Annotated in this window: 51 protein-coding genes and 1 tRNA gene (2 of these 52 running past the window's edge); 25 read left to right on the forward strand and 27 right to left on the reverse strand. The window is 66.7% G+C overall.

From position 1 onward, the window contains the following. Positions 1–131 carry the 3' end of an ABC transporter substrate-binding protein gene (locus tag ACX9MO_RS10080; RefSeq protein ID WP_462211746.1) on the forward strand. The gene continues 931 nt to the left of window position 1, outside the view, so only the last 131 of its 1062 coding nucleotides appear in the window; its start codon lies off the left edge, out of view; the stop codon is at positions 129–131. A gap of 74 nt (positions 132–205) precedes the next feature. On the opposite strand, the gene ACX9MO_RS10085 is transcribed toward ACX9MO_RS10080, so the two are convergent. Further along, positions 206–1141: a LysR family transcriptional regulator gene (locus tag ACX9MO_RS10085; protein WP_462211747.1), complete on the reverse strand. Its 936-nt coding sequence runs from the start codon at positions 1139–1141 to the stop codon at positions 206–208. A gap of 319 nt (positions 1142–1460) precedes the next feature. Between ACX9MO_RS10085 and ACX9MO_RS10090 the strand changes: the two genes are divergently transcribed. Both ACX9MO_RS10090 and ACX9MO_RS10095 read left to right on the forward strand, forming a co-directional pair. After that, positions 1461–3014 carry a CYTH and CHAD domain-containing protein gene (locus ACX9MO_RS10090; protein WP_462211748.1) on the forward strand — a complete coding sequence of 518 codons (1554 nt, stop codon included), beginning with the start codon at positions 1461–1463 and terminating at the stop codon, positions 3012–3014. Continuing rightward, the gene (locus ACX9MO_RS10095; RefSeq protein ID WP_462211749.1) at positions 3011–3754 is read left to right on the forward strand and encodes a ParA family protein; all 744 of its coding nucleotides are present in this window, start codon (positions 3011–3013) and stop codon (positions 3752–3754) included. Before ACX9MO_RS10090 ends, ACX9MO_RS10095 begins: the two co-directional genes overlap by 4 nt. A 54-nt stretch (positions 3755–3808) precedes the next feature. On the opposite strand, the gene ACX9MO_RS10100 is transcribed toward ACX9MO_RS10095, so the two are convergent. Further along, entirely contained in the window at positions 3809–4636 is an 828-nt protein-coding gene (locus tag ACX9MO_RS10100; RefSeq protein WP_462211750.1) for an inositol monophosphatase family protein, read from the reverse strand. Between the two features lie 840 nt (positions 4637–5476). Between ACX9MO_RS10100 and ACX9MO_RS10105 the strand changes: the two genes are divergently transcribed. Next, the gene (locus ACX9MO_RS10105) at positions 5477–7633 is read left to right on the forward strand and encodes a DVUA0089 family protein (RefSeq protein WP_462211751.1); all 2157 of its coding nucleotides are present in this window, start codon (positions 5477–5479) and stop codon (positions 7631–7633) included. A gap of 370 nt (positions 7634–8003) precedes the next feature. Here ACX9MO_RS10105 and ACX9MO_RS10110 read toward each other — a convergent pair whose 3' ends face one another. From ACX9MO_RS10110 to ACX9MO_RS10150, 9 genes are all read right to left on the reverse strand, one after another. Continuing rightward, positions 8004–9326 carry a metal-dependent hydrolase family protein gene (locus tag ACX9MO_RS10110; RefSeq protein WP_462211752.1) on the reverse strand — a complete coding sequence of 441 codons (1323 nt, stop codon included), beginning with the start codon at positions 9324–9326 and terminating at the stop codon, positions 8004–8006. A 230-nt stretch (positions 9327–9556) separates the two neighbouring features. Further along, complete coding sequence (locus ACX9MO_RS10115; RefSeq protein ID WP_462211753.1) at positions 9557–10861, reverse strand: serine hydrolase domain-containing protein; 1305 nt, start codon at positions 10859–10861, stop codon at positions 9557–9559. 163 nt (positions 10862–11024) lie between these two features. After that, positions 11025–11780 (reverse strand): enoyl-CoA hydratase/isomerase family protein, encoded by a 756-nt coding sequence (locus tag ACX9MO_RS10120; RefSeq protein WP_462211754.1) that lies wholly within the window; start codon positions 11778–11780, stop codon positions 11025–11027. A 72-nt stretch (positions 11781–11852) separates the two neighbouring features. Beyond that, positions 11853–12629 carry an enoyl-CoA hydratase-related protein gene (locus tag ACX9MO_RS10125; protein WP_462211755.1) on the reverse strand — a complete coding sequence of 259 codons (777 nt, stop codon included), beginning with the start codon at positions 12627–12629 and terminating at the stop codon, positions 11853–11855. A gap of 22 nt (positions 12630–12651) precedes the next feature. Beyond that, positions 12652–13272 (reverse strand): MarC family protein, encoded by a 621-nt coding sequence (locus ACX9MO_RS10130; protein WP_462211756.1) that lies wholly within the window; start codon positions 13270–13272, stop codon positions 12652–12654. A gap of 86 nt (positions 13273–13358) precedes the next feature. Next, positions 13359–14951, reverse strand: a complete 1593-nt coding sequence (locus ACX9MO_RS10135) for an AMP-binding protein (RefSeq protein WP_462211757.1) — start codon at positions 14949–14951, stop codon at positions 13359–13361. 27 nt (positions 14952–14978) lie between these two features. Further along, positions 14979–15431, reverse strand: coding sequence for a MaoC/PaaZ C-terminal domain-containing protein (locus ACX9MO_RS10140; RefSeq protein WP_462211758.1), 453 nt, complete (start codon positions 15429–15431; stop codon positions 14979–14981). 56 nt (positions 15432–15487) lie between these two features. Then, on the reverse strand, positions 15488–16702 hold the full coding sequence (locus tag ACX9MO_RS10145) for a CaiB/BaiF CoA transferase family protein (RefSeq protein WP_462211759.1): 1215 nt from the start codon (positions 16700–16702) through the stop codon (positions 15488–15490). After that, complete coding sequence (locus ACX9MO_RS10150) at positions 16686–16970, reverse strand: hypothetical protein (protein ID WP_462211760.1); 285 nt, start codon at positions 16968–16970, stop codon at positions 16686–16688. The genes ACX9MO_RS10145 and ACX9MO_RS10150 overlap by 17 nt, the downstream gene beginning before the upstream one ends. Positions 16971–17128: 158 nt before the next feature. Between ACX9MO_RS10150 and ACX9MO_RS10155 the strand changes: the two genes are divergently transcribed. Beyond that, positions 17129–18913, forward strand: a complete 1785-nt coding sequence (locus ACX9MO_RS10155) for a hypothetical protein (RefSeq protein ID WP_462211761.1) — start codon at positions 17129–17131, stop codon at positions 18911–18913. A 215-nt stretch (positions 18914–19128) separates the two neighbouring features. Here the strand turns inward: ACX9MO_RS10155 and ACX9MO_RS10160 are convergent. Beyond that, a tRNA-Met gene (locus ACX9MO_RS10160) sits at positions 19129–19205 on the reverse strand. 137 nt (positions 19206–19342) lie between these two features. Here ACX9MO_RS10160 and ACX9MO_RS10165 point away from each other — a divergent pair. Then, positions 19343–20749, forward strand: a complete 1407-nt coding sequence (locus ACX9MO_RS10165) for an FAD-binding oxidoreductase (protein ID WP_462211762.1) — start codon at positions 19343–19345, stop codon at positions 20747–20749. Between the two features lie 531 nt (positions 20750–21280). On the opposite strand, the gene ACX9MO_RS10170 is transcribed toward ACX9MO_RS10165, so the two are convergent. Further along, a complete protein-coding gene (locus tag ACX9MO_RS10170; RefSeq protein WP_462211763.1) occupies positions 21281–21757 on the reverse strand; it encodes an ATP-binding protein in 477 nt (158 codons plus the stop codon). 1 nt (position 21758) lies between these two features. Beyond that, the gene (locus ACX9MO_RS10175; RefSeq protein ID WP_462211764.1) at positions 21759–22097 is read right to left on the reverse strand and encodes an STAS domain-containing protein; all 339 of its coding nucleotides are present in this window, start codon (positions 22095–22097) and stop codon (positions 21759–21761) included. 248 nt (positions 22098–22345) lie between these two features. Here ACX9MO_RS10175 and ACX9MO_RS10180 point away from each other — a divergent pair, with 248 nt between their 5' ends. Then, positions 22346–23029, forward strand: coding sequence for an RluA family pseudouridine synthase (locus ACX9MO_RS10180; protein ID WP_462211765.1), 684 nt, complete (start codon positions 22346–22348; stop codon positions 23027–23029). 62 nt (positions 23030–23091) lie between these two features. Here ACX9MO_RS10180 and ACX9MO_RS10185 read toward each other — a convergent pair whose 3' ends face one another. Together ACX9MO_RS10185 and ACX9MO_RS10190 are read right to left on the reverse strand one after the other, a co-directional pair. Then, positions 23092–23712 carry a hypothetical protein gene (locus tag ACX9MO_RS10185; RefSeq protein ID WP_462211766.1) on the reverse strand — a complete coding sequence of 207 codons (621 nt, stop codon included), beginning with the start codon at positions 23710–23712 and terminating at the stop codon, positions 23092–23094. A 185-nt stretch (positions 23713–23897) separates the two neighbouring features. Next, positions 23898–25337, reverse strand: coding sequence for an aldehyde dehydrogenase family protein (locus ACX9MO_RS10190; protein ID WP_222495016.1), 1440 nt, complete (start codon positions 25335–25337; stop codon positions 23898–23900). Positions 25338–25620: 283 nt separating this feature from the next. On the opposite strand from ACX9MO_RS10190, the gene ACX9MO_RS10195 reads away from it, so the two are divergent. The 3 genes from ACX9MO_RS10195 to ACX9MO_RS10205 are packed head-to-tail and all read left to right on the forward strand — an operon-like array spanning position 25621 to position 28328. After that, positions 25621–26274: a peroxiredoxin gene (locus ACX9MO_RS10195; RefSeq protein WP_222495014.1), complete on the forward strand. Its 654-nt coding sequence runs from the start codon at positions 25621–25623 to the stop codon at positions 26272–26274. 6 nt (positions 26275–26280) lie between these two features. Then, the gene (locus tag ACX9MO_RS10200; protein WP_462211767.1) at positions 26281–27159 is read left to right on the forward strand and encodes a glycosyl transferase; all 879 of its coding nucleotides are present in this window, start codon (positions 26281–26283) and stop codon (positions 27157–27159) included. After that, complete coding sequence (locus ACX9MO_RS10205; protein ID WP_462211768.1) at positions 27156–28328, forward strand: capsular polysaccharide export protein, LipB/KpsS family; 1173 nt, start codon at positions 27156–27158, stop codon at positions 28326–28328. Before ACX9MO_RS10200 ends, ACX9MO_RS10205 begins: the two co-directional genes overlap by 4 nt. 168 nt (positions 28329–28496) lie before the next feature. On the opposite strand, the gene ACX9MO_RS10210 is transcribed toward ACX9MO_RS10205, so the two are convergent. The 4 genes from ACX9MO_RS10210 to ACX9MO_RS10225 all read right to left on the reverse strand — a co-directional run bounded on the left by ACX9MO_RS10210 (position 28497) and on the right by ACX9MO_RS10225 (position 33226). Continuing rightward, a complete protein-coding gene (locus tag ACX9MO_RS10210) occupies positions 28497–29699 on the reverse strand; it encodes an MFS transporter (RefSeq protein WP_462211769.1) in 1203 nt (400 codons plus the stop codon). A gap of 337 nt (positions 29700–30036) precedes the next feature. Next, positions 30037–30636 (reverse strand): hypothetical protein, encoded by a 600-nt coding sequence (locus ACX9MO_RS10215; RefSeq protein WP_462211770.1) that lies wholly within the window; start codon positions 30634–30636, stop codon positions 30037–30039. 97 nt (positions 30637–30733) lie between these two features. Beyond that, entirely contained in the window at positions 30734–31324 is a 591-nt protein-coding gene (locus ACX9MO_RS10220) for a DsbA family protein (protein ID WP_462211771.1), read from the reverse strand. A gap of 258 nt (positions 31325–31582) precedes the next feature. Continuing rightward, positions 31583–33226: a long-chain fatty acid--CoA ligase gene (locus ACX9MO_RS10225; RefSeq protein ID WP_462211772.1), complete on the reverse strand. Its 1644-nt coding sequence runs from the start codon at positions 33224–33226 to the stop codon at positions 31583–31585. A gap of 199 nt (positions 33227–33425) precedes the next feature. Between ACX9MO_RS10225 and ACX9MO_RS10230 the strand changes: the two genes are divergently transcribed. After that, the gene (locus tag ACX9MO_RS10230) at positions 33426–34394 is read left to right on the forward strand and encodes an NADPH:quinone oxidoreductase family protein (protein ID WP_462211773.1); all 969 of its coding nucleotides are present in this window, start codon (positions 33426–33428) and stop codon (positions 34392–34394) included. A 53-nt stretch (positions 34395–34447) separates the two neighbouring features. Here the strand turns inward: ACX9MO_RS10230 and ACX9MO_RS10235 are convergent, their stop codons facing one another. From ACX9MO_RS10235 to ACX9MO_RS10245, 3 genes are all read right to left on the reverse strand, one after another. After that, positions 34448–35269 (reverse strand): IclR family transcriptional regulator, encoded by an 822-nt coding sequence (locus ACX9MO_RS10235; protein ID WP_462211774.1) that lies wholly within the window; start codon positions 35267–35269, stop codon positions 34448–34450. A gap of 130 nt (positions 35270–35399) precedes the next feature. Beyond that, a complete protein-coding gene (locus ACX9MO_RS10240) occupies positions 35400–36179 on the reverse strand; it encodes an SDR family NAD(P)-dependent oxidoreductase (RefSeq protein WP_462211775.1) in 780 nt (259 codons plus the stop codon). After that, on the reverse strand, positions 36176–37723 hold the full coding sequence (locus tag ACX9MO_RS10245) for a class I adenylate-forming enzyme family protein (protein WP_462211776.1): 1548 nt from the start codon (positions 37721–37723) through the stop codon (positions 36176–36178). The genes ACX9MO_RS10240 and ACX9MO_RS10245 overlap by 4 nt, the downstream gene beginning before the upstream one ends. A 160-nt stretch (positions 37724–37883) precedes the next feature. Here ACX9MO_RS10245 and ACX9MO_RS10250 point away from each other — a divergent pair, with 160 nt between their 5' ends. From ACX9MO_RS10250 to ACX9MO_RS10260, 3 genes are all read left to right on the forward strand, one after another. Then, complete coding sequence (locus ACX9MO_RS10250; protein WP_462211777.1) at positions 37884–39101, forward strand: acyl-CoA dehydrogenase family protein; 1218 nt, start codon at positions 37884–37886, stop codon at positions 39099–39101. A gap of 10 nt (positions 39102–39111) precedes the next feature. After that, positions 39112–39867, forward strand: coding sequence for an SDR family NAD(P)-dependent oxidoreductase (locus ACX9MO_RS10255; protein WP_222494988.1), 756 nt, complete (start codon positions 39112–39114; stop codon positions 39865–39867). A gap of 180 nt (positions 39868–40047) precedes the next feature. After that, positions 40048–40353, forward strand: a complete 306-nt coding sequence (locus ACX9MO_RS10260; RefSeq protein WP_315900551.1) for a DUF2794 domain-containing protein — start codon at positions 40048–40050, stop codon at positions 40351–40353. A 241-nt stretch (positions 40354–40594) separates the two neighbouring features. On the opposite strand, the gene ACX9MO_RS10265 is transcribed toward ACX9MO_RS10260, so the two are convergent. Both ACX9MO_RS10265 and ACX9MO_RS10270 read right to left on the reverse strand, forming a co-directional pair. Next, complete coding sequence (locus tag ACX9MO_RS10265; RefSeq protein ID WP_462211778.1) at positions 40595–41494, reverse strand: C40 family peptidase; 900 nt, start codon at positions 41492–41494, stop codon at positions 40595–40597. Positions 41495–41502: 8 nt separating this feature from the next. Beyond that, entirely contained in the window at positions 41503–42888 is a 1386-nt protein-coding gene (locus tag ACX9MO_RS10270) for a leucyl aminopeptidase family protein (protein ID WP_462211779.1), read from the reverse strand. A 379-nt stretch (positions 42889–43267) separates the two neighbouring features. Here ACX9MO_RS10270 and ACX9MO_RS10275 point away from each other — a divergent pair, with 379 nt between their 5' ends. The 3 genes from ACX9MO_RS10275 to ACX9MO_RS10285 all read left to right on the forward strand — a co-directional run bounded on the left by ACX9MO_RS10275 (position 43268) and on the right by ACX9MO_RS10285 (position 45478). Next, positions 43268–44485: a hydantoinase/carbamoylase family amidase gene (locus ACX9MO_RS10275; protein ID WP_462211780.1), complete on the forward strand. Its 1218-nt coding sequence runs from the start codon at positions 43268–43270 to the stop codon at positions 44483–44485. Positions 44486–44556: 71 nt separating this feature from the next. Continuing rightward, positions 44557–44883, forward strand: coding sequence for a hypothetical protein (locus ACX9MO_RS10280; protein ID WP_462211781.1), 327 nt, complete (start codon positions 44557–44559; stop codon positions 44881–44883). Further along, a complete protein-coding gene (locus tag ACX9MO_RS10285) occupies positions 44867–45478 on the forward strand; it encodes an HNH endonuclease (protein ID WP_462211782.1) in 612 nt (203 codons plus the stop codon). The genes ACX9MO_RS10280 and ACX9MO_RS10285 overlap by 17 nt, the downstream gene beginning before the upstream one ends. On the opposite strand, the gene ACX9MO_RS10290 is transcribed toward ACX9MO_RS10285, so the two are convergent. Continuing rightward, positions 45479–46180: a response regulator gene (locus tag ACX9MO_RS10290; protein ID WP_462211783.1), complete on the reverse strand. Its 702-nt coding sequence runs from the start codon at positions 46178–46180 to the stop codon at positions 45479–45481. Then, on the reverse strand, positions 46177–48072 hold the full coding sequence (locus tag ACX9MO_RS10295) for a PAS-domain containing protein (protein ID WP_462211784.1): 1896 nt from the start codon (positions 48070–48072) through the stop codon (positions 46177–46179). Before ACX9MO_RS10295 ends, ACX9MO_RS10290 begins: the two co-directional genes overlap by 4 nt. Positions 48073–48284: 212 nt before the next feature. Between ACX9MO_RS10295 and ACX9MO_RS10300 the strand changes: the two genes are divergently transcribed. The 8 genes from ACX9MO_RS10300 to ACX9MO_RS10335 form a co-directional block, all read left to right on the forward strand. Further along, a complete protein-coding gene (locus ACX9MO_RS10300) occupies positions 48285–50258 on the forward strand; it encodes an AMP-binding protein (protein ID WP_462211785.1) in 1974 nt (657 codons plus the stop codon). Between the two features lie 8 nt (positions 50259–50266). Then, positions 50267–51097 (forward strand): ABC transporter ATP-binding protein, encoded by an 831-nt coding sequence (locus ACX9MO_RS10305; protein ID WP_409996993.1) that lies wholly within the window; start codon positions 50267–50269, stop codon positions 51095–51097. A 204-nt stretch (positions 51098–51301) separates the two neighbouring features. Continuing rightward, entirely contained in the window at positions 51302–52288 is a 987-nt protein-coding gene (locus tag ACX9MO_RS10310) for a branched-chain amino acid ABC transporter permease (protein WP_222494967.1), read from the forward strand. Between the two features lie 3 nt (positions 52289–52291). Beyond that, entirely contained in the window at positions 52292–52543 is a 252-nt protein-coding gene (locus tag ACX9MO_RS10315) for a hypothetical protein (protein WP_462211786.1), read from the forward strand. Between the two features lie 117 nt (positions 52544–52660). Beyond that, a complete protein-coding gene (locus tag ACX9MO_RS10320) occupies positions 52661–53737 on the forward strand; it encodes a branched-chain amino acid ABC transporter permease (protein WP_222494963.1) in 1077 nt (358 codons plus the stop codon). Positions 53738–53819: 82 nt separating this feature from the next. Beyond that, a complete protein-coding gene (locus tag ACX9MO_RS10325; RefSeq protein ID WP_222494961.1) occupies positions 53820–55103 on the forward strand; it encodes an ABC transporter substrate-binding protein in 1284 nt (427 codons plus the stop codon). A gap of 62 nt (positions 55104–55165) precedes the next feature. Further along, positions 55166–55987: an ABC transporter ATP-binding protein gene (locus ACX9MO_RS10330; RefSeq protein WP_222494960.1), complete on the forward strand. Its 822-nt coding sequence runs from the start codon at positions 55166–55168 to the stop codon at positions 55985–55987. A gap of 40 nt (positions 55988–56027) precedes the next feature. Further along, positions 56028–56038 carry the 5' end (the start) of a phenylacetate--CoA ligase family protein gene (locus ACX9MO_RS10335; RefSeq protein ID WP_222495102.1) on the forward strand. 1222 nt of this gene lie beyond the right edge of the window, so only the first 11 of its 1233 coding nucleotides appear in the window; its start codon is at positions 56028–56030; its stop codon lies off the right edge, out of view.

The following is a 56038-nucleotide window of genomic DNA, read 5'->3' on the forward strand; positions in this document are numbered from 1 at the left end:
AAGGCACCCCGGCCCCCGCCGCCGACAAGCTGATGGTCAACGATTTCGTGGGCAAGCAGGCCTATACCCCGGCCGAGTGGGAGGCCCTGAACGCGCGGCTCGAGACCTACAAGTCGCTCTTCGCCGTCTGATCCGCCCGGACGGGCTTGCGCCACGGGGCCTCTCGGGCCGCGTGGCGCAACGCGCCCGCCCCCAGCGGGCGGGCTCAGCCGCCGATCTGGTCCTGCAGGCGATCCTGGATCAGCCGCAGGCATTGCGACATCGCCGCCGTCGGCACCCGGTCGCGGCGCACGCAGCAGGCCAGCATCCCTGCCGAGGGCGGCGCCTCCCGAATCGCCACATGGGTCAGCCTCGGGCGGACGAGGTCCGGCCCGGGATGCCGTCGCACCTGCACGCCGAAGCCGAGCCCCGCCTCGACCATGTCGGCCATGAGCTCGAACGAGTTGCTGACGATCCCCGGCGTCATCTCCAGCCCCTGCGCCGCCAGCATCGTATCCACCACCTGCCGCAGGATGATCCCCTGCGAGGGCAGGATCAGCGTCTCGCGCACCGCGTCGGACAGGCTCACGCTGTCCTGCTGCGCAAGGGGATGGTCCGCGCGCATCATCACGCAGAGATGTGTCTGGCTGGAACTGACGACCTCGATTTCCCGCCGTGCCGCGACCCCGAGCGCAAGGATGATATCCACTTGGTCGGTCAGCAGCAGCTCCAGCAGCTGTGGTGAATTGCCCGACATCACCTCGATCGAGACGGCAGGATGTTCGGCCCGGAACTCGGCGATGAAGCCCACGCCGAATTCGCGCCCGATGGTGTCGTTCATCCCGAGTGCGACGCGCCCGCGCTGCAGGCCCTGAAAGGCGTTCAGCTCGTCCCGCGCGATGGTCAGCTCGCGCATCGCGCGGTTCACCCGGTAGAGCAGCGCCTCGCCGACGGCCGTCAGCTTGCAGGCGTTGCGCCCGCGCGCCCGGTCGAACAGCGTCGTGCCAAGCTCTTCCTCCAGCAGCTTGATCTGGCGGTTGACCGCGCTTGGCGCGATGTGGAGCACCTCTCCGGCGGCCCTGAACGAGCCGTGCTGCGCAACCTCGTAGAAATAGCGCAGGGCGGCGGTCTGCTGGATTTGCGGGACCAGTCCTACCGGCATGGCATGGGCCGCGCGATCCGGGAGCGGTCTGCTTGCGGATGGGGAACGATCTGGGCGTGACCCATGGTCTGAACATGCTCCTTCAGGCGTGGCGGCTGGTCCGTTTGTAGGCGATCCCCCCGGAGAGGTCTATTCGTGGCCATGTGACGGTCCGGTCAGTGGCCCAGTTGGCGACCCAGTCACCGACCGTTTCCGAGGGCCTGCGACCGCCCGCGTGCCACGCGCCGCCGCGTTCATCATTGCACAGTGGCATCGGCGCGTGAGAGGCTTTCATCCGGCGTGGGCGGCCCATCCGCCCCGCAGAATTGCCACCGCAGATGTGGCGAAGTGGATCGTGATGCAGCCTGAGACACAGCTTCTGTTCCTGCGCGGCGCGGGGGGCGACGCCTTCGAGGCCCTCGACCTCGGCAAGCGCGGGTTGCGGCGCGCCGAGGAGGACGAGGTGAGCCGCTTTGCCCTGCTCGACACCTTCGATGGCGAGGTGGCGGCGCGGGGGGCGCTTCTGGTGTGCAGCGGGGCCGGCGCCGACCTCATGGGGGCAGCGGCAGTCACCGGGGCGCGGCTTTCCCAGCCCCGATGCCGGCCCGGGTTCGTCAGCGAGATGCCTGCGGGGCCGGTGACATCCTGGCTGGCGGGCGTGGTCTCACCGCTGCGGGCGCTGATCGCCGTGGCAGAGGGAGAGGTGGTATATCGGCGCCTCGACCTCGTCGATGGCCGCGAGAAGACGCAGGTGCGCTGCGGGCTCTGGACCTTGCATGGTCAGACGGGCGCGCAGGTCACGATCCTGCGGCTGGAGGCCCTGCGGGGCTATGACAAGGCCTTCCGGAAGCTGGTCGAGGCGATCACGCAGGGCGACATGGCGGTGGACCTCGGTCCCCTCGCGGCGAGCGCCGCGCTGCGCGGTGTCGATCCGGCAGAGATCACGGGCGCGGTCTTCGATCTGGCGCCGGAGGAGCGGATCATCGACACGGCGACCCGTTTCCTGCGGGCACAGCTTGCCGTGGCCCGGCGCAATGAACCCGGCATCATCGCGGACCATGACACGGAGTTCCTGCATGACTACCGGGTCGCCCTGCGGCGGGCGCGCTCGGTGGTGGCGCTCTTCCACGATGTTTTCGACGCGGCGACACGGGAGGAGCTGAAGCGGCGGCTGGGGGCCTTGATGGCGCCGACCGGCGCACTGCGGGATCTGGATGTCTACCTGATCGAGCGGGACACCTATGCCAGCCTCGTCTCCGCGGACTGGCGGCGCGGGATCGAGAAGCTCTTCGACCGCCTTGCGGACAGGCGGGAGGCGGCGCAGGCAGAACTCGCCGGCTGGCTGAAGAGCCCGGACTATCGTCAGGCGATGCAGGAGTGCGTGATGCTTCTGGAGGGGCCGGGCGGCCTCCCGCCGGGGCCGAAGGCAGGGCGCAGCGCGCTGGAGTACGCGCGGCCGCTGATCTGGAAGCGCTACCGCAAGGTGCAGAGGGTGGCGGCGCGGATCGACGCAACCTCGCCGGATGCCGCGGTGCACGACCTGCGCATCCACTGCAAGAAACTGCGCTACGCGGTGGAATTCTTCGCGCCGCTCTTCGACGGGCGGGACATCGCGCGGATCCTGAAACGGCTGAAGACGTTGCAGGACACCCTCGGCAGGTTCAACGATTACGCGGTGCAGCGGCAGGCCCTCGGCGCGTTTTCCGCAGAGCTGCGTGGGAACACGCGCGACGCGATCGAGATCGCCACCAGCCTCGGCGCCCTGATGGCGGTGCTGGAGATCCGGCAGGCCGAGGAACGCGCCCGGGTCGCGGCGCGCTTTGCCCGTTTCGATGCGCCGGAAACGCACCGGGCCTTCGAAGCCGTCTGCAAGCCCGGGGGAGGGGCCGGATGAAGATCGTCGCATGCTATTCCAACAAGGGCGGCACCGGGAAGACGGCGAGCGCGGTGAACATCGCCTACGGCTTTGCCCGGCAGGGCAGGCGCGTGCTGCTCTGCGATCTGGACCCGCAGGGGGCATCCAGCTTCTATTTCCGGGTCAAACCCTCCAGGAAGCTGGGCGGCGACCTCTTCTTCTCCGACGTGAAGCGCTTCACCGATGCGATCCGGGGCAGCGATTACGAGGGTCTCGACATCCTGCCGGCGAACATGGCCTTCCGGGAGTTCGACATCTTCCTCGCCCGGATGAAGCAGGGCCGGTCCCGGCTCAAGAAGGCGCTGCGCAGCGTCAGGCGCGACTATGACGTGGTGGTGCTGGACTGCCCGCCGAATATCTCCGCGCTCTCCGAAAACGTGTTCAAGGCGGCGGACGTGATCGTCGTTCCGGTGATCCCGACCACGCTGTCGGAACGCTCGTTCGAGCAGCTGCTGGCCTTCTTCAAGGACCATGGCATCCGCCGGAAGAAGATCCTCGGCGTCTTCTCCATGGCGCAGGCAACGAAGACGCTGCACGCCGAGACGATGGCGCGGATGCGCGAGGCACACGCCCGCTATGGTCTCGACATCGTGGTGCCCTTCTCGACCGACGTGGAGAAGATGGGGCTGCATCGGGCGCCCGTGGCGACCTTCGCGAAGTTCGATGGCGCGGTGGCGGCCTATGACAGCCTCGTCGCGGAGATCGAGAGGCGCATCTGAACCGGAAGCCTGCGTCCCTGCCGTCCTCAGCAAGGAGGGCGCGTTACAGGTGCCTCAGCAGAAGGGCTGCACATCCCGCAGCACGGCGAGCACCTCGGGCGAGGCGGCCGAGATCAGACGTCCGCTGTGGCGCGTCGGCGCGTAGGCCGATCCGTCGTCGAGCACGGACGCGCCGCCCGCCTCCGCGAGGATCAGTTGGCCCGCCGCGTGGTCCCAGGGCTTGATCGTGACCGCCGTGACGAAATCGGTCTGCCCCATGGCCAGCAACCGGTACTCGTGACAGGAGCAGCGCAGCGTCTGGACCTGGCGCATTCCGTCGAAGGGCGCGATGCTGGCCGCGCGCACGTCGGGGTCGGCCTGGCTGAGGGGCACCATGCCCTCGATCTCGGGCAGGGGCCGCGGTGCGCGGGTCGAAAGCCGCTGCCGCGTCTCGCCGCGCACGAACCACGCGCCGCCGCCGCGATGCGCCATGACCCAGTCATCGCAGACCGGATCGTAGAGCAGGCCGAAGACCGTCTCGCCCCGCCGCGTCACCGCGAGGATCATGCCGAAGACCGCGAGGCCGCGGGCGAAGTTGCTGGTGCCGTCCACAGGGTCGAGGATCACGCAGGTCTCCGCTTCGGCGATCTGCGCCACGAGGCCCGGGTCGTCCTCGACGGCTTCCTCCCCCACCACGGCACAGCCGGGCAGGATCCGCTGCACGCCCTCGGCCAGCAGCACCTCCGCCTCGCGGTCGGCCACGGTGACGAGGTCGTTCGGGCTGGTCTTGGCCTCGATCTCGCTCGCGTCGAGGTGCCGGAAGCGGGGCAGGATCACCTCCGCCGCCACCTCGCGGAGGAGGGCGACAAGGGCCTCGGCGGTCAGGTCGTCAATGGTGTTCATCGGGGCCTCGGAGGTCGCTCGGGGTTTCGAAGGGGCGTCCGTCCTGCGGGGCGGCGCGGTCATGGCGTGTCGGGCGGTGAGCGTCGTGTTGCGACATCGACGCCAACGCCGGGAACCAGTACCGCCCTGCCGGCGCCATCGCAATGCCGGCGGGGCCACGGCGGGCGACCGTACCGGCCAGGACTGGCCGGGCCCCGAGCGTCAGCACAGCGGTCAGGACCTGGCGGTGCAAGACAGGCTGGATCGCAGACTGAGCCTCCAGGGACAGCTCCGATTGGAGGCGCGGCCTTGCAGCCAGAGGTCGTGGCGCAGGGGCTTTCACGAACGCGCCCGGCCTGAATGGAGGAAATGCGGCAACCTGTGCAGTGGGACGTTTCATTTGCATTACATTTGGCGCCTGAGTCCATGTCGAATATCCGGGCCGGCGTTATTCTGTAATGTCTGCAAAGGCCGTCTGCGCGGGTACGTGCCGAGAGTGTGGACTTCCATCCTGCGGGCGCAGGCCTCTTGGGCAGAGGCTGACAATTGCGGTGTGGGCGGTGGTGGCGAGGTATGTCCTGGATCAGGCCGCGCGGTGGGTCGCCACGCGGCGCTTGCCCTTGATAAGGCGCAATATAATATCGATGCGATTGCCCCGTCCGTTGCGTCGCTTTGCGTCTGAAGGGCTTGCCTTGCGTTGCTTTTGACCGGGGATGGCGCCCCGTGTCCCGCCGGCCTGCAAGGCTTCAGTACAATGAAGGTATCAATTCGATCCTTTTCATTGAAATAAAATTCATTGCCGTTCAGGGAGTCGTATGCAAACACTTGGTGCAATAGTTTTATTTAATCAAAGGCCACAGAATGACGACCCCCGACAGCCCGCAGATCGCTTCCACGGATATTGAAAACCAGCTGCCGATCGCGGTTGACGACGAGATCGGGGGGCTGGCCACGACCAATATCGTGCCAGAGGAGGAAGAGAACGATCAGTTCTCGACGGCCCAACCACTCGACGGACTGTTCGCACTGGTGGAAACACCCGATATCCTAAACTCTGCAACCCTGCCCAGCGTCAGCATCATCGGGACCGGGAACGGCACGCCGGATTACTACAGTTTCACGGTGGAAGAAGCCGGAACAACGATGCATTTCGACATCGATTATGGGACGCAGGGCGGGTACTTCGACAGCTATCTCCACCTGTGGAACGCCGCCGGCATCCGGATCGCCCTCAACGACGATTCAGCACTGGATTCCGGCTCGAACCATGGATTCGACAGCGAACTGCGTCACACGTTCGATGCTCCGGGAACCTACTATATCTCGGTCGGGCGGTATTCGGGCTATAACACACCGGATAACCCGATCCCCGCCGGGGCCACGTACCAGTTGCAGATCACCACGACCGCAGCGGCGCAGGCTGCGCTCACCGATGCGGCCACGGTTGCAAGCATAGAGGCTGCAACTTTGCTGGAAAATGACAGTGATCCGGAGGGAGGCGCGCTCAGCATCAGCGAGGTCTCAGCGACCAGCAGTCTCGGTGCGACCCTCACGCTGAACCCGGATGGTTCGATCAGCTATGATCCGACGACCTCCAGCACGCTGGCGGAGCTGGCGGAAGGCGACGGGCTGGAGGATACCTTCACCTATACTGTCACCGACGAGGCCGGCGGCTCGGACACGGCCACGGTTACGGTGGCTGTTGTCGGGGAAGATCTGCCCCCCGTGCTGAACGGCACGCAGCCCGACATCGCCGGGTACCATGGCAGCAACTTCAGCTACCAGTTCTCGGACGATCTGTTCAGCGACCCGACGGGTGTCGTGCTCCACTACGGCCTGACTCTTGCCGACGGCACCGGCCTGCCGGCCTGGCTGCACTGGGATGCCGCCAGCCGGACGGTCAGCTATTCCGCCTCCGACGTCGATGAAGGCCGAATGGCCAGCTACGGTCTGCTCCTGACGGCAACGGAAGCGGATGGGCAGAGCACCAGCGTGCGGCTCCGTCTGCTCATCGAAGGCGGCACCGAGCTGATCGGCTCGGAGGGGAACGACCTGCTGACGGGCGGTGCAGGGCCCGATACGATATCCGGGCTTGCTGGCGTCGACACGCTTGAAGGTGGAGACGGGACCGATTTCATCGAAGGCCTCGACGGCGCGGACCTGATCGACGGCGGCGCCGGCAATGACACGATTGAAGGTGGCGGTCAGAACGACACGATCGATGGCGGCGCTGGCAATGACCTGATCGGGGCGGGGCGTGATGACGATGTCGTGGACGCGGGCGTCGGCGATGACATGGTCTATGGTGGCAGCGGCAACGATCTCCTCATGGGGGATGCGGGACGCGATGCGCTCTATGGCATGACCGGGGATGACACCCTGATCGGCGGACTGCACGAGGACACGCTTGGCGGCGGCAGCGGGAACGACAGCCTCGTCGGCGGGGATGGCCGCGACCTGCTTGGCGGCGGCGACGGCAACGACACGCTGCTCGGCGATGGCGAAGACTTCTGGGACGGCTTCCACGATACCCTCTTCGGCGGCGCCGGAGATGATGATCTCTACGGTGGCGGAGGCAATGACAGTCTCGTCGGCGGCGATGGCAACGACCTGCTGCGGGGGGGGGCCTATCATGACACGCTCATCGGCGGCGATGGCGATGACTTCCTCTTCGGAGGCTTTGGCCTGGACCAGCTGACGGGGGGGGAAGGGGCCGATGTGTTCTACCTCTCGGGAGAGGGGGGCGACTGGTCTTACATTCACGACTACAACGCCGACGAAGGTGACGTCATCCTTCTGGACGGTCGGCTGCTCGACGCGGACGACCTGAGGGTGACGTATGATCGCAGGGGCTACGTCGACAGCGACGGGACCCATCATGTCACGCATTCCAATGTCCAGCTCTTTGCCGACACTGCGGTCGTCGCCGAGTTCGACAATACAGAGGACATTGATCGGATCTTCGTAAGGGTTGATGAAACGACCAGCATGGAGACGGTCACGTTCGAACTCATCTGACGGGCTTGCCGGCGGGTCCGCGTCACCGCACCGAAAGCCCTGTCCGCCGCCCTCAGCGGGTCGGCAGGCAGGGCTGGATCGCGGTGTCGCAGCAGGTTTATTGGCGGTGGGGCCTGCCCGACAGTACGGCATCCCATCTCACCCTTGGGCCGAACCAGAACCGCAGCGTTTTCGATCGTGGACCCGGGCACGCCAGTTCCGGGTCTTGTGGGGTGGCGGTGTCGGGCTGCGCCTCCGAACCGGCGCACCAGCCGGAGGGCGTGATGGATGCCCCGCAGGCCGCGCGCTGCAGGACCGTTGTCCATGCTGGTGCCCCCGGTGCAACCGGACCGAGGGCTCCGAGCGCGGTATCGAGCGTGCGGCGTGCCGCTCAATTCTCCATCGTGTTCTTGTAGATAACGCCGTCTTTCATGATCAGGTCGAAGTTCGCCTCGGGGTCAGCGACCAGATCGAGGTTCTCCAGCGGATTGCCGTCGACGAGGATCAGGTCCGCATAGGCGCCCACCGTCAGCTGGCCCAGGGGACCCTCCTGATAGGGGTGACGCGGTCCGGCCATTTCCATCAGTTCGGCATTGTCGGAGGTCGCCATCTTGAGCGCCTCGTAGGGCGTGAACCAGCGCGCCAGCTTGCTGAGAAGCTTGCCCTGCTTGGCGGACGCGACCGGGTCCATGAGGGAATCCGTGCCGAAGGCGACCTTCACACCCAGTTCCTTGGCGAGCTTGTAGGCGTTCTCCGTCCCCGCCGTGGCCATCTTGAACTTCTCGGTGGAGGATTCCGTCGGAAAGACCATCGCGTCCTCGTCGTCCAGGATCGGCTGGATGCTGAGCCAGACGTCGTTGTCGCGCATCATCTCCAGCGTTTCCCGGCCGATGAGCATCCCGTGTTCGATGGTCTTGATGCCCGCTTCGACCGCCATCTGGACCGCCTCGTCGGTGAAGACATGGGCCGCGACATAGCTGTTGTAGCTGTCGGCGACATCGACGATGGCCTTCATCTCCTCCATCGAATACTGGCGCACGTCGAGCGGATCGAAGATCGAGGCCACCCCGCCGCCCGCGGCGATCTTGAGCTGGCTGGCCCCCATCCGGAACACCTCCCTGGAGCGCCTTTGCACCTCGGCCACGCCATCGGCGACGATGAAGAATGAGTTCCGGCCCCAGTAGTCGATCGGTTCGTCCGACGGCAGCGCCGAGGGAAGGCGATAGTCGTAGTGCCCGCCCGTCTGGCTGATCGGAGGCCCGGCGACAAGCATGCGCGGGCCCGGAATGACGCCGCTGTCGATCAGCTTCTTGATCGCAAAGGCGTTCCCGCCGATATCGCGAACCGTGGTGAACCCCCGCATCAGCGTGCGCTCGGCGGCCGGAACGGCGCGGGCGGCGACTTCGTAGACATCGCCTGTCAGGATCACGGCCTGCGGGACTTCGGCCATTGTCATGTGCCAGTGCACATCGCTCAGGCCCGGGATCATGGTCCGCCCGTTGCCATCGATGACCGTCCCCCCGGCGACCGCCAAGGGGTCCTGGGAAATCTCGGTGATCAGGTTGCCGGTCACGACAACATTGGCATTTTCGATGAGTTGTTCATTGATGCCGTCGAAGACATTGACGTTGGTGAACAGAATGGGGCCGTCCTGCGCGGAGGCGGCAGATGCGGCAAGCGTCAAAAGCGCCGCCGCCATGAACTTGGCAGTCATCGGTCAGGTCTCCAGTCTCGTTATGCAGATCGGACCGTCCTTGATGATGACGACGAAGGTCGTCTCGGGATCGGCGATCTGGGTGATGCCGTCGTGCGGGGTGGGGCCAGCGCACGGCAGCCCGCCCGGACGCTCGATCTGGCTTGGGGCGACATGGCACCGTCCCGCGGCCTTCGCGATGTGCTCCGGCGGGTCAGCCGTGTTGCCGGCCCGCCGAGGCAACCTTTGTCCTACTCGTCGAACAGTCCCGACGTCGCGATCGCGCGCGGGTACCGGTGTCCCGAATGGTCGTCGTTGTTCACGTTAAAGTAAACGATGACGAGATCCCGGGACGGCGAGACATAGAGCCCCTGCGTCATCAGCCCGCCTTTCCACATGTCGCCGTCCGGCCAGACGACGTCCCACTGGCGGCTGTTGGCGATGAAGTCGTCCGAGCCGAGGAAGTCGACGAAAACGGCGCCATCGAAGCCGGCCATGACGAACTCGTGCGACCGCACCTCGCTGCGGATGCGTGCGAGGATCTCGTCGGAAACCACCTGTTCGGTGGCGATCTTGTCCCAGCTGGGCGTGTAGAGCATGCCGAAGCGCGCAAAGTCGCGCAGGTTGCTCGACACCAGCCCGTGCGCGGCCACGATCCCGTCAGGCGTCAAGTGCATCTGCAACGCCCCCTCGGCCCCGACCTTGGACCAGACGCGGCGGTCGAAGATCTGGTGCCAGCGTTCGCCCTCCACGTCTTCGGCCAGGAACACGAGCATCTGGGTGAGGCCGGAGGCATAGTGGAAGGCCTGACCGGGCTCTTCGCGTTTCGGCGTGCTTCTGAGAACGTCGCGGAGATTCTCGACACCCCGGGACTCGTTCGGAAACCCGAACTCGGATTCGTAGACACGGCGCGCGATGTTGTCCGGGTCGAACCGGGACTCGCTGGTGTCCTCAAGGTCCATGCCCGTCGCCATGTCCATCACGTCCTTCACCGTGACGCCGTCCCACGGGGTGCCCTTGAAATCGGTCATGTAGGTCGTGATCGGTTCGCTGTCGTCGATCTTGCCTTCGCTGATCAACTGGTCGATGACGAGGCTGGCGGTGGGCTTCGCAGCGGACATCCAGAGATGGGAATCCTCCGGCCGCAGCCGCGGATACTTCTCGTAGACGATCTCGCCCTTGTGGACGACCATGAAGGCCTGCGCGAAGTCGGACTGTTCGAGGAACGCGTCCAGGCTGAGCGGGCCTTCGAGCGTGCTCTCGGACGTCAACTCGACTTCGATCTCGCCGATCTCCGGCATCGGGTTGCTGGCGAGCGGCATGACGCCGGGACGGGACGGCAGGATCGCCGTTGGCAGGAACTCGGACGCCCGCACGTTGAAGTATGCGGAGGGGTCACCGCCGCGGAACAGCTCGTTGTAGTCGGCGTTCCGCGTCGCTTCTTCGAGTTCCATCGGGAAGCCGTCGACGAAGGCGTCGAGCGGCGTGCGGTCCTGTGCGCCGGCGGCCGTGGCAGCCAGAAGCGCGAGGGACGTGCTCATGATCAAGTGTCGCATGGATCAGATTTCCTCTAGTATCCAACCTGATTGAAGGTGGCGCCGTCCGGCATGGGCGGCGCTCGCCGGTGGGACCCCGGGGGCTTCGCTGCGAGGTCCCTGTGCGCTGCGGTGCCCCGGCGAACCGGGACACCACCTGTGACCGGGCGAAATGTGCCCGCTCTTACTTTGCCTTCCAGTTCGGGGCCCGCTTCTCGGCAAATGCCAGGGCGCCTTCCTTGGAATCCTCGGTCCGCATCAGGAAATCGAAGCTTTCCTTTTCGAGCCGCACCGCCTGTTCGAGGGGCATGCCGAGGCCCTGCATCACCGTGGTCTTCATCTTCTGCACAGCGAGCGGGGCGCTCTTCACGATCTCGCCCGCGATCTGCCGCGCCTTGTCGAGCAGCTCTTCGGGCGCCACTACGTGATTGACGAGGCCCAGCCGGTAGGCATCGGCCGCGCCGATCCGGCCGCCGGTGTAGAGAAGCTCTAGCGCGGGCCCCAAGGGGATCACGCGGGGCAGTCGCTGGGTCCCGTAGCCGCCGGGGATCCAGCCGAGCCGGATTTCGCCTGACCCGAACTTGGCATCCTCGGTGCAGATCCGGATGTCTGCACCAAGCGCCTGCTCCAGACCGCCACCGTTGCAATGACCCTGGATCGCGGCGATCACCGGCTTGGTCAGGGTCAGCATCCGGGGATAGAGCCGATCCGCGAAACCGTCGGCGTCGGGTGTCTTGACCCAACCGATATCGGTGCCGGTGCAGAAGGCCTTGCCCTCACCGCTGAGGATGCCGACCCGCAGGTCGGGATCGCTTTCCAGCATGTCCCAGGCATCCGCGATGGCGTTGTAGGTCTCGCCGTCGCAGGCATTGTAGACCTCGGGGCGGTTGATCCGCACGTGGAGGATGCCCTCGGATTTTTCGACGATGACTTTGCTCATATCTTTTCCTTCCCTATCAATTGCGGGCTGCAGGACGTCGGTCGCACAGGCCGGCCGCCCCCTCTCGCGGTCTCAGTATGTCTTGAAGCTCGGCTTGCGCTTCTCGGCGAAGGCGGCCATCCCTTCCTTCTGGTCGGCGGTCCCGAAAAGACCGTGGAACAGCCGCCGTTCCAGCTTCAGGCCCGGTGCCAGGGGCGTTTCCGCCTGCTGGTTCACGGATTCCTTGCCCGCCAGCACGGCGAGGCGGGGATTGCCCGCGATGGCCGAACCGATCCGGATCGCTTCTTCCAGGTGGGTTCCATCGGGCACGACCTTGGTGATGATGCCCATGCGCTCGGCCTCTTCCGCGCTGATCGTCTCGCCGGTCAGGACGAAATACATCGCCTTCGCCTTGCCGATCGCGTGGGTCAGGCGCGCCGGTCCACCGGCGCCGGGGATGACCCCGAGGGTGACCTCCGGCAGGCCGAACCGCGCGGTCGTGTCGGCCACGATCATGTCGCACATGAGCGAGATTTCGGTGCCGCCGCCGAAGGCGAAGCCGCGGACTGCGGCGATGACCGGTTTCCTCAGCTCGGCGACCTTGTCCATGTAGGCGCCCAGATCCGTGCGATAGGCGCTTTCGAAGTCCTGGCTGGCGATCCATTTCAGGTCCGCCCCGGCACAGAAGGCCTTGTCGCCACCGGCAAGGATCATGCAGCCGACGCTGTCGTCGGCGTCGAAGGCGGTCAGGGCATCGGTGACCTCTGTCGCCACCTGCTCGTTCAACGCATTCAGCGCGTCCGGGCGATCAAAGGTCACGATCCCCAGATTGCCCCGGCGCTCGATCTTCATGAATTGATATTCGGCCATGTCGCGGGTCTCCATTTGGTCTTCAAGCCGGGCTCTTCAGCTCGACATCCGGGCTTGGGATCATGCCCAGGCCATCGAGGCCATAGATCACCAGCTGGACGGCGAGCGCGCAGAGCAGAAGGCCGACGATGCGCAGGAAGATCTTCAGGATCGCGGGCGGGATCTTGGAAAAGATCTTCTCCGCGGCCAGCATCACGCCGAGGTTGATCGCCATCATGAGAAGGATGAGGCAGACGAAAACGATGCCCTGGCCTGTGCTCTGGAGTGTCCCTTCGATCGCGACGATGGCCACAAGCCCCTGCGGTGACGCCATGAGCGGCACGGCAAGCGGGAAGGTCGCGATATCCAACGTGGGTGCGGGCGGCGGCGCGTCGCTTTGTTCCGGCGCCTTCTCGTCCGCGAGGATCAGGTCCAGTGCGAACAGAAGCAGGATGATGCCGCCCGCGATCAACAGCGCCTCGGTACTGACCTTCAGGCCCGCGAGGATCCCCGCGCCGATCACGGCGAAGATGATACAGATCACCGTCGATACGAGGACCGTCCGGATCGCGATGGCGCGCTTCAACTTGGCATCGGCGGTCTTGGTCAGGCCAATGAACAAAAGGGCTGCCTTAACCGGACCGACGGTCACGAAGAGGAGCACGAATATGTCTGTCCAACCCATACTATAGCTTCCTTTGAAATGTCTGAGTGCATCTGCTCCCAGCGGAGGCTGGCAACGTATGTGGTTCAGTCGCTTTCGACGGCGGGCAGTCGGTCCCTCAACTTGTTCTTTCCGATCCGATCCAGCGTGGACCGGGGGAAGTCGTCGACGACATGCACCGAGCGTGGGACCTTGAAATCGGCAAGTTTCTCAGTGCAATGCGCGAGAATTCGGTCGCTCAGTTCCGCGTCGGTCAGCCGTTGTCCGGCATCGGTCGTTGATACGAAGGCGGCGGGGATGTCGCCCAGCATGTGGTGCTTCTGCGCGACGACGGCGCACTCCAGGACCAGACCCGTCTCGAGGATCGCCGTCTCGATCTCCAGTGCTGCCACGTTCTCTCCGCCGACGCGCAGCATGTCCTTGTCGCGGTTGACGAAGAACAGCCAGCCATCCCGGTCGATGCGCACGATGTCGCCCGTATCCAGTGCGCCGCTGGCGTCGAAGGCCTCGGCGGTCTTTTCGGGCTGCTGGTAGTATTCCTTGAACAGTGACACGCCGCGCTCGCCGCGGATGTAGAGCAGGCCTTCCTCGCCAGGTCCTGCGGGGGTCCCGTCCGATGTGCGCACCTCGACATCGTAGTGCGGCAGCGGCCGGCCCATGGTGCCGGCTGGGCCCGGGTGATCCGCATCCGTCATGATGGCGGCGGTGCCGGTTTCGGTCATCCCCCAGAGCGCCATGGTGCGGGTGCGGAACTCCGCTTCGGCGTCGGGCAGATGGGCAAGCCCGATCAGGGTGTGCACCTTGTGCTCCGGCACGGGCCGCCCGCTGAGCGCCTTGAAGGCGAAGGGGATCATCGACACCCAGGTGACGCCGTGGGTAGCGCAGGTGTCCCAGAACCGTGAGGCGGAGAAACGCGGATGGACGACCACCGTGTTGCCCGCCCAGAGGGCAGAGAAGAACGTCACCTGCGCATTGGCATGGAACAGCGGCAGGTACAGAAGCGTGACATCGTCCCGCCGCAGCCGCACGTTCATCGCCGTGGTCTTGCCGCCCCAGAGCGCATTCGCGTTGGTCCAGACCGTGGGCTTGGGCCGCGAGGTCGTGCCGGAGGTGAACTGCACCGCGAAGTTCCGGGTGTGGTCGACTGCCAGCTCCGGCAGCGGCCCGTCCGAGAAGACCTCGGCAATCGGTGTCGCGCCAAGCGCCTCTGCATCGTACTCCGTGGCCGGATCGCCGGTGACGATCATCGGCGTGTCGGGGCCACAGGCCTCGCGCACCAGTGCGGCGAGGGAGGGCTGGGTGATCGCGGCGGCGGGCTGCATCAGTTCGGCGAAATAGGCCACGTTCTCGGCCACCGACCGGGTGTTGGTCGTCACCGGCACCGCGCCGACATAGGCACAGCCCAGCCAGGCGCCCAGAAATTCGGGCGCGTTGTCGTGGTGCATCAGGACGAAATCGCCTTCGCCCACGCCCCGCGCATGCAGGCCCGCGGCAAAGCGTTTCGCCTCGCGCGCCATCTCGGCATAGGTCCACTGGCGTGCGGGCTGGTCGAAGGGGGCCCAGATCACGAAGGTCTTGTCGGGCTGGCGCTGGACCCACTGGTCCAGCAGCCATGTCACGCTCATGCCGCGGAACGCATCGCCTTTCGAGGTTGTCGGAGTGTCAGTAACGGGGGGCATGCAGTGTCCTCGGCATGAGCGCGTCGTTCAGGCGGACTTCTTCCGCACGTAGAGAAGATGCTCGACGAAGCAGACGGTCTCTCCACGCTGGTTGGTGGTCGTCTCGGTCTGCGTCAGCACGCCATGGGTGGGCTGCTTGGCATCCTTCTTCTCGGCGACCGTGACCTCGGTCTTGATCGTGTCGCCGATGTGGACCACGCCGGGGTAACGGATCTTGCCATAGCCGTAGTTCATCACGTTGGCGTTCATGCCCTGGGACTGGAAGATCAGCCCCGTGCTGATGACGAAGGTCAGGTTGCCATGGGCGATCCGCTGCTTGATCTGCTGCGTCGCCGCGAATTCCGCGTCCGTGTGGTGGGGCATGAAGTCGCCGGAGTGCATGGCGTGCATCACGATGTCGGTTTCGGTGATGGTGCGGCCGGCAGTCACGTAGCTGTCGCCGACTTCGAAATCTTCGAAGAATTTCTGTTCATGAGACATGTCAGGACCTCAGGTTTCCTGTGGGAGTGGGGGCTGCAAGGTGAGGTGCCGCGGCACTACTTCGGCAGGCCGATCGCCTTTGCCTCGGCCATGGCCTTGATGTCCGCTTCGCTGAAGCCGACGCCGGTCAATTCGGAGACGGTGTGTTCGCCGACCGCCGGGGGCCTTTGCGGTTTCACCTTCTCGTAGCCCTCGGCAAAGATGTGCATCGGGCTGTCGACGGTCCGGATGCCTTCAGCGCCCTCGACCTCCGGGAAGCAGCCGTTCGCGATCATGTGTTCGTCCCGGGTGTTTTCCTCGGTCGTCTGTGCCACGCTGAAGTTCACGGCGAAGGCCTGAAGGCGTTCCTTGACGACCGAGAGGTCGTGTTGCTCGACGATGCTCTGCATCTCGTCGAAGAGGGCCTTGGCGTTCTGCATCCGCGATTGCGGCGTCGCGAAACGTTCATCGCCCTTCAGGTGGTCCGCCCTGAAGGCGTCGCGGAGGTTTCCGATATTGTTCGGATTGATCTCCATGATGATGACGTAGCGGCCGTCCTTTGTCTTGAAGCGCCCGCCCGACACCGGGTTCGGCCACTCGTCGAGCGCATATTTCGCCATCGGCGGCGTGCCGACGAGCGCCGCCTGAGTCATGCAGGAGTTGGCCCAGAGCCCGTTGTGCATCAGCGAGGTGAAGACTTCGGACCCCTGCCCGGTGCGTTCGCGGTGGAAGAGGCCCGCCAGAACGGCGCCGGCCAGCGTGGACGCCGTCCCGAGGTCACCGACGCCGACGGGCAGGGCGGTCGGGCCGCCGTCCTTGGGGCGCAGTTCCTCCATGATCCCGGTCCGGGCATACCAGGCGGTTGCGTCAAACCCGGGCGCGTCCTTGTCGGGCCCCGCCTTCCCGAAACCATTGATCGAGGCATAGACGATCGTGGGATTGACGGCCTTGATGTCCTCGTAGGTGTGTTTCAGTGCTTTCTGCACCGGGTGCGGCGAGTTGGTCAGGAAGACATCGGCCGTCGCGGCCAGCTTGAGCAGCGCCTCCTGCGCCTCGGGGGCCTTGAGGTTCATGGCCACCGACTTCTTGGTCCGGTTCTGGATGTAGGTCGTCCAGGCCACCTTGCTGGGCGGCAGGCCCGGCGTCATGTGCCCATAGCGCCATGGATCGCCGCTCAGCGGTTCGACCTTGATCACCTCGGCGCCCAGATCGGCCAGGATCACCGTGGCGTTTGGGGCGGCAGCCATCGAGGCCACCTCGATCACTTTGATACCGTCAAGAATTCCGGCCATTGTCGCTATTCCTTTGTTGAATTGATTGCGCAAACGCGATCCGCGTTTTCTTGGAAAGGTGGTCGAGGAACTCGTCCTGCAGCCGGTCGTAAATCTTCTGATACTCGTCGGCGCGATCCGGTTGGCCGTTCCAGCGCATGCGCGCGGCGTCGGCCATTTCCATCTCGTCGCAGATCGACCGGAAATCCGGATCGTTCCGGTGCAGCCTCGCGATGCTGAGCTCGAGGCCGGGAAATCGTGAGATCAATGTATGAAGATATGTGCCCACCGTGCGCCCCCTCTCAGGACCGGCATCGCAGACCGGGGGGCCGGCGGGCACGTTGGAACATGTAGCAACGTGGAGTCGAAGGGCCGTCAAAAGTGTTAACGGCTGGAAATTCCATGCTACAGTCGCGGCAGATCCCCAGGTGACGTTTGCCAGTCAACATGTTGAATCCGGAAGACTTTGATCATCCGACCTTCTGCCCCGCAGAGGTGCGTCGGCAACTGGAACGCATTCTGGCGTTTCCGGAGCTTCAAGCCAGCGATCGTCGCCGCGAGATGCTGCGCTACGTCGTGGAAGAAGCCCTTGAGGGGCGCACGGCAGAGATCAAGGCGACGACCATCGCCATGGCCGTCTTTGGCCGCGGCGCCGATTTCGATCAGCAGACCGATCCCGTCGTGCGCCTCGAGGCCCGCAAACTCCGTCGGGATCTCGACAACTACTACGCGGATGCAGGTCGCGAGGACGCGATCAGGATTTCCATTCCGAAAGGGCGCTACGTTCCGGTGTTCGATGCGCTCGAGAGCCACGACGCTGTCCCCGCATCGCCGGAACCGTCCCGGGACAGCGACGTGCCGGAGGGTGCCGTCGACGGCGCAAGCCACGCCCCCGAGCACAGCGGCAGACGCGTTTCCGTCGGGCTCCTGCTGTCGGGCATGGTCCTGTCGGGTCTGGTCAGCCTCGCGCTGGTCTGGGCCCTGATGGGCGGCAGGCAGGAGCCTTCCTATGTCGATGCGCCCTTCGACGGCTCGAGCATCCTGGTGCGGGCCTTTGACACGCGGAACGCCGACAGTGTCACGACACTGGTCGCGGACCTGCTCGCCCAGGACATCACCGGGGCCCTGCTGAAGTTCCCCGACATTCGGGCCTATACCGACATGGCGCATACGGACGCCGAGGCAGACGCTGTCCCTGCGAAGCCGTTCCCGCGCCAGATCGCCTATGCTGTCCACGGCAGCGTCTGGCGGGACCAGGATCAGGTGTTCGTCCGGGCCGATCTCTCACGGTCAGGTGACGGAGAGATGCTCTGGACGGAACTCTTTGCCGCAAGCGACCGGGCGCATGGTATCGCCGGGGTCAGCGAGGAGATTTCGGCCCAGATCGCATCCGTGATCGGCCAGCAGTACGGGATTGTCAGGAGCGAAACGCGCAAGACCCTTCTCTCGGAGACTGCGAACCCGAGCCTGCAAAGCTACGCCTGCATTTCGCTCGCAACCGAGTACCGGCGCACCATCCGCGCCGAGAACTACTGGGACGCGCGGGCCTGTCTGGAGGAGACCGTGCGCAGGGAGCCGGAATTTGCGCGCGGCTGGGCCATGCTCGCCTACCTCCGCAACGACGGGTCCCGTTTCGGCTATGATACGACGTTGACCCAGGAAGAGGCCTTCGCGCAGGCACGCGAGGCCGCCGCCCGCGCCCTGACCCTGAGCCCGCGGGACACCGATGCGCTCAAGGCGATGTCGCATATCCTGCACTACGCCGGAGACGCCGAGCAATCGATCGAGTATGCGCGCCGCGCCGTCGAGATGAACCCGAATGATCCGGAAACTGTCGGCAACCTCGGGGTCATGCTGGGCTTTCAGGGTCAGCTTGCGGAAGCGAAGCCCCACCTCGAATTCGCCATCGCACGCTCGATCGCCCCGGCACCGCGGTACTACCAGTTCCTCGCCATGGCCCACATGATGAACGAGGACTGGGAGGACATGCAATCAGCCGCGAGCTACGCCGTCGCCGATGACAGCGGGTTCAGTTACTTCCTGTCAGCCGTCGCCCATGCCATGCTCGCAAATGCCTCGGCCGCGCGCATGGATTACCAGAGGTTGCTCGAACGCACGCCTGCTCTGGCTAAGGACCCGAAGACCGCGTTGAAGGTGCACAAGGTGGACCCGGCGGTCCTCGATGCCTTTGCCGCGGGGCTGGACCGGGTGCATGCAGTCATCGCGCAGTAGCAGCGGACAGGACACCCGGCCCTGAGCCTGCTCGACGCGCCGCCCAGTCTTCGCCGTCCCGATTCCGTCGCACCGGGCGTGCTTGGACGCCTGATGGGCCAGTGGCGCTCTCGCCTTGGAAATCACCGTATCTGGATCGGAGGACGATGGTGTGCTCGCAGAGGTCAGATGGCACGTGAGCGCCGTCATGTCGAACTTTGATCTGAAGGGGGATTTGGTAGCGGAGGAGGGACTTGAACCCCCGACACGCGGATTATGATTCCGCTGCTCTAACCAACTGAGCTACTCCGCCAAACCGTGGCGCTGAGTAGGCGATGGGCCGGGGGAGGTCAAGACAGAATTTTCCGCTTTTTGCCCTTAACGCTGGGTGACTTGCCTCTGCGGTGTAGAGGGGCCAATAGTACGGCGCGTTTCAAGGAAGGACCCGTGATGATCGACCGCCTCGCAGCCATTGTCGGCCCCAACCATGTGCTCACCGGAGCAGCGGCAGAGCCTTGGGCAGAGGACTGGACCGGGGCGCAGCGGGCAGAGCCGCTGGCCGTGGTGCGGGCCGGCTCGACCGAGGAGGTCGCTGCCGTGGTGAAACTCGCGAACGAGACCGGCACGCCCGTGGTGCCGATCGCCGGGCGGACCGGGCTGGCCGGTGGCGGCCTGGGGGAGGGGGCGATCCTGCTCTCGGTCGAGCGGATGACCGCGATCCGCGCAATCCGGCCCGATGCCCGCATCGCCGTGGTCGAAGCCGGGGTGATCCTCGAGGACCTGCACGGGGCGGTCGAGGACCTGGGGCTGAGTTTTCCGCTCTTCTTCGGCGCCCGTGGTTCGGCCCGGATCGGCGGGGCGCTGGCCACCAACGCGGGCGGATCGAACGTGCTGCGCTATGGCAATACCCGCGACCTTGTGCTGGGGATCGAGGCGGTGCTGCCGACGGGCGAGGTGGTGGACCTGATGCACGAGTTGCACAAGAACAATTCCGGCTACGACCTGCGGCATCTGCTGATCGGCTCCGAGGGGACGCTGGGGGTGATCACCGCAGCGGTGGTGAAGCTCGTGCCGAAGCCCCGCGCCCATGTGACCGCCATGGTGGGCATGGCCGAGATCGCCGATACGCTGCCGATGCTGAACCGCCTGCGCGAGGCGACGGGCGGGGCGGTGGAGGCCTTCGAATTCATGCCCGACGACTATGTCACGGCCTATCTGGAGCGTTTCCCCGAGGTGCGCGCGCCCTTCGAGGACAGCTGGCCGGTGAACGTCCTCATCGAACTGGGCGCGGTGGCGGAGCGCGACGCGACCCCGGGGCCCGACGGCGAGATCCCGATGCGGGCCCTGCTGGAGGAGGTGCTGGCCGCCGAGATGGAGGCGGGCCACGTGGGCGACGCGGTGATCGCGGCGAACGAAAGCCAGCGCCGGGGCCTCTGGGCGATGCGCGAGGCCGCCGCCGAGATGGCGACGAGCTATGGCCCGGTGGTCGTGCTCGACGTGGCGGTGCCGCTGGACCGGGTGGAGGAGTTCCTAGCCCGCGCCGACGTGGCGCGCCGCGCGCTGGACCCGACCTCGCGCACCTCGATCGTGGCCCATCTGGGCGATGGCAACGTGCATTACAGCGTGATCGGGGGCGAGATGGACAAGAAGGAGCTGGATGCCGTGACGGAGGCGGTCGAGGAAATCGTGCTCGACCTCGGCGGCTCCTTCTCGGCAGAACATGGTATCGGGACGTTCAAGCTCTCCTCCATGGCGCGGCGCAAGGATGCGGCATCGCTCATGGCCATGCGGGCGATCAAGGCGGCGCTGGACCCGGCGAATATCCTGAACCCCGGAAAGTTGCTGCCCCCGGCCTGAGACGGCGGAGCGCGGCGTGAAAGTCCTTCGCCCGGGGTGTTCTGGAGACGCGCTGGTACGAGAACACCCCGCCTGCGGAATACGCGGACGGGGCGCTTGATGCTCCCTCCAGGGGGAGTAGTGCCTCGGCGCCGTGCACTGGGTGGGGGCTTTGAATACACCGCGCCGAGGGAAGCTATATGCAGCTACAGGATCATTTATGCTGTGGGTTTCTGACGGTATTGGGGGCCGAATGGGGCATTTATGTGTTCCGCGATGCGGGAGATCGCGAGGTGCACACGTATAGCGTTAGCCTGTCGGAAATTCAGTGACTAACGGGGCGCCTTTCCTTGCCGGCCGAGCGGGTGTGAGGCGGTATCGGGTGTGAGGACGACGCAGCGGAGCACCTGTATACCCCCTCGATTGAGGGGGCCTGCCATCGTGCGGGGCGCGAATCGTTCGCCGGGTTTGCAGGACGCGGCGGGGGCGCGGAGTGCGCGCCACGTCAGGACGATTCGGTCCGAGAGGGTGCGGCGGAGAGCTGCGTGCCAGTCAGTGCATCCGCAGCGGCAGGCCGACGGCGATGCGGAAGGTCAGGTGATTGGCCTCATCCGTCCGGTGATAGGCCGCGTCGCGGGCGAGGTCCCGGATCAGGAACCAACCGAAGCCGCCTTCCGGCAGGGTCTCCAGCGCGGCGGGGTTCACCCGGTCGGGGGCGATCGGCAGCAGGCCATCCGGCAGGGGGCGTCCCTCGTCGCGGATCTCCACATGCAGGCCGTCCGACAGGTGGCGGCAGGCCAGTTCCACCCATCCGCGGTGCTGCGAGCCATAGGCGTGTTCGATGACGTTGTTCAAAGCTTCGGCGAGGACCAGCTCGACGACGCCCTGCTCATCCGCCGTCAGGTCGAGATGCGCCAAGCCCTCCAGCGCGCTGGCAAGGGCGCGGCGGACGGCGAGGGGGCTGGCCGGAAAGGACAGGCGGATGTCCGGGGGCATCGGCGGGGCGGAGCTTGGGGACCTGTCCGACATGTCAGTGCGCATGATCCCTCAGCGCCTCCTCTCGCGTGGCATGGATGACAAAGACCGTGTCCATCCGGGTCAGGCGGAACACGCGCTCGACATTCGGGCGCAGCCCCGCAAGGTCGAGCTGTCGTTCGGGAGCGAGGTATTTCATGACCCCGACGATGGCCCCGAGGCCGGAACTGTCGATGAAATCCACCTGCGAGAGGTCTAGCAGGACGCGGGCAGACGCGCCCTCGGTCGCGATCCGCATCCCGTCCTTGAACTGAAGCGCGGCGGCGGCGTCGATCCGCGGGCTTTGCACGGTGACGACCATCCGGTCGCCGATCATGTCGCTGACGAAGTCCACATCACTCTCCTGCACGAGGGGCGGCTCCGGGCGAGGCTAGGGCGAAAACCTTACCAAGTGGTGACGGGGCATTCGCGGGAGGACGGGCCTGCGGAAGTGCCGGCCATCGGGCCTGACCATCGGATGCCGACGCGCGCCTGTCGCCTGTCACGCCGCGCGTCAGGGCCGGGGCCGCGGGCATGATGGACAGGGGCATGCTGGACAGGGGCCGATGGACAGGCGCTGGCCCGCGCGGTATCACCCGCGCCATGTCAGACAGCAGCCAGCCTTCCGCCACCGGGCCGATCCAGACGCCCTATGACCCGCCCGAGGGTCCCCTCTCGATCCTGCACGAGGATCACGAGATCCTCGTGGTGGACAAGCCGACCGGGCTGCTGTCCGTGCCGGGGCGCGGCGAGCATCTGGCCGATTGCCTTCTGAGCCGGGTGCAGGCGGTCTTTCCGACCGCGCTGCTGGTGCACCGGCTCGACCGCGACACCTCGGGCGTGATGATCTTCGGGCTGACGCCCCATGCGCAGCGCCACCTCGGGCTGCAGTTCGAAAAGCGCCAGACCAAGAAGACCTACGTCGCGCGCGTCTGCGGCAAGCTGGAGCCCAAGACCGGCCGGGTGGACCTGCCGCTGATCGTGGACTGGCCGAACCGGCCGTTGCAGATGGTGGATCACGAGAACGGCAAGCCGGCCCAGACCGACTGGCGCGTGTTGCGCCAGAGCGAGGAGGAGAGCCGCGTGCGGCTGACCCCGCTCACCGGGCGCAGCCACCAGCTGCGGGTGCACATGCTGGCGTTGGGCCATCCGATCCTCGGCGATCCCTTCTATGCGACGGGCGCCGCGCGGGATCATGAACGGCTGATGCTGCACTCGGAGGAGCTGCGCCTGAACCACCCCGACGGGGGCCGGGGCGTGACCTTCCGGGCCAAGGCGCCGTTCTGATCGGGGGCGTCCCGGCCTTCTGACTGGCTATCTGACAGGCTATCTGACGTGGCCGTGCGGGATCAGGCCTCGTTTGGACCGCTGATCTCGTCGTCGAAGGCGTGCGGGTCCTCGTCCGTCATGAGAAGCCCGGCAAACGCCATGCAGAACAGCATTGAGGTGGGCAGGGACATCCCGGCGAAGAAGGAAATCTCGTAGAGGAATTCCGCGTGCAGCACATGGCCGCCGAGCACGGCGAGCGCCGTGGAGAGGCCGACGAGCCCGACATAGTCCGCGACCTCGTGCAGACCCGCATCCGGGCTCTGCCGCAGGAGCAGGGCCACGGCGGTCAGCAGGAAGCAGGTAATGGTGCAGAGGGACACGCCATCGCCGGGGGCGAGGGCCAGCAGCGACGGGTCGATCCCCGCGGTGCCGAGCCACGCATAGGCGAGCAGGTTCACGGTGGCGAGCCCGCCAAGAATCTTGGCGCAGGTTTCTGTCAGGGGCAGACCGCGGCGGCGCAGGAGAAGCGCCGTCCCCAGAAGCAGGAAACCGATGGCGGTGCTGGGAACCATTGCGGCGAAATCGGCGTTGACACGGGTGAGCAGCGTGGAGCCGATGGGCCAACCCGCGAGCGACAGCCCGGCGATCACGACGACTGCCCAGGCCACGTGCCCGCTGTGCACAGCAAACCGACGTTTCATGAAGTCTTCCCTTACCAATGCGGTTCTCGAACTGCCGCGTTAGCCTTCTAACGGTCTTTGGCAAGATTTGGATCACACTTTTTGCGTGCGGCAGGCCATCAGGCCAAAAAAAGCGCGGGCGCCCATGGGACGCCCGCGCTGAGTGATCGCAGCTTCGGCAAATCAGCCGGGAAGCGAAGCCGTGCTTACTCGGCGGCCCAGCCGGAGATCGCCTTCACTTCCATGAAGTCCTCAAGCCCCCAGACGCCGGCCTCGCGGCCGTTGCCCGAGGCCTTCATGCCGCCGAAGGGCGCCCCAGCGCCGCGCGACTGGCCGTTCATCTCGACCATGCCGGAGCGCAGGGCCCGCGCCATGCGGTTGCGCAGCGCGCCATCTTCCGACTGCACGTAGTTGGTCAGGCCATAGATCGTGTCGTTCGCGATCTCGACGGCCTCTTCCTCGGTCTCGAAGGGGATGATCGTCAGCACGGGGCCGAAGATCTCTTCGCGGGCGATGGTCATCTGGTTGTTCACGTCGGCAAAGACCGTGGGCCGCACGAAGAAGCCGCGGTTCAGCCCCTCGGGACGGCCCGGGCCGCCGGCGACAAGCCGTGCGCCTTCGTCGATGCCCTTCTGGATAAGGCCCTGGATCTTCTCGTACTGCGTCGCGTTCACGACCGGGCCGATGTGGTTGCCCTCTTCCGAGGCGGGCGCGACCTTGATCGCGCCGGCCACTTCCGCGGCGGTTTCCACGGCCTTGTCGTAGACGCCCTTCTGCACCAGCATCCGCGACGGCGCGTTACAGGACTGGCCCGAGTTGTTCATCATGTGCAGCACGCCGCGCTTGACCGCCGCATCATCCGCGTCGGCGAAGATCACGTTGGCGCCCTTGCCGCCGAGTTCGAGGTGCACGCGCTTGAGCGTGTCGGCTGCGGCCTTGGAGATCGCGATGCCCGCGCGGGTCGAGCCGGTGAAGGACACCATGTCGACGTCGGGGTGGCTGGAGAGCACCGAACCCACGCCCACGCCGTCGCCGTTCACGAGGTTGAAGACACCCTTGGGGAAGCCTGCCGCATCCATCATCTCGGCGAAGAGCAGTGCGTCGAGGGGGCTTTCCTCGGAGGGTTTCAGCACCATGGTGCAGCCCGCGATGGCCGCCGCGATCACCTTCAGCGTGATCTGGTTCATCGGCCAGTTCCACGGCGTGATCAGGGCGCAGACGCCGATCGGCTCGTAGGCGATGCGGTCGTTGGGGGCATGGTCGCCCAGCGGACGGATGAACTTGAAGTTCTTGGCCGCGGTCAGGAAGTTCTTGGTGTGGCTATAGCCCGCGCCCCACTGGGACTTGCGGGCCAGGTCGATCGGGGCGCCCATCTCGATGGAAATCGCCTGCGCCATCTCTTCCTGGCGCTCCTTGTAGATCTCGAGGAACTTCTCGACCAGCGCGATGCGCTCTTCGGGCGGGGTGGCGGCCCAGGCCGGGAAGGCGGCCTTGGCGGCGGCCACGGCGTCATTGGCATCGGCTTCCGAGCCGATCGAAATGATGGCGCAGGGTTCCTCGGTCGAGGGGTTGATCACCTCGAGATCGCGCGGCTCGGCAGGGTCGACCCAGGCACCATTGATGTAGAACTGGCGTTTCTCGATCATAGTCGTCTCCTTCAAGGATTCTCCGCGGATGCAATGGGGGCATTCCGCCAGACGGGCGGCGGTTCCGCTGGAGTCGCCGGGCACTCTGTCACTCCGCCCCCGTTGGCGCAAGAGAGCAGCCCGGGCCACGGATGCCGCTTGTATGGGGCCAGCGGGCAGGCGCGCCCCGGACGCTCGCGGCACCGTGTGGCCATGCCGCGCGCAGGGGTGTCGCAGGGGGGTGTAAATGATCCCGGGCGGGGTCTATGTAGAAGTCAGCCACGCCAGACCACAGGAGGAATTCATGGCTCTGCGTATCAACGACACCGTCCCGAACTTCACCGCCGAAACCGATCAGGGCACCATCACCTTCCATGACTGGATCGGTGACAGCTGGGCGATCCTCTTCTCCCACCCGAAGGATTTCACCCCGGTCTGCACGACCGAGTTCGGCGCCGTGTCGCAACTGGCCGACGAATGGGCCAAGCGCGGCACCAAGGTGATCGGCCTGTCGGTCGACGGCGTGGATGAGCACAAGCAGTGGAAGGGCGACATCGAGAGCTTCGCCAAGGCGCCTGCCGGCTTCCCAATCATCGCGGACAAGGGACTGGAGGTCTCCAAGGCCTTCGACATGCTGCCCGCCGACGCCTACCTGCCCGATGGCCGCACCCCCGCGGACAGCGCTACGGTGCGCGCGGTCTTCATCATCTCGCCGGACAAGAAACTGCAGCTGTCGATGGTCTACCCGATGTCCGTGGGCCGCAACTTCGCCGAGGTGCTGCGCGCCCTCGACGGTCTGCAGCGCACCTACCAGCAGCCGCTGGCGACGCCCGCCAACTGGCAGACCGGCGAAGACGTGATCGTCGCCCTGTCGCTGGACGATGCCGCCGCCGAAGAGAAATTCGGCACGCTGGACAAGAAGCTGCCCTACCTGCGCTTCGCCAAGAATCCGGCCTGATCGCCCATGTCTGACCGTCCGCTGTCACGGCGGATCCTCCGCCCCGCCTTCCGTCTTCTGCGCGGAGGGCGGGGCGCGCATTTCGAGGAAACCTGGCCCGGGTTGCGACTCTCCCGCGTGGATGCGGGGGGCGAGATCCTCTGGCGCGGCCATGGGCTCAACCGCCTGCGGCCCCATGGCGAGGTGCTGCCGGGGCTCGACCGGGCCGTGATCCTCGGCTCCGGCCCGTCGCTGGCCGATCAGCGGATCGAGGCCTTCGACGCGCCCGCGCTGATGCTGAACGGCGCGCTCTGCCTGCTGCCGCGCCTGCCGCGGCCCGCCGCGCTGGTGGTGGAGGACGAACGTTTCGTCTGGCGCCACCTGTCGATGCTGCGCCGCGACCTGCCCGAGGACCTGCCCTGCTTCTTCTCACCCTCCGTGATCCGTGCCATCGCCAGCCGCGACCGGGGCCTTCTGCGCGACCGGCCCATCGGTCTGGTCGATGACCTGCGCAAGCCCTTCGACGCGCCGCGCCGGGCGCTGGAAGGCTCCGCCGAGGTGGTGACGACGCAGGGCGCCGCCTTCTCCCTGCGGCCCGACCGGGGTGTCGTCAAATGCGGCACCGTGGCCTTCTCGGCGCTGCAGATCGCCATGGGTCTGGGCGCGCAGGATATCTGCCTTGCGGGGATCGACCTGAAGAACGCCGACGCGCCCCGCTTCTACGAGGAGAAGGGGCAGGCGGCGTGGTCCGGCATCGTGAAGGGGCAGGCCCGCATCTTCGCCCATTTCGCCCTTGCTCGCGATGTGGCCTCGGGGCGGGGCATCCGCCTGACCTGTGCCTCGCCGGTTTCCGCGCTGCTCGATATCGGCTATCCCCCGGCCGAGCTGACCGAGGGGGCCGCATGACCGAGCGTTTCGTGAAACTGGATACGAAGCTGATCGCGGCCTTCGACGCGGTGCTGGCGCCCGAGGTGGTGACCCTCTCCACCGGGACCGCGGCCGCGTTGCAGAAGCTGCGCCGCAGGCGCGGGCTGTCTGGCGTGCTGGGGGCGGTGCTGCGCGCGCTGACCACCGGCCCCTCTGCCGCCCCGCTGGTCGAAGGCAACCTGACCCGCAAGGCGATGCGCCTGCCGTGGCTCTACGGGAACCCGGTGGTGAAGGGCGTCTATGGCGCGATCAAGCGGTTCGAGGCGGCCTTGCTGCGCGACGCACTGGAGGCCGAGCTGACGGGCCGCGACGATCTGGCGATCATCTACAACGGGTCGAACTACCCGGAGTCGGTGCTGAAAGACGTCTCGGGCCGGCTGGGGATGCGGCGGGTCTTCATCGAGAACGGCTTCTTCCCGCGCACCATGCAATTCGACCCCGTGGGACTGAACGGCGGCAATTCCATGCCGCGCGATCCGGGCTTCTACCTCGACACGGAGGCGGATTTCGCCGCCGAAGGCCTGCCGCAGGCGGTGAACAACCGCGCCGCCAAGAAGACCGGGATGGAAGAGGTGCCGCTGGAGCCCGGTTTCGTCTTCGTGCCGTTCCAGGTGCCCTCGGACATGCAGGTCACGCTGCACTCGCCGTGGATCCGCGACATGCAGCAGTTTCTCGACGCGATCCTCGCGGCGGCGGAGCGGAACCCGGACGAGGTCTTCGTGATCAAGGAACATCCGAGCTACAAGCGCTCGGTCAAGGGCACGCGGCCCGACCATCCGCGGGTGATCTTTGCCAATGGCAATGTCACCTCCGAGATGATCGGGCAGGCGCGGGCGGTGATCACGCTGAACTCCACCGTGGGGATCGAGGCGCTGCTGCTGGACAAGCCGGTGATCACGCTGGGCCGGGCCTGCTACAATATCGAGGGGCTGGTGCAGCATGCGCCGGACCCGGAGGCGCTGGACCGGGCGCTGGCGGAGACCCGCGACTGGCGGCCCGACCCGCGGCTTCGTCGGCAGGTGATCGGCTGGCTCTGGAACCGCTACCTCGTGCATGGACCGAAGAACGAACCGCCTGCCGACCTCGGCGCGCGCATCCTCGCCCGCGTGGGCGGACCGGAGGCGATCCGCGCCCTGCCGCCCCGGTAGCGCCGCAGGCGCGGCCAGACCAACCGGTCGCGCGTCAGGCGCGGTCTGACCACATTGAAAACGGCGCGGCCCCCTGCGGGGACCGCGCCGTTTGCGTCTTTCAGGGGGCCGTGACGTACGCGGCCGGATGGGCCCGGGATGGCGGGAACCGCGTCAGGTTGGGTCGCGTCAGGTCGGGCCGGTGCCGTTGCGCTTGGCGTCGAGCACGGTGATCGTGAAGAGCACGATCCCGATGGCCGTCAGCAGTGCGCCGGCATAGCCGGTGGCCGGCAGGCCCCAGCCCAGCGTCAGAGCCGCGGCGGCCACTGCCGGGCCGATGGCATTGGCGGTGTTGAAGGCCGAGTGGTTGAGCGCCGCGGCCAGTTCCTGCGCATCGCCCGCCACGTCCATCAGCCGGGCCTGGATCGCCGTGCCGGTGGAGGAGGTCATGCCGATGCAGAAGCCCACCAGCGCCATGGACCAGCCCGCACCGGTCGCCATCGGGTAGCACAGCAGCGCCAGCACGTTGGCGCCCATGATACCGTAGATCGACAGGGTCTGGTTTCGGTCCGCGGCCCAGCCGAGCAGGATCGTCCCCACGGTCATGCCGAGGCCGAAGATCATCAGCAGGCCCGGGACCACGGCCTCGGGCACGTGGGTCACCTCCATCGCGGTCAGCGTGAAGTAGGTGTAGACGGCGAAGAACCCGCCGAAGCCGATCGCTGCCGTGGCCAGCGTCAGCAGCACCTGCCGGTTCTTCAGCGCCGAGAGCTGGCTCAGGGCGTTGCCGCCCGCCGTGCCGGTGCCGCGCGGGGCGAAGATGTGGACCGCCGCCGCGGTGATCAGGGACAGGACGCCCACGAGGGCAAAGCCCCAGCGCCAGCCGATCGTCTGGCCGAGGAAGTTCGCCAGCGGCACACCCAGTGTCGTGGCCACGGTCAGGCCGACCATGAGCATCGCCACCGCCTGCGTGCGCTTCTTGGGCGAGACGACGGAGGCCGCCATCAGCGCGCCGACCCCGAAGTAGGCCCCGTGCGGCAGGCCCGAGAGGAAGCGGAAGACGAGCATCGTGCCGAAATTGTGCGCAAGGCCCGAGGCGGTATTGAAGACGGCGAAGGCCAGCATCAGCCAGACGAGGAACCGGCGGCGGGGCAGCCGGGCGCCGAGCACGGCCAGCAGCGGTGCGCCGATCACGACGCCGAGCGCATAGGCGCTGATCGCCTGGGCGGCCTGCGCCTCGCTCACCCCGAGTTCGGGGGCGAAATAGGGCAGCAGGGCCATGGAGGCGAATTCGGTCGTGCCGATGGCAAAGCCACCGAGCGCGAGCGAGAAAATGACGATAGCGGCCGAGGCCTCGGCCGCCGAAGCGGGGGCAATCGTAGGTGTAGACAAGGCGAGGCTTTCGTTTGAGGGCGGTCAGGGGGTCCTCTCCCTCCCTCTCAGATGCGACGAAGCGGCAGGTATCGCAAGTCCCCCGGGAGGGTTACCGGCGCAAGACCGGGGTACAGGACGATGTAATCCCTCACTGTGACAGGTTTCTGACGCCGGATCGGGAAAAACGGCGACTTTCCACCGATGGTCTGGCCCGAAGGCCCACCCGAAGGCCAGACCAAAGTCCAGCCCACGGTCGCCTCGAGGTCTGACCCTCGACCACCGCGGGGGCACGATGCGCGCGCCGGGCAGGCCGCCCTGATCGGGCGGCTTCCCGCGGGCTCGCGGCCGTGTCAGGTCAGTTCCCGGCCCGGCGCATCATCATCTCGTGCACCGCCTGCATCCCGCGCGCGGCCATGTCCGAGACCTCGGCGGCATGGAGATGAAGCGCCTCGACCAGTTCGGGATCGGTCGAGGTCTGGGTCACCACGATGCCCTCCTCCGTCACGTCGATCCCGGTCTCGATCCGGTCGGCGCGGCCGAAGAAGATGTCGAGCGTGGGGCTCTGGATGAAGATCTCCGGATCGTCCTGCGCCTCGACCCGGCCGATCATCCCTGTGACATGGCTGATCAGCACCTCCATCACCTCCGGGTCGGAGGAGCGGGTGACGGTGCGGATGCCATCGGGCAGGTTCGTCACCTCGCGGGTGAAGGTGGGAAAGTTGCGGAACATCACGGCGAGCTCCGCGCTCTCCTCCGGGGTGGCGTTACGGCCCTGAAGGCCGGGCATCGTCACCTCGTCATGGCCGGTGCCATCGGCGCCGTGGCCATGCATCCCGGCCCCGGGTCCATGACCCATCATCTGGGCCTGCGCGGCGGGGGCGGCGCAGAGCAGGGCAAGCGCAAGCGCGAGGCGTGCAGCGGGATGGCGGACAGGACGGCGCAGGGGCGATGGCATCGGGCTCTCCCAAGATATGCGAGAACCACGATACATGCGGTTGATGCTACCCCGAAAGCGATTCCCCGTGATCCGGGCCCGTATGAGACGATGGGTCTCAGTCCCGCGTTGCCCAGGCGATGGCATCCTCCAGCCGGTCATCGCCCCAGAAGACCTCCTCCCCCACGGCGAAGAAGGGTGAGCCGAAGATCCCGAGGCGCATGGCGGTGTCGGTCTCGGCGGCGAGCCTTGCCACGATCCGGTCGCCTGCGGCCTCGGTCCTCACGCGGTCGGGGTCCTGCCCGATCTCGGCAAGGCTTTCGGAGAGGTTCGGAGCCTCCCCGGGGCGCTGTCCGGCCTCGAACCAGCGGCGATAGGTGGCGCGGGTATAGGCCTCGACCCAGCCCTCCTCGACCCCCAGCACGGCGACCTGGTTGGCAAAGACCAGCTCCGGGAGGGGATAGGGTGCGGGCAGGGCAGGAGAGAGGCCATAGCCCTCGGCCCGGCGCGCGATGTCGCGCCACATGTAGGCGGTCTTCACCGGCTTGTCCTTGAAGGGGATGTTGTTCTGCTGGACCATCACGTGGCGCACGTTGAACGGCCGCCAGCGGACGCGCAGGCCCGCTGCCTCGGCCACCGCGGGCAGGCGCATCACGGTCAGGTAGCTGTAGGTGCTGCCGATGGAATACCAGAAATCAAATGTCGTCATGGTGACCTGCTCCCGCTGCCGCCCCGGCTGGGGTCGGGGCCAGTCTAGCACAGGCAGCGCCATCACAGGCAGGCCGCAGGACAGGCCGGCCGGCGCATCGACCGGCCCGATTGAGGAGAGCCCGAAGCACAGATGAGGCCAACGCGGAGACAGGCCCTGGTGCAGAGAGGCAAAAGCGGAGACCGGCCAGAGGGGAGACAGGCAAAAGTATTGGGGGGGCGACAATCGGGGGCCACCGCGTGGCGGCCCCCGGGGGACCTACTCCGCCGGCACCCGCAGGTCGGGATGCTCGTACTCCGCCAGTTGCTTGCGCAGGGTCAGCTTGCTGACCTTGCCGGTCGCCGTCAGCGGCAGGGCCTCGACCCAGACCAGATCGTCGGGCAGCTGCCACTTGGCGAAATGCTCCGACAGGTGGTCGTGCATCTCTTCCAGCGTCGGGCGGTCCTCTCCGGCCGGGACGGCGACGAGGATCGGGCGTTCGTCCCACTTGGGATGGGCGACGCCGATGGCCGCGCAGCTGGCGATGGCGGGATGGGACATGGCGGCATTCTCCAGGTCGATGGAGCTGATCCACTCGCCCCCCGACTTGATCAGGTCCTTCGCCCGGTCCTGGATCACGAGGAAGCCCTTCGGGTCGATCGAGGCGACATCCCCGGTACCGAACCAGCCCTCGCCGTCCATCGCGGCCTCGGTCGCCTCCTCGTTGCGGAAGTAGCCCGAGACGACGGTATTGCCGCGCACGTAGAGCTCCCCCACGGCCTTGCCGTCGTGGGGCTGCCGCTGGCCATCCTCGTCCACGATCTTGAAGTCGACGCCGTAGCAGCGCCGCCCCTGCTTGGCCTTGGCGGCCATCTGCTCCTCGAAAGGCGCGTCGGCAAGGTAGGCGGGCAGGGCCCCGTGGCTGCCCACGGGGCTCATCTCGGTCATGCCCCAGGCGTGGCCCACGGTGGCGCCCCGGCTCTCGAAGGCCTCGATCATCGAGCGCGGCGCGGCAGAACCTCCGACGACGACATCCGCGAATTCCCGCGGCATCCGCCCCTGCGCCTTGATCTCGGCCAGAAGGCCCTGCCAGACGGTGGGCACGCCCCAGGCGGAATAGACGCCCTCGTCATCCATCAGCTTGAACAGGCTGGGCCCGTCGAGCGCATGCCCCGGCATCACCAGTGACAGCCCGCAGAGCACGGCGGAATAGGGCAGGCCCCAGGCGTTCACGTGGAAGAGCGGCACCACCGGCAGCACCTTGCGGCCCTCCTGGAAGGAATGGCTCTGCATCAGGCCGACCATCATCGCGTGCAGCACGGTGGAGCGGTGGGTGTAGAGCGCGCCCTTGGGATTGCCCGTGGTGCCCGAGGTGTAGCAGAGCCCGGCGGCGGTATCCTCGGGGAACTCGGGCCAGTCGATCCGGGTCGGCTGACCTTCGATGAACTCCTCGTAGCAAAGCGCCTCGAACGGCGTATCGGGCATGTGGTCCCGGTCCGTCATGATGACGAAGCGCAGGTCCTGCGGCAGCTGGTCCCGCACGGCGGCGATCACCGGCACGAAGGTCGTGTCGAGGAACAGCAGACGGTCCTCCGCGTGGGACACGATATAGATCAGCTGCTCGGCCGAGAGCCGGGGATTGATCGTGTGGCAGACCGACCCGATGCCCGAGATCCCGTAGTAGAGTTCGAGGTGGCGATAGCCGTTCCATGCAAGCGTCGCGACCCGGTCGCCGGGTTCGATCCCCTCGGCGCGCAGGGCGTGGGCCAACTGGGCCGCCCGGTCGCGCAACTCGGGGAAGGTCTCGCGGTGGATGTCGCCCTCGGTCCGGACCGAGACGACCTCGGCCGTCGGATAGGCCTCGGCCCCGTATTCGAGAATCTCCGAAATCAGCAGCGGACGCTGCATCATCATGCCTTTCATGAGGCACCTCCTCCCTATTCCTCCAAGCAGGAAGGTAGCGCCCCCGCGCAGCTTGCGAAACCAAATTCCGCAATTTGTGATGATGCGGTTCCGCGATGCGGAACGCTGTTTGAATTTCGTCGGAAATCGCCTGTTTCCAATGGTATCCCGCTGCCGCTGGCCCTAATCTTGGGCCCGGAGGAACGAGAGGAGGACCACCATGAAAGCCATCGTCTGCCACGGGTTCGGCCCGCTGGACACGCTCGCCTACGAAGAGGTCGCGGTGCCTGTGCCCGGCGCGGGCGAGGTGCTGGTGCGCACCGAAGCGGCCGGGGTGAATTTCCCCGACGGTCTGCTGGTGCAAGGGCTCTACCAGATGAAGCCCGAGGCGCCCTTTACCCCCGGTATGGAAGTGGCCGGCGTGGTCGAGGCCGTGGGCGCGGGCGTCACGGAGCTGAAGCCCGGCGATCGCGTGGCGGGTGTCACCTCTCTGGGCGGCTATGCCGAGCAGGTGCTCTGCCCGGCCGAGCAGGCCTTCACCCTGCCCGAGGGCATCGACGCGGCCGAGGCGACGGCGCTGCTGGTCGCCTTCGGCACCTCGCATCACGCGCTGAAACAGCGTGCGAACCTGCAACCGGGCGAGGTTCTAGTGGTCTTCGGGGCCTCCGGCTCCACGGGGGTGGCGGCGGTGCAGATCGGCAAGATCATGGGTGCCACGGTCATCGGCGTCTGCTCCTCCGAGGAGAAGCGCAGGATCGCGGCCGAGGCCGGGGCGGATCACGTCATCGGCTATGACAACCTCAAGGACGACGTGAAGCGCCTGACCGGCGGACGCGGCGCGGACGTGGTCTATGACGTCGTGGGCGGCGAGCCCTTCAAGGCCGCCACCCGCTTCATGGCGCGCGAAGGCCGTCTGCTGGTGATCGGTTTCGCCAGCGGCGAGATCCCGCAGTTCCCGGTGAACCTCGCGCTCGTGAAGGAATATGCCGTCGTCGGCGTCTTCTGGGGCAACTGGCGGCGCAACGATCCGGCCGCCTACCGCGCCAACATGGAAGAGCTCATGGGCTGGTGGGCCGAAGGCAAGGTGACGCCGCTGGTCGAGGGCCGCTATCCGCTGGCCGAGGCCGCGCAGGTGCTGGAGCGGGTGCTGGCGCGCGGCGCCGTGGGCAAGCTGGCGCTGGTACCCTGAGGTGACACGCACGCGGTCCCGATACCTTCGGGGCCGCGCCTGTCAGTCGGTGATCACTCGGCGCGGCTGACCTTGCGGGCGAGCTCGACCAGCTTGGGGCCAAGCTCGTTTTCCAGCCGCTCCTTGGGCAGCGAATAGGCATAGCCGCCGAGGTTGAAGGCCAGCATCGGCGTATCGGGCTGCTGCGAGCGGAACGGGACCGACACGGCGTTCACGTCCTTCTGCCAGGCTCCGACGCTGGTGTAGAACCCCTTGGTGCGGATCTGCTCGGCGGCATCCTCGATCCCTTCGAGGATCTCCTGCGCCTGATCCGGGGCATAGCGGTCCTTCACCCGGTCGAGGATCTCCGCCCGCTCGGCCTCGGAGGTGCCGGCGATATAGGCCCGCCCCATGGCGGAGCGCGCCAGCGAGATACGCGAGCCCACCGAGAGTTGCAGCGAGATCACCCCGGTGGACCGGGCGCAGGCGATGTAGGTGATCGTCATGTCGTCGCGCCCGCCGAGCGCCAGCAGGATGCCGTCGCCGCACTCGTTGGCGAGTTGCTGCATGTAGACCTGCGCCGTTTCGCGGACGTGCAGCCCCGCAAGGCAGGCATAGCCCAGCGACAGCACCGGCACACCCATGCGGTAGCGGCCCGTCGCCTCGTCATAGACGAGGTAGCCCGACTTCAGCAGCGTGAAAGTCAGCCGCGAGACGGTGGAATTCGGCAGGCCGGTGCGGTCCGCCAGCTCCGAGTTGCCAAGCCCGGCCTTGTCCGTGGGGCGGAAGGCCCGCAGGATCTGGAGGCCCCGGTTCAGGGCGGTGACGAACTGGCGGTCGTTCTCGTACCCGGTTTCTTCGGGCGTTGCCGCAGTTTCTGTGACCCGTTTGCGCAAGATGTGTTCCCGTCTTCTACCCATGTCCCGCAATGCGGAAATTGAAACCTGTGCTAGCGCCCCGTCTTCCCCGCGGTCAAGCCTGCCCGCGCTGCATTTCGTGTCAGGGCAGGCAGGCGGCGGGCTCTGCTCATACCTTCATCCCCGGCAGGTTCAGCGAGGCGGTATTCCCGCCATCCACCGGCAGGGCCTGCCCGGTGATGTAGGAGGCATCGTCCGAGGCGAGGAAGGCGATGGCGGCGGCGATCTCCTCGGGGCGGCCATAGCGGCGCAGTTCGCAGCGCGAGCCGAGCTTCGCCTCCTTGCCGGCGTCGCGGGCGTAGTCGAAGACCGGCTTGGTCATCCCCGTCTCGATCAGCCCGGGACAGACCGCGTTCACCCGGATGCGGTGCTGGCCGAGGTCGCAGGCCGCCGTCTGGGTCAGGTTGATCACCCCCGCCTTGGAGGCGGAGTAGATGTTGCCACCCGCGCCGGAGCGGATGCCTGCCACCGAGGCGGTGTTGACGAAGGCCCCGCCCTCGCCCTGTTCGATCATCGCGCGGCCCGCGTATTTCAGGAACAGCGAGGGGCCGACGAGGTTCACGCCGATGACCCTCTGCCACTGGGTCATGTCCACCTCGGTGATCGGCGCGTGGGAGCAGATGATGCCCGCATTGTTACACACCACGTCGATGCGGCCCATGCGGCTGCGAATGGTTTCGACCGCCGCGGCGACCGAGGCCTCGTCCGAGACATCGCAGGGCAGGGCGAGGTGATCGCCCTGAGGCATCGCGGCCTCCAGCGACTCGGCCGAGAGGTCGATCAGGACCACGCGCGCCCCTTCCGAGGCCAGCCTCGCGGCAGTGGCACGGCCGATCCCGCTGGCCGCGCCGGTGACGATCGCCACCTTGCCGTCGAACCGTCCGGTCATGCCGGGGTCTTCTCCCAGTAGGGCGCGCGCAACTCGCGCTTCAGAACCTTGCCGATCTCGCTGCGGGGCAGGTCGTCGCGCAGTTCGATGGCCGAGAGGCGCTGGATCTTGCCCAGCCTCTCGTTGGCCCATTGGCGCAGTGCCTCCGGGTCCGGTGCACTGCCGTCGCGCGGCACCACGAAGCCGAGCGGCGTCTCGCCCCAGTCGCGGCTGGGGATCGCGATCACCGCCACGTCGGCGACATCGGGGTGGCCGCGCAGCACGGCCTCCAGATCGGCGGCAAAGATGTTGAATCCGCCCGAAATGATCATGTCCTTGCGCCGGTCGAGCAGGTGGACGAAGCCGTCCTCGTCGATGCGGCCCATGTCGCCGGTGCGGATGTAGTGATCGCCCGCCTCGTCGACCCAGAGCAGTTCGCGCGTCTTTTCCTCGTCGCCGTAGTAGCCCGGCATCATGGTGATGGAGCGGCCGACGATCTCGCCGTAGGAGCCGGGGGGCAGCTGCTTGCCTGCCTCGTCGATGACGTGGAGCGTGCAGCCCGGGTTCGCCTTGCCGACGGTATCCCATTTCTCGGGGAAGGCGCCGCAATCGAGCGAGGTGGTCGGACCGCCTTCGGTCATGCCGTAGTATTCCACGAGGTTCCCGGGCCAGCGGTCCATGATCTGCTGGATCAGGCTGCCGGGCAGCGGGGCCGAGGTGCTGGTCTTGCAGCGGTAGCTGCTCAGGTCGTAGCTGTCGAACTCGGGGTGATCCATCAGCCGCATGTACTGCACCGGCACCAGCATCGAATGGGTCACCCGGTGGGTCTGCGACAGCTCGAGGAACTTCGTCGCGTCGAACTTGCCCATCACCACCAGCGTGGCGCCCTTCACCTGCGCATTCAGGGTCGAGACCAGCGTGGTGTTTGAATAGAGCGGCGTCGACATCAGCACCACGCTGTCGCCGTCCATGCCATGCTCCGTCATCCGGTTCAGCTGACGGGTGCGGAACCGGTGGTCATGGGCGATGCCCTTGGGCGCACCGGTGGTGCCCGAGGAGTAGATCATGTCGAAGAGATCATCGGGGCCCACTTGCGCCGGCTCGGCAGGGGCGGCGTCCCCGATGAAGGCGTCGAGCTCCGACAGGCGCACCATCATCGGCGCGCGCAGGGCCGCGGCTGTCGCGGCATAGGTGTCGGAGGCGAAGAGCAGCCGGGGGCGGCAATTTTCCAGCATCTTCTGGAGCGCGGCCTCGCTGGCGCTGAAGGGCAGTGGCACCATGCAGGCCCCGGACCAGAGCACGGCGGTATAGAGCGCCACGTGGGGGGCGGAGTTTTCCGACAGGCTCGCCACCATGTCGCCGCGGCCGATCCCCCGGGCTGCCAGGGCCCCGGCCAGACGGGCCACGAGGTCCGTGAACTCGGCCCAGGTCCAGTGCCTGTCTCCGTCGATCAGCGCGATGTGGTCCGGGCGGGTGCGGCCGTGGGCCGCCACCAACTCCCCGAAACATGCAAGTTCCTCGCCCTCGATCCGGGGCGCGTTCAGGCGAAATGCCGCTGCGGTCATCAAAGCCCTCCTCCAAGCTCTGTCTGTCCAGCCATGTCCGGCCAGAGTGCACCGGCCCGTGCACGGCGTCAACATGTTCCGCACAACGAAATATCATTCCGCAAAGTTGACAGGGCGGGGAATCAGGTGTCACTTGTGGCCATCGGAGGAGGAGACACCGATGTCATCACTGTTTGCGATTTCCGATCGCGCCAAGGCGATCCGGGAACAGGTCATCCGTTTCATGGAGGACAATATCTATCCGGCAGAGCCGGTGTTCGAGGCGCAGAAGGCGCAGGGGGATCCGTGGAAAACCCCGCCGATCATGGCCGAGCTGAAGCAGAAGGCGCAGGACGCGGGGCTGTGGAACCTGTTCCATCCCCATGCGGGGGAGTATGGCGGCGCGGGCCTGTCGAACCTCGACTACGCGCAGCTCTGCGAGGTCATGGGCCGCTCCCATATCGGGTCGGAGCCGTTCAACTGCTCGGCCCCGGACACGGGCAACATGGAGACGCTCTACCTCTACGGGACCGAGGCGCAGAAGGCCGAATGGCTGACGCCCCTGCTGGCGGGCGAGATCCGCTCCTGCTTCTCGATGACGGAGCCCGCGGTGGCCTCGTCGGACGCCACCAACATCGAGACGGAGATCCGCCGCGACGGCGATGATTACGTGATCAACGGGCGCAAGTGGTGGTCGTCGGGCGCCATGGACCACGCCTGCAAGATCGCCATCGTCATGGGCAAGACCGACCCCACGGCGGAGAAGCACAAGCAGCAGTCGATGATCCTCGTGCCGCTGGACACACCGGGAGTGAAGATCGAGCGGCCGCTCACCGTCTTCGGCTATGACCATGCGCCCCACGGCCATGCCGAGATCCACTACGACAACGTCCGCGTGCCCGCATCGAACATCCTGCTGGGCGAGGGGCGCGGATTCGAGATCGCGCAGGGGCGGCTGGGACCGGGGCGCATCCATCACTGCATGCGCGCCATCGGTCAGGCGGAACGCGCGCTGGAGTCCATGTGCCGCCGGGCCATGGCCCGCGAGGCCTTCGGCAAGAAGATGGCCGACATGGGTTTGACCAAGCACTGGATCGCCGAGAGCCGCTGCGAGATCGACCAGGCGCGCCTGCTGACCATGCACGCGGCGCACATGATGGACACCGTGGGCAACAAGGCCGCCCGGAAGGAGATCGCGATGATCAAGGTCGTGGCGCCGAACATGGTCCAGAAGGTCATCGACCGCGCGATCCAGCTGCATGGCGCCATGGGCGTCAGCCAGGACACGCATCTCGCCTCGGCCTATGCCCATGCCCGCACCCTGCGGCTGGTGGACGGCCCAGACGAGGTGCACCGCGAGGCGATCGCCAAGCTCGAACTGAAACCCTACCGGAACTGAGGAGGCCGAGATGTTCGACCTGACAGACAAGGTGGCGATCGTCACCGGCTCCTCCCGCGGGATCGGGCGCGCGATTGCCGAGCTTTTCGCGCAGGCGGGGGCGAAAGTGGTCGTCTCCTCCCGCACGGAGGAGGCCTGCGCCCCGGTGGTCGCGGCCATCGAGGCGGCGGGCGGCACGGCGGTGGCAATCCCCTGCCACATCGGGCGGCGCGAGGCCTTGCAGGCGCTGGTGGACCAGACCCTGGACCTCTGGGGCCGGATCGACGTGCTGGTCTGCAATGCCGCGATCAACCCGGTCTACGGGCCCATGGCGGGGATCTCGGACGAGGCCTTCGATAAGATCATGGTGACCAATGTCCGCTCAACCCTGAACCTGTGCAACATGGTCCTGCCCGGCATGGCCGAGCGGGGCGCGGGTAGCGTGATCCTGCTCTCCTCCATTGCGGGCATCCGGGGCAGTACGGATATCGGCGCCTATGGCGTGTCCAAGGCGGCGGAGGCGGCGCTCGCGCGCAATCTCGCCCTCGAATGGGGGCCGAAGGGCATCCGGGTGAACGCCATCGCGCCGGGGCTGATCAAGACCGATTTCGCGAAAGCGCTCTGGGAGGACCCCAAGCGGATCGCGACGATCGAGAATGCGACCCCCCTGCGCCGGATCGGTGCGCCCGAGGAGATCGCCGGCACGGCGCTCTGGCTGGCTACGCCCGCGGCGGGATATGTCACCGGCCAGACCATCGTGGCCGACGGCGGCGAAACGATCCGCTGAGACGCGCTGTCAGCGCGGCCTTGACGCTGGTTTCGGCGCTTTTGGCGCCGAGACTTGCGGCAGGGCGCACCGCCCCGGCGGTGTGCCGTGCCCTCTACATCCTGTGGGCTTGATTTTCCGAGGCACGAGGCGCAGGTTTGACACATGAGCGTTGCACCCCTTTCCCCGGCGCCGGGCCCCATGCCCAATCAGGTGGCCTTTCACCGTACGGAACTCAACGTGATCCTGTCGCTCTACGGCAGGATGGTCGCCGCAGGTGAATGGCGCGACTACGGGATTTCCAGCCTGCGCGACGTGGCAATCTTCTCGGTCTTCCGCCGGACCGCCGAACACCCCCTCTACCGGATCGAGAAACGCCCGGCGCTGCGCAACAAGCAGGGCCAGTACTCGGTCATCAGCATGGATGGTCAGATCCTCAAGCGGGGCCATGACCTGCGCACCGTGCTCAGGGTGCTGGAACGCAAGCTGATCCGCGCGGTGGAGTGATCCGCCCGCCCGGAGGCGGACGAGCGGAGTGGGGGCGAGCAAGAATTTTCGAAAATTCTTGCCAAAATTCTTCGAAGAAATTTGGGTGCCGGGCGGATGGCGCGGGGCTGCCGGGCCGAGGGGCCTGTGGTCGCCGGTCCGGGCCACGGGACTGTGCAGAGGGGCTCTGCCCCCTTGGCCCCGTGCCGGGGCCAATTCCCCCGGAGTATTTGCGGAAAGATGAAGGTGGGCGCGCGGTGGATCAGAGCCTGCGGCGCTGCGTGACCGGGCCTTCGCCCGCGTCCTCGATCCGGGCGATGGCCTCTGTGATGCCTTCGTAGGCCACGGCCATGTCGTTGCCGTTGGCGTGGATCAGCGTCGTCGGATCGGTGACCCAGGCCACGTGCCCCTTCCAGAAGATCAGGTCGCCGCGCTGGTAGGGCGCGCCCTCGGGCAGGGGGTCGCCCAGTTCACGGGACTGCATGTCGCTGTCGCCGGGGCAGGCGATGCCCGCCATCAGGCAGCCCGCCTGCACGAGGCCGGAACAATCGATCCCGTCGCGGGAGTTGCCGCCCCAGAGGTAGGGCGTGCCGATCAGGCTCTCGGCCACGGCGACCGGATCGGCCACCGGCTCCAGCAGCGGGCGCAGGTGCCTGGCGAAGACGTGGCCATGGCTGGTGCGCGCCCATTTGCCCTCGAAATCCTCGACCTTCACCCGGGCGCCGAGGCTCAGGTGGGTGATGTCGGGGCTCTTGAGGTCGGCCTCGGTGTAGAGATGCGTGGCGGGCACCGCGACCACGTGGTCGGGGGCGCCTTCGGCGGGCAGCGCCTCGAGGTCGGATTCCTTCAGATAGCCTGTGTAGCCGTCGCGGGCGGCCTCGATGAAGGCCCAGCCCTGCCGCATCTCGTAGACCCGCACCAGTTCCCCCAGCAGCATCTGCCGGTCGCGCGGGCCGCCGGGGCGGGCGCGCAGGTCGGCGATCGGATGGGCGATGCAGCGCACGGTCCCCTCGACGAAGCGTTCCGCCTCGGCCCGGCCCATCAGGGCGACCGAGGCGACGCGCCCGTTGCAGGGCCAGCGGCGGCGGTCCGGGGGGCTCGCAGGGGCGGGCGTTGCGCCGGTCGCGGATGCAGCAGGCGTGGTATGCGGGGGGCTTTTCACCCGGCCGCTCACAGGCCGAGCGCCTTCGGCAGGGCCGCTAGGATCGCGCGCGCGCCCTGTCCGGTGCCGCCCTTGGTGCGGCCCGGCTTGGCCGCGGGGCACCAGCCGTAGATGTCGAAATGGGTGTAGCGGCTCGTCTCGCCCGCGAAGCGCTTGAGGAAGAGCGCCGCGGTGATCGACCCCGCGAAGCCGCCCGACGGGGCGTTGTCCAGATCGGCGATGCCGGGCTCGATCATCGCCTCGTAGGGCGCGTGGAAGGGCATCCGCCAGACCGGGTCCGCATGGGTTGCGCCGCCCTCGGCGATGGCGGCCGCGACGGGCTCGTCATCGGTGTAGTAGGGCGCGAGGTCGGGGCCGACGGCCACCCGGGCCGCGCCGGTCAGCGTGGCCATGGAGATCATCAGGTCCGGCGCGCTCTCCGCCGCGAGGGCAAGCGCATCCGCGAGGACGAGGCGACCCTCCGCATCCGTATTGTTGATCTCGACGGTCTGGCCGTCACGGGCCGTCAGGATGTCGCCGGGCCGGAAGGCATTGCCGCTGATGGCATTTTCCACCGCGGGGATCAGCACGCGGAGCTTCACCTTCAGCCCCAGCCCCATGATCATCCGGGCCAGCCCCAGCACGGTGGCCGCGCCGCCCATGTCCTTCTTCATCAGCCCCATGCTGGCGCCGGGCTTGATGTTGAGCCCGCCGGTGTCGAAACAGACGCCCTTGCCGACCAGCGTCAGCGCCGGCCCTTCGCGGCCCCATGTGATGTCGATCAGCCGCGGCGCGCGTTCGCTGGCGCGGCCGACGGTGTGGATCAGCGGGAAGTTCTTGGTCAGCAGGTCACGTCCCCGGGTGACCGAGATCGTCGCGCCGTAGCTTTCCGCGAGATGGGTCGCGGCCTCTTCGAGGTCGGCGGGACCCATGTCGTTCGACGGCGTGTTGATCAGGTCGCGGGTGAGCTTCTCGCCTGCGGCGATCTCCTCCAGCCGCCTGGCGTCGACGCCGGCGGGCGCGATCAGTTGCGCCTTGGCGCCCGAGGCCGCGTGGTAGCGGTCGAAGGCATAGCCGGCAAAGAGCCAGCCGAGCGCCTCCTCTTCCGCGGCGGCCTCCGGCAGGCCGGAGGCGATGCGGTAGGTCCCGGCGGGCAGCTTCAGGGCCGCATCGGCGAGGTGGAACCGGCCCCGGCGCCGTTTCGCGGCGCTGCCGTAGCCGATCAGCGCCCCGGAGGGCGCGCCCTGCGCACCGGGCAGCAGCAGCAGGCTGCCGAGCGCCCCGGTGAAGCCCGCGCCCGTCACCCAGGCCTGCGTGGCTTCGGGCTGATCGGACAGCCAGGCCTCCAACGATCCGGTTTCGATGATGTGCAGTGGCAGCGCATCCGGAGTGTCGGGGGCAAAGCTGGGGCTCATGGGCGGTCTCCTTGCAAATTCTGGCGGCAGCGTAGTCGCTTGCACGGGTCACGCAAGGGAATTGCGGGGAGACGTTGCGGCGTCAAAGATAGGGGCGGGGACGGGGCAATCCGGCGGTCCTCGGCGATGGACGCGGTGGGGGTGCTTGTGGAATATCCAGGGAAACAAGGGGGGTGAGGCGTCCCCCCGCAGCACGCGGCCAATGACTGGCAGGCGGGCGCCGGGCCCGCTATATGCCTGTCTGCACGCTTGTCTGCACGGGGCGCAGGTCCGGATTGAGGCGGGCGCAGAGGTGAGCTGAGCGTGTTACGCTGCCCCTGCGTCGCCGCCACGCCGGCCGTGGCCCCGTCCTGTCCCGGTAGCCTCAAGGAGTAGCCCCATGATCCCCGTCAATCCCGACCGTTTCCTCGCCGACCTTCATGCGCAGCGGCAGTTCGGGGCCAGCGGCGTCGGCAAGGGCGTGCGCCGCCGGGCCTACACCGAGCCCGACATCGCCGCGCGCCGCTGGCTGGCAGAGCAATATGCCGCCGCCGGTCTGGAGGCGCAGGTCGACCCCGTGGGCTCGGTCTGGGGACTGGCGCCCGGGGACAGGTCCCTGCTGGTCGGCTCGCATTCCGACAGCCAGCCCGAGGGCGGTTGGCTCGACGGGGCGCTCGGCGTGATCTGCGGTCTGGAACTGGCCCGCGCCGCGCGCGAGGCCGGCGGGCCCGCGATCTCCGCCGTCTCGTTCCAGGACGAGGAGGGGCGCTTTGGCGTGACCACCGGCAGCCGGGTCTGGGGTGGGCTGACCTCGCTTGAGGAGGCCGATGCGCTGACCGACGTGGACGGTGTCAGCTTTGCCGAAGCCCGCGCGCTGATGGCCGACATGGCAGGGGGTTTCGTCGCGCCTGAGCGGTTCGCCGGCTTCCTCGAATGCCACATCGAGCAGGGGCCCTGGCTCGACGAGGCGGGCGAGGCGGTGGGTGTCGTGTCGAACATCGTCGGCATCCGCAACATGGAGATCACCTTCGGCGGCGAGCAGAACCATGCGGGCACCACGCCGATGCACCGCCGCAAGGATGCCTTCCAGGGCGCGGTGCGGTTCCAGGGGCTGATCGCAGACCGCTTCCGCAACGTGGTGACGCCCGAGACGGTCTGGACCACCGGACATATCGAGGTGCACCCGGGCAGCCATTCCATCGTGCCGGGCCATTGCCGCTTTGCGATGCAGTGGCGTGACAAGGAGGTCGAGCGCATGGCCCGCATGGAGGCGATCATTCGCGAGACCGCCGAGGAGGTCGCGGCGACCATGGGTCTGACGGTGCATTTCTCCGGCATCCTCGGGCTGGAGCCGGTGCCGATGGACGCGGGCATGCAGGACGACCTTGCCGCCGCCGCCGAGGCCGTGGCGCCGGGCCGCTGGCGGCGGATGCAGTCGGGCGCGCTCCACGATGCGACCAGCGTGGCGGAGCACATGCCGGTGGCGATGCTCTTCGTCCCCTCGATCCGCGGGATCAGCCACGACTTCGCCGAGGATACCGCAGAGGCCGACCTCGTGACCGGGTTGCAGGTGCTGGCGGACGGGGCCGCGCGGATGGCGAAGCGGATGGGTCTGTAAAAACAGGGGGTTGTCCGGGCCGGCGACTCCTGGAAGGCTATGACGGTAGACGTTTCAAGGTGACGCCCGTCATGGCCAACGCAGTTTTCATTCAGAACCCGGAATCGATCTATCGGGATCGTCCCGGAGAGGCCTATAATTTCCCTCGAATGTACCTAAATCAGGTCAGGGACTGCATCGATGACTGGGTCGTCTTCTATGAAGGCAAGAAGGGGGCATTCGGCTACCTTGCTATTCAGAAGGTCCGAGAAGTCGTTCCCGACCCTGAGCGAGACGGCTGGTATTATGCAAATTTAGAGCCAAAGTCGCTTCTGGAATTTGAAACGATTGTGCCGCGTGCGGATCCCGCAGGGGTCGCTTACGAGGGTATGATACGAGGGGATGATACGAGGGGATGACGGTGCGCCGACTTCTGGTGGTGCCAACACCTTGGCAGTGCGGCGGTTGCCCAGCCATGAGTTCGACAGGATCGTGCGCGCGGGCCAGCAGGAGATTACGGGCCCGGATGCGATGCCGAGGTTGGAAGTGGTTGATGGGTTCGCAGAACCTCAGGCCTTGTTTGAGGCAGCTCCGCTTGCAGAGAGCCGGGATGCTGTCCTCTCGTCGCGAAAATACCGCGACCCTGCATTCGAACGGATGGTCAAGAAGGCGTATGGCGGGCGCTGCGCGATTTCAGGACTGATGCTCCGGAACGGAGGTGGGCGTCCGGAGGTTCAGGCTGCGCACATTCGCCCGGTGGCGAAGGACGGCCCTGACATCGTTCGGAATGGTCTGGCTCTCTCGGGAACGTTGCACTGGATGTTCGATCGGGGACTCATCTCGGTGGCCGACGACCACACGATTTTGATTTCTCACAACAAGGTGCCGGTAGAGACCGCGCGACGGTTGATTGATCCGGGGCAAAAACTGATCCTGCCAAAAGAACCGCGCCATCATCCTCACCCCGACTACCTACGGTATCATCGCGAGCACGTGTTCGGTCAGGTCGCCTGATCAGTCCCAGTCCACATCGCCAAGGAAGATATACCCCGCGCCGTAGATCGTCTTGATCAGCCGCGGGTTCTTCGGGTCCTCGCGCAGCTTGGTGCGCAGCCGCGAGATGCGCACGTCCATGGCGCGGTCGAAGCTTTCGCCCGCCGCGCCGCCAAGGATCTCCTGCATCATCGCGCGGCTGATCAGCCGCTTGGGCCGTTCGAGGAAGAGCCGCAGGACCTCGCCCTCGGCGTGGGAGAAGGGCGTTTCGCCGCCCTCGGCATCGACGAGGGCATAGCGGTCGAAGGCCGCCGTCCAGCCGGCGAAGCGGGCGGTCTGGCCGGTCTGGGGGGCGGGCTTGTCCCGGCGCAGGCGGGCGCGGACGCGGGCCACGACCTCGGCGGGCTCGAAAGGTTTGATGATGTAGTCATCCGCCCCCAGTTCGAGGCCCGTCACCCGGTCCTGCACCTCGGCCCGGCCCGAGATGATCACCACCGCCGCCCCCTGTTCCAGCGCGAGGCGATGCACCAGCGTCAGCCCGTCGCGGTCGGGCAGGGAGAGGTCCACGAGGCAGAGATCGGGCGAGCAGGTCTTCAGCGCCGCCTCGAACTCGGTCGCGCGGGAGAAGGAGAGGGTGCGGAAGCCCGCCTCCTCCAGCGCCTCGGAGAGCAGGCGGCGGATCGCCGGTTCGTCGTCGAGGATGGTGACCAGCGGTTCGCTCATGGCTGTTGCCCCGTGGCTAGGAACTGGCCGAGGTCCGCCCCGGTGAAGGGCTTGCGCAGCACCGGGGCGCGGGACTTGGCCGCGCGGTGCAGCGGGTGGTCGGGGCGCAGCGAGGTCATCAGGTAGCAGGGCGGTGCATTGGCGGGCAGCCGGTCCAGCAGGTCGAGCCCGGTGGACGCGCCCTCCAGCGTGATGTCCGAGAGGATCAGCGTGACGCCCGGCACCTGCGTGGCCAAGGTCAGCGCCTCCTCGGTCGAGGCGGCCTCGATCACCGCATGGCCCTGCGCACGCAGCATGTCGCGGATCGCGTCGCGCAGGTCGGGGCTGTCCTCCACCAGCAGGGCAAGGCCGGGCTCTGCCGGGCGGGGTGCCTCGCGCAGGGGCAGGCGCAGGGTGACGCGCGCGCCGGAGGTGGTGTTTTCCAGCCGCACGCGGCCGCCCGCCAGCTTGGCCATGTCATAGACCATGGCGAGGCCGAGGCCAGAGCCCTCGCCGCCCTTGGTGGTATAGAAGGGATCGAGCCCGCGTTTCAGCGCCTCGGGCGAGAAGCCGGGCCCGGTGTCGGTGACGGTGAACTCCAGCCATGTCTCCTTGAGCCGCGCGGCGGTGAGAGTGATCTGGCCCGCCCCGCCACAGGCATCGCGGGCATTGAGGATCAGGTTCAGCAGGCTGTCCTGCACCTGCCCGCTGTCCAGCATCAGCCGCCCCGGGCCCAGACGGTCCTCCAGCGTGAAGCGCAGCCCGTCGGGCAGGGCCGAGGTCGCCAGCGTCTGCAGGTCGCGCAGCAGGGCGGCGGGATCGCAGGGCGTGGGCGCGTAGTCGCGTCCCGTGGTCATGGCCGCGATCCGGTCCAGCAGGCGCCCGCCGCGTTTCGCAGCTGATAGCGTGGCCGAAACCAGCGGCTGCGCCTCCTCCGAGAGCTCCATCCGCAAAAGCCGCGACTGGCTGCCGAGGATGATCGTCAGCAGGTTCGAGAAGTCATGCGCCATCCCCGAGGTCATCTGCGCCGCCAGTTCCCGCCGCCGGGTCTGTTGCAGGGCGTTGCGGGTCTGGGTTTCCTCGGTCACGTCCTGCGAGAGGATGTAGACCCCGCCGTCCCCGTCAGGGGTGGTGGCCGTACGGATGCGTCTGGAGCTGGCCTCGTCGGTGAACTCGAAGGAAGAGGCGCGGCCCTCCTGCGCGATCTCCACGTAGGGCAGCACCGCCTGATAGGCCTGCGTGCCGAGGACATCGGCCATGTGAAGTCCTAAGATGTTCGAGGGCCGCCCGGGCATGATCGCGTTCAGGCGGCGGTTGGAATAGGTATAGACCCGGTCCGCGCTGACATGGGCGATGTGGGCCGGCATCATCTCGGTCGTCAGACGGATGCGGGCCTCCATCTCGGTCAGCTCGCGCTTGGCCTCGGAGAGGGCGGCGTTGGTGGCCTGAAGCTTGCGGTTCGCGGCGGCCAGTTCCTCGGCCCGGGTCAGCAACTGCTCCGAGAGTTCCTCGGACCGGGCGCGCAGCAGGCCCTCGTGCTGCTTGATGTGGGTGATGTCCGTGTAGACGGTCACCCAGCCGCCCTGCGGCAGCGGCGCGCCCTCGACGCTGATCGTGCGGCCGTTGGCGCGGCTGCGCTCCATGTAGTGCGGCTGGAAGGCCAGCGCCTGCTCCACACGGCGGCGTACGGCAACGTCCTCGTCGTCGACGGGGCCATATTCGCCGCGCTGGACGAGGAAACGGATCGTGGCCTCGAAGGGCGCGCCGGGGCGGGCCAGCTCCGGCGGCAGGTCGAACATTTCGCGGAACGGACGGTTGCAGGTGACCAGCTGCAGGTCGTCGTCATAGATCGACATGGCCTGGGCGATCAGGTTCAGCCCGGCCTGCATCATGGCGTGCGGATCTGCCTGCATGCTCTTCACGATGTCTCCTCCTGTCCCATGGCTACCGCGCCCGCGGGTTTCGGGGAAGCCCCAAGGGCGGGCTGCGACGCCGTGTAACAATTCGTTAGATTCCGGAAATGATGCGGCAAAACTCTCCGCACTAACCTGCGTGAAAGCACGGGGAGTCGTCGGGGGTGGAGGCCCGGCGACGGGAAAACCCCGGGCCGATGGGAGGAGACTACATGGAACCTGTGTCCAAGGACGCGGGCGGGCTGACGTCCGTCCCGGGCCTGTTGGACCGGAACGCCCAGCGTTTCGGGACCAAACCCGCGTACCGGGAAAAGGAATTCGGCATCTGGCAAAGCTGGACATGGGCCGAGACCCGCGAGGAGATCCGCAGCCTCGCGCTTGGCCTGCTGAACCTCGGCGCGGGGCCGGGCGACTTCATTGCCATCATCGGCTCCAACCGGCCGCATCTCTACTGGTCCATGGTCGCCTCGCAGATGGTGGGCGCGATCCCCGTGCCGGTCTACCAGGACACCGCGGCCGAGGAGATGGCCTATGTCCTCGACCATTGCGGCGCGCGTTTCGTCATCGCCGAGGACCAGGAGCAGGTCGACAAGGTGATCGACGTGCAGGAGGGCCTGACCAACTTCGAGCACATGATCTACCTCGATCCGCGGGGGATGCGGAAATACGACCATTCCCGCCTGCATGACTTCGCCCATGTCCAGGAACAGGGCCGCGCCGCGCGCGATGAGCTGAGCCCGGAACTGGATCGCCGCATCGCGGGCATCGGCTACGACGATACCTGCGTGATGCTCTATACCTCGGGCACCACCGGCAAGCCTAAGGGCGTGGTGCTGTCGAACCGCAACATCATCGAGACCTCGAAGAATTCCAGCGAGTTCGACCACCTCGGCCCGGGCGAGGAGGTTCTGGCCTACCTGCCGATGGCCTGGGTGGGGGATTTCATCTTCTCCATCGGGCAGGCCTACTGGAGCGGGTTCTGCGTGAACTGCCCCGAGAGCGCCGAGACGATGATGACCGACCTGCGCGAAATCGGGCCGACCTATTACTTCGCCCCGCCGCGGGTGTTCGAGGGCCAGCTGACGACGGTGATGATCCGCATGGAGGACGCGGGCAAGCTGAAGCGCTGGCTCTTCAAGACCTTCATGGAGCACGCCCGCAAGGTGGGGCCGATGATCCTCGACGGGAAACCGGTGAGCGCGGGCGACCGGCTGAAGTACAAGCTGGGCGATCTCTGCATCTACGGCCCGCTCAAGAACACGCTGGGGCTGAGCCGGGTGCGGGTGGGCTATACCGCGGGCGAGGCGATCGGGCCCGAGATCTTCGATTTCTACCGCTCGCTGGGGATCAACCTGAAGCAGCTCTACGGCCAGACGGAGGCCTCTGTCTTCATCACCCAGCAGCCCGATGGCGAGGTCCGCTCCGATACGGTGGGCGTGCCCTCTCCGGGGGTCGAGGTGAAGATCGGCGAGAGCGGCGAGGTTTTCTACCGCGGGCCGGGCGTCTTCGTGGAGTATTACAAGAACGCCGACAGCACTGCCGCGACCAAGGACGCCGAGGGCTGGGTCGCCACCGGGGACGCGGGCTTCTTCGAGCCGGACACCGGGCACCTGCGGATCATCGACCGCGCCAAGGACGTGGGCAAGATGGCGGATGGCAGCCTCTTCGCGCCCAAGTATGTGGAGAACAAGCTGAAGTTCTTCCCGAACATCCTCGAGGCCGTGGTGTTCGGCAACGGGCGCGAGACCTGCACTGCCTTCATCAACATCGACCTGAACGCGGTGGGCAACTGGGCCGAGCGGAACAACATCGCCTATTCCTCCTACCAGGAACTGGCGGGGCATCCGCAGGTGCTGGACACGATCCAGAGCCACGTGGAGGAGGTGAACCGCTCCGTCGCCGAGGACGAGATGCTGTCGGGCTGCCAGATCCACCGCTTCCTGATCCTGCACAAGGAGCTGGATGCCGATGACGGCGAGATGACCCGCACCCGCAAGGTGCGCCGCAAGATCATCGAGGAGAAATTCCACGACCTGATCACCGCGCTCTACGACGGGTCCGACAGGATCGCGACGCGGACCGAGGTGACCTACGAGGACGGCCGCAAGGGCTACATCTCGGCCACGCTGGACATCCGGGACGCCAAGGTGATGCCGGCGATGACGGCACGGGTGGCGGCAGAATGACGGGGGGCATGCAGATGAACGCGATGACCGATCAGGGTGGCTATGTCACCGAGGACGGCCGCAAGATCGGCGGCGTGATGATGGAGATGAAGAACATCACCCTGCGCTTCGGCGGTGTGGTGGCGATCAAGGACATCTCCTTCGACATCCGGGAGGGCGAGATCCGCGCGATCATCGGGCCGAACGGGGCGGGCAAGTCGTCGATGCTGAACGTGATCAGCGGCTTCTACAACCCGCAGGAGGGCGAAGTCTGGTTCCATGGCAAGCGCCGGGCGCCGATGAAACCCTACCAGGTCGCACAGCAGGGCATCGCCCGCACGTTCCAGAACATCGCGCTCTTCGAGGGGATGACGGTGCTGGACAACGTGATGACCGGCCGGCTGACCCAGATGAAGGCGGGCATGGCCGCGCAGGCGCTGTGGTGGGGCAAGGCCGAGCGCGAGGAGGTCGAGAACCGCGAGTTCGTCGAGAAGATCATCGACTTCCTCGAGATCCAGAACATCCGCAAGACGCCCGTCGCACGCCTGCCCTATGGCCTGAAGAAGCGGGTCGAACTGGCCCGCGCGTTGGCGGCGGAGCCGAAGCTGCTGCTGCTGGACGAGCCGATGGCCGGCATGAACGTGGAGGAGAAGGAGGACATGTCCCGCTTCATCCTCGACGTGAACGATGAATTCGGCACTACCATCGCCCTGATCGAACACGACATGGGCGTGGTGATGGACCTCTCCGACCGCGTGGTCGTCATGGACTACGGCAAGAAGATCGGGGACGGCCCGCCGGACGAGGTCCGCAACAACCAGGACGTGATCGACGCCTATCTCGGCGTTGCGCATGAGTGATCCCCTTGAGCGAGGGGTGAGGGACAGGAAGACCCGTGAGAGCGGGTCAGGCACCGGCGGCGTGCCGTCGGTGCAGGGTCATCCATCGCCCCCCCGGGCGCTGGATGCAGGGGAACCCCGGCGTTGGGAGGCGTACGGGGTGTGTCGTGGATGTGGGAGGCCGCGGCGCAACTGAGAGACCGGAGGCAAGGGAGGAGCCCGAGAATGCCGGAACAATTGCTTTTCGCCATGGAGGTCACGCTGAACGGCCTGATGGCCGGCGTGCTCTACGCGCTTGTCGCGCTGGGCTTCGTCCTGATCTTCAAGGCCAGCGGCATCTTCAACTATGCGCAAGGGGTCATGGCCCTTTTCGCGGCGCTGACGCTGGTCGGGATCATGGAGGGGCAGATCCCCTTCAGCCACCTGATCAATGCCACGCTGGGCACGGACATCCACCACTTCGGCTGGCATGTGCCCGGGATCCTCGCGATCGTGCTGACCATGGTGGTCATGGTGGGGCTGGCCTGGGCGGTGAACCAGTTCGTGATGCGCCACCTCGTGAACCAGGAGCCGATCATCCTCTTCATGGCGACCATCGGTCTGGCCTATTTCCTCGAGGGTCTGGGCGACATCATGTGGGGCTCGGACATCAAGACGCTCGACGTGGGGCTGCCGCAGGGCATCAACACCTGGATCGACGAGACCACCTTCGAGGCCTTCGGCTACGGCTTCTTCATCGACAACCTCGACATCGTGGCGACCGTGATCGCGGCGCTTCTGGTGATCGCGCTGGTGATCTTCAGCCAGTACACCAAGCAGGGCCGGGCCATGCGCGCCGTGGCGGACGATCATCAGGCCGCGCTGTCGGTGGGCATTTCGCTGAACTTCATCTGGGTCATGGTCTGGTCGGTGGCGGGCTTCGTCGCGCTGGTGGCCGGGATCATGTGGGGCTCCAAGTCGGGGGTGCAGTTCTCGCTCTCGCTGATCGCGCTGAAGGCGCTGCCGGTGCTGATGCTGGGCGGCTTCACCTCGATCCCCGGGGCCATCGTCGGCGGGCTGATCATCGGCGTGGGCGAGAAGCTCTTCGAATTCGCCATCGGCCCCATGGTGGGCGGCGCGACCGAGAACTGGTTCGCCTATGTGCTGGCGCTGGTCTTCCTCGTCTTCCGGCCGCAGGGCCTGTTCGGCGAACGCATCATCGAGAGGGTCTGAGCCATGCTGACGCAACCGCTTCCCGAAGAGATGCTGCCCGACGCCGCGCCCCATCGCCCGCTGAGCCGGGCCGGGCGCAAGACCATCGCCACGCTCTGCGTGCTGGGCTGGTCGGTGTTCTGGGTCTTCGGCTTCCTCGCGCTGTCCGCCGATCCGATCCACGGATGGGCCATTGCCGGCGCGTCGCTCTTCGCCTTCGCAGGGCTCGTCACCGGGCTCGTCACCTACCTGAAACTCTGCCGGGAGATCACCTGATGCTGATGGGCACGAACCTGATGGGATTTGAACATCCCGACCATGGCGCCATGTGGCTGGTGCTGCGCCCGGCGCAGCCCATCCGCCCCGTACCCACCCGGACCGGAGGATAAGAGCATGTTCTACCGCGAAGCCGGTGACTTCAAGACGACCTACGTCGACGACAACCAGACCTTCCCAATCAAGTTCGACCGCTACCGCTACTACGCGGTGCTCTTCGTGGCGCTGGCGATCGTGCCGTTCCTCGTGAACGACTACTGGGCCAACGCCGTGCTGCTGCCCTTCCTGATCTACGCCATCGCGGCGATCGGGCTGAACATCCTCGTGGGATACTGCGGGCAGCTGTCGCTGGGCACCGGGGGGTTCATGGCCGTGGGGGCCTATGCCTGTTACAAGCTGATGACCGCCTTCCCGGAGGTCAGCATCGTGATCCACGTGATCCTCGCCGGGGGCGTGACCGCGGGCGTGGGCGTGCTGTTCGGGCTGCCATCGCTGCGGATCAAGGGGTTCTACCTCGCCGTGGCCACGCTGGCGGCTCAGTTCTTCCTCGTCTGGCTCTTCAACAAGGTGCCGTGGTTCTACAACTACTCCGCCTCGGGCCAGATCTCGGCACCGGAGCGGTCGGTCTTCGGGATCGTCGTGACCGGGGCCAACGCGGATTCCTGGGCGAAATACATGATCTGCCTGGTCTTCGTCTTCGGCGCGGCCTGGCTGGCACGGAACCTGACCCGCGGCTCCGTCGGGCGGCGCTGGATGGCGATCCGCGACATGGACATCGCGGCCGAGATCATCGGGGTGAACCCGCTCAAGGCCAAGCTGACGGCCTTCGCCGTCTCGTCCTTCTTCGTGGGCGTGGCCGGGGCGCTGTTCTTCTCGGTCTACCTCGGCGCGGTCGAAGTGGGCGAGGTCTTCGGCATCCAGAAGAGCTTCCTCGTGCTCTTCATGATCATCATCGGCGGGCTGGGGTCGATCTTCGGCTCCTTCGCGGGGGCGGCCTTCATCGTGCTGCTGCCGGTCTTCCTGAAGAACGTCCTCGTGGGCGGCTTCGGCTGGGCGACCGACCTCGCCGCGCACCTCGAAATCATGATCCTCGGCGGTCTCATCGTGGTCTTCCTGATCGCGGAACCGCACGGGCTGGCGCAGCTCTGGCGCGTCGCCAAGGAGAAACTGAGACTCTGGCCCTTCCCGCACTGAGGAGAGCGGTAGGCCAGTAAGACCGATCGGGGCGGAACCCCGGCAAGACCAGCATCGAAAGAACCAAGGGAGGAGACATTCGATGAAACTGACGTTCACCATGGCCGCGGTGGCTGCCATCATGGCGGCGGCGCCTGCCTCTGCCGATCTGACCTTCAGCGCGCTGAGCTATCGCACCGGGCCCTATGCCGCCAACGGCATCCCCTTCGCGGACGGCTACCAGGACTATTTCACCCTGCTGAACGAGCGTGACGGCGGCATCGGCGGCGAGAAGATCAACCTCGTCGAATGCGAAACCGGCTACAACACCGAGAAGGGCGTGGAGTGCTACGAGAGCACCAAGGGCTCGGGCGCGCTGGTCTATCAGCCGCTGTCCACGGGCATCACCTACCAGCTGATCCCCAAGGCCACAGCGGACAGCATCCCGGTGCACTCCATGGGCTATGGCCGGACCTCCGCCAAGAACGGCGCGGTCTTCCCCTATATCTTCAACTATCCCGCCAACTACTGGGATGGGGCCTCGGTCGCGATCAAGCACCTGCTGGACGAGAACGGCGGCGACCTGTCGGGCAAGAAGATCGCGCTGGTCTACCACAACTCCGCCTACGGCAAGGAGCCGATCCGCACGCTGGAGGAACTGGCCAAGAAGCACGGTTATGAGCTGTCGCTGCTGCCGGTCGACCATCCGGGCCAAGAGCAGAAATCTCAGTGGCTGCAAATCCGCCGCGAGAAGCCCGACTACGTGATCATGTGGGGCTGGGGCGTGATGAACCAGGTGGCGATCCAGGAAGCGGTGAACATCCGCTATCCGATGGATCAGTTCATCGGCATCTGGTGGTCCGGCTCCGAGAACGACGTGAAGCCGGCGGGCCCCAAGGCCGATGGCTACAAGGCGCTGACCTTCCACAACCTGGGCATGGATTACCCGCTCTACGATGACATGAAGAAATACGTCATCGACGCGGGCAAGGCCGCGGGTGCGGGCGATCAGGTGGGGACGGTGCTCTACAACCGCGGCATGTACGCGGCGATGCTGGCCGCCGAAGCCGCCAAGACCGCGCAGGAGATGAGCGGCACCGCCCAGATCACCCCGGCGCAGATGCGCGACGGGATGGAGCACCTCGTCATCACCGAAGAGAAGATGGCCGGCCTCGGCCTGCCGAACTTCGGGCCCGAGTTCGAGGTGACCTGCGAGAACCACGGCGGCAACGGCTTTGCGGCCGTCTCCCAGTGGAACGCCGCCGAGGGCCACTTCAACCTGATCACCGACTACATGCAGTCGGATCAGGAGGTGTTGGCGCCGCTGGTGGAGGCCGACAGCAAGGCCTACGCCGAGGAATCGGGGATCACCCCGGGCTGCATGTAAACCGATCTCCCCGGCTGCGCGTCCTGCGCGTGGCCGGGGGTTTTCCCGAAAGAGGTACAGCCATGTTCGACGCCCAACGCACCGACGAGGCCCTGCTGGAAGTCAACAACATCGAGGTGATCTACAACCACGTGATCCTCGTCCTGAAAGGCGTCAGCCTGAAGGTGCCCAAGGGGGGCATCACGGCCCTGCTCGGCGGTAACGGCGCGGGCAAGACCACCACGCTCAAGGCGATCTCGAACCTGCTGCACTCGGAGCGGGGCGAGGTGACCAAGGGTTCGATCCAGTACCGCGGCGAGCGGGTGCAGGATCTGGACCCGGCGGCGCTGGTGAAGAAGGGCGTGATCCAGGTGATGGAGGGGCGCCACTGCTTCGAGCACCTGACCGTCGAGGAAAACCTGCTGACCGGCGCCTACACGCGGTCCGGCAAGGGCGAGGTCGAAGCCGATCTCGACATGGTCTACCAGTATTTCCCGCGCCTGAAGGAGCGCCGCCGGTCGCAGGCGGGCTATACCTCGGGCGGTGAGCAGCAGATGGTCGCCATCGGCCGGGCGATCATGTCGCGCCCCGAGACGATCCTGCTGGACGAGCCCTCGATGGGTCTGGCCCCGCAGCTTGTGGAGCAGATCTTCGGCATCGTGAAGGACCTGAACGAGAAGGAGGGCCTGACCTTCCTTCTGGCCGAGCAGAACACCAACGTCGCCCTGCGCTTTGCGCATTACGGCTACATCCTCGAATCCGGGCGCGTTGTGATGGACGGCCCCGCCGCCGACCTGCGCGAGAACCCGGACGTGAAGGAATTCTACCTCGGCATGTCCGACGAGGGGCGGAAGTCGTTCCGCGACGTGCGCTCCTACCGGCGCCGCAAGCGCTGGCTGAGCTGAGCCGGACCGGCAAGAGCAGCGGAGACAGAAAGGCAAGATGATGGGCACCTA

Source organism: Pseudooceanicola profundus (genome assembly GCF_054919315.1).

What these genes read in the sequence shown, in the direction of transcription:
- ACX9MO_RS10205 (WP_462211768.1), top strand. Translation starts at nt 27,156, where the DNA reads ATGACCGAGCGTTTCGTGAAACTGGATACGAAGCTGATCGCGGCCTTC.
- ACX9MO_RS10300 (WP_462211785.1), top strand. Translation starts at nt 48,285, where the DNA reads ATGGAACCTGTGTCCAAGGACGCGGGCGGGCTGACGTCCGTCCCGGGC.
- ACX9MO_RS10195 (WP_222495014.1), top strand. Translation starts at nt 25,621, where the DNA reads ATGGCTCTGCGTATCAACGACACCGTCCCGAACTTCACCGCCGAAACC.
- ACX9MO_RS10245 (WP_462211776.1), bottom strand. Translation starts at nt 37,723, where the DNA reads ATGACCGCAGCGGCATTTCGCCTGAACGCGCCCCGGATCGAGGGCGAG.
- ACX9MO_RS10280 (WP_462211781.1), top strand. Translation starts at nt 44,557, where the DNA reads ATGGCCAACGCAGTTTTCATTCAGAACCCGGAATCGATCTATCGGGAT.
- ACX9MO_RS10145 (WP_462211759.1), bottom strand. Translation starts at nt 16,702, where the DNA reads ATGGCCGGAATTCTTGACGGTATCAAAGTGATCGAGGTGGCCTCGATG.
- ACX9MO_RS10140 (WP_462211758.1), bottom strand. Translation starts at nt 15,431, where the DNA reads ATGTCTCATGAACAGAAATTCTTCGAAGATTTCGAAGTCGGCGACAGC.
- ACX9MO_RS10320 (WP_222494963.1), top strand. Translation starts at nt 52,661, where the DNA reads ATGTTCTACCGCGAAGCCGGTGACTTCAAGACGACCTACGTCGACGAC.
- ACX9MO_RS10115 (WP_462211753.1), bottom strand. Translation starts at nt 10,861, where the DNA reads ATGCGACACTTGATCATGAGCACGTCCCTCGCGCTTCTGGCTGCCACG.
- ACX9MO_RS10315 (WP_462211786.1), top strand. Translation starts at nt 52,292, where the DNA reads ATGCTGACGCAACCGCTTCCCGAAGAGATGCTGCCCGACGCCGCGCCC.
- ACX9MO_RS10255 (WP_222494988.1), top strand. Translation starts at nt 39,112, where the DNA reads ATGTTCGACCTGACAGACAAGGTGGCGATCGTCACCGGCTCCTCCCGC.
- ACX9MO_RS10215 (WP_462211770.1), bottom strand. Translation starts at nt 30,636, where the DNA reads ATGCCATCGCCCCTGCGCCGTCCTGTCCGCCATCCCGCTGCACGCCTC.
- ACX9MO_RS10225 (WP_462211772.1), bottom strand. Translation starts at nt 33,226, where the DNA reads ATGAAAGGCATGATGATGCAGCGTCCGCTGCTGATTTCGGAGATTCTC.
- ACX9MO_RS10295 (WP_462211784.1), bottom strand. Translation starts at nt 48,072, where the DNA reads ATGCAGGCAGATCCGCACGCCATGATGCAGGCCGGGCTGAACCTGATC.
- ACX9MO_RS10330 (WP_222494960.1), top strand. Translation starts at nt 55,166, where the DNA reads ATGTTCGACGCCCAACGCACCGACGAGGCCCTGCTGGAAGTCAACAAC.
- ACX9MO_RS10170 (WP_462211763.1), bottom strand. Translation starts at nt 21,757, where the DNA reads ATGTCGGACAGGTCCCCAAGCTCCGCCCCGCCGATGCCCCCGGACATC.
- ACX9MO_RS10325 (WP_222494961.1), top strand. Translation starts at nt 53,820, where the DNA reads ATGAAACTGACGTTCACCATGGCCGCGGTGGCTGCCATCATGGCGGCG.
- ACX9MO_RS10285 (WP_462211782.1), top strand. Translation starts at nt 44,867, where the DNA reads ATGATACGAGGGGATGACGGTGCGCCGACTTCTGGTGGTGCCAACACC.
- ACX9MO_RS10125 (WP_462211755.1), bottom strand. Translation starts at nt 12,629, where the DNA reads ATGGCCGAATATCAATTCATGAAGATCGAGCGCCGGGGCAATCTGGGG.
- ACX9MO_RS10310 (WP_222494967.1), top strand. Translation starts at nt 51,302, where the DNA reads ATGCCGGAACAATTGCTTTTCGCCATGGAGGTCACGCTGAACGGCCTG.
- ACX9MO_RS10135 (WP_462211757.1), bottom strand. Translation starts at nt 14,951, where the DNA reads ATGCCCCCCGTTACTGACACTCCGACAACCTCGAAAGGCGATGCGTTC.
- ACX9MO_RS10305 (WP_409996993.1), top strand. Translation starts at nt 50,267, where the DNA reads ATGCAGATGAACGCGATGACCGATCAGGGTGGCTATGTCACCGAGGAC.
- ACX9MO_RS10165 (WP_462211762.1), top strand. Translation starts at nt 19,343, where the DNA reads ATGATCGACCGCCTCGCAGCCATTGTCGGCCCCAACCATGTGCTCACC.
- ACX9MO_RS10230 (WP_462211773.1), top strand. Translation starts at nt 33,426, where the DNA reads ATGAAAGCCATCGTCTGCCACGGGTTCGGCCCGCTGGACACGCTCGCC.
- ACX9MO_RS10105 (WP_462211751.1), top strand. Translation starts at nt 5,477, where the DNA reads ATGACGACCCCCGACAGCCCGCAGATCGCTTCCACGGATATTGAAAAC.
- ACX9MO_RS10290 (WP_462211783.1), bottom strand. Translation starts at nt 46,180, where the DNA reads ATGAGCGAACCGCTGGTCACCATCCTCGACGACGAACCGGCGATCCGC.
- ACX9MO_RS10155 (WP_462211761.1), top strand. Translation starts at nt 17,129, where the DNA reads ATGTTGAATCCGGAAGACTTTGATCATCCGACCTTCTGCCCCGCAGAG.
- ACX9MO_RS10190 (WP_222495016.1), bottom strand. Translation starts at nt 25,337, where the DNA reads ATGATCGAGAAACGCCAGTTCTACATCAATGGTGCCTGGGTCGACCCT.
- ACX9MO_RS10085 (WP_462211747.1), bottom strand. Translation starts at nt 1,141, where the DNA reads ATGCCGGTAGGACTGGTCCCGCAAATCCAGCAGACCGCCGCCCTGCGC.
- ACX9MO_RS10250 (WP_462211777.1), top strand. Translation starts at nt 37,884, where the DNA reads ATGTCATCACTGTTTGCGATTTCCGATCGCGCCAAGGCGATCCGGGAA.
- ACX9MO_RS10260 (WP_315900551.1), top strand. Translation starts at nt 40,048, where the DNA reads ATGCCCAATCAGGTGGCCTTTCACCGTACGGAACTCAACGTGATCCTG.
- ACX9MO_RS10185 (WP_462211766.1), bottom strand. Translation starts at nt 23,712, where the DNA reads ATGAAACGTCGGTTTGCTGTGCACAGCGGGCACGTGGCCTGGGCAGTC.
- ACX9MO_RS10095 (WP_462211749.1), top strand. Translation starts at nt 3,011, where the DNA reads ATGAAGATCGTCGCATGCTATTCCAACAAGGGCGGCACCGGGAAGACG.
- ACX9MO_RS10220 (WP_462211771.1), bottom strand. Translation starts at nt 31,324, where the DNA reads ATGACGACATTTGATTTCTGGTATTCCATCGGCAGCACCTACAGCTAC.
- ACX9MO_RS10100 (WP_462211750.1), bottom strand. Translation starts at nt 4,636, where the DNA reads ATGAACACCATTGACGACCTGACCGCCGAGGCCCTTGTCGCCCTCCTC.
- ACX9MO_RS10120 (WP_462211754.1), bottom strand. Translation starts at nt 11,780, where the DNA reads ATGAGCAAAGTCATCGTCGAAAAATCCGAGGGCATCCTCCACGTGCGG.
- ACX9MO_RS10275 (WP_462211780.1), top strand. Translation starts at nt 43,268, where the DNA reads ATGATCCCCGTCAATCCCGACCGTTTCCTCGCCGACCTTCATGCGCAG.
- ACX9MO_RS10240 (WP_462211775.1), bottom strand. Translation starts at nt 36,179, where the DNA reads ATGACCGGACGGTTCGACGGCAAGGTGGCGATCGTCACCGGCGCGGCC.
- ACX9MO_RS10110 (WP_462211752.1), bottom strand. Translation starts at nt 9,326, where the DNA reads ATGACTGCCAAGTTCATGGCGGCGGCGCTTTTGACGCTTGCCGCATCT.
- ACX9MO_RS10180 (WP_462211765.1), top strand. Translation starts at nt 22,346, where the DNA reads ATGTCAGACAGCAGCCAGCCTTCCGCCACCGGGCCGATCCAGACGCCC.
- ACX9MO_RS10270 (WP_462211779.1), bottom strand. Translation starts at nt 42,888, where the DNA reads ATGAGCCCCAGCTTTGCCCCCGACACTCCGGATGCGCTGCCACTGCAC.
- ACX9MO_RS10200 (WP_462211767.1), top strand. Translation starts at nt 26,281, where the DNA reads ATGTCTGACCGTCCGCTGTCACGGCGGATCCTCCGCCCCGCCTTCCGT.